This is a genomic window from Desulforamulus ruminis DSM 2154, from assembly GCF_000215085.1.
GTDB classification, from domain to species: Bacteria; Bacillota; Desulfotomaculia; order Desulfotomaculales; family Desulfotomaculaceae; genus Desulfotomaculum; species Desulfotomaculum ruminis.
This window is the reverse complement of sequence record NC_015589.1, coordinates 1,095,760-1,153,430: the sequence shown is the minus strand read 5'-3', so window position 1 is coordinate 1,153,430 and position 57,671 is coordinate 1,095,760. Positions and strand designations below refer to the sequence as shown.

Annotated in this window: 58 protein-coding genes and 2 CRISPR repeat arrays (2 of these 60 only partly in view); of the genes, 6 read left to right on the top strand and 52 right to left on the bottom strand. The window is 47.9% G+C overall.

The window, feature by feature from the left end; translation table 11 throughout:
* The 8 genes from DESRU_RS05700 to DESRU_RS05665 form a co-directional block, all read right to left on the bottom strand.
* Positions 1-301, bottom strand: the start of a protein-coding gene (locus DESRU_RS05700; protein WP_013841165.1) for a class I SAM-dependent methyltransferase. Its footprint begins 755 nt before the window's first position; 301 of the gene's 1,056 nt are visible here — the first part of the coding sequence; it begins with the start codon at positions 299-301; the stop codon falls past the left edge of the window.
* Positions 302-333: 32 nt separating this feature from the next.
* Entirely contained in the window at positions 334-852 is a 519-nt protein-coding gene (cysC, locus tag DESRU_RS05695) for an adenylyl-sulfate kinase (protein ID WP_013841164.1), read from the bottom strand.
* Positions 853-879: 27 nt separating this feature from the next.
* Positions 880-3,786 carry a glycosyltransferase gene (locus tag DESRU_RS19795; RefSeq protein ID WP_013841163.1) on the bottom strand — a complete coding sequence of 969 codons (2,907 nt, stop codon included), beginning with the start codon at positions 3,784-3,786 and terminating at the stop codon, positions 880-882.
* A 114-nt stretch (positions 3,787-3,900) separates the two neighbouring features.
* Positions 3,901-4,683: a sulfotransferase family 2 domain-containing protein gene (locus DESRU_RS05685; protein ID WP_013841162.1), complete on the bottom strand. Its 783-nt coding sequence runs from the start codon at positions 4,681-4,683 to the stop codon at positions 3,901-3,903.
* Between the two features lie 157 nt (positions 4,684-4,840).
* Positions 4,841-5,605, bottom strand: a complete 765-nt coding sequence (locus DESRU_RS05680) for a class I SAM-dependent methyltransferase (RefSeq protein ID WP_013841161.1) — start codon at positions 5,603-5,605, stop codon at positions 4,841-4,843.
* A gap of 53 nt (positions 5,606-5,658) precedes the next feature.
* Positions 5,659-6,267 carry a DUF3298 and DUF4163 domain-containing protein gene (locus DESRU_RS05675; protein ID WP_013841160.1) on the bottom strand — a complete coding sequence of 203 codons (609 nt, stop codon included), beginning with the start codon at positions 6,265-6,267 and terminating at the stop codon, positions 5,659-5,661.
* A 182-nt stretch (positions 6,268-6,449) separates the two neighbouring features.
* Positions 6,450-7,895: a cardiolipin synthase gene (cls, locus tag DESRU_RS05670; protein WP_013841159.1), complete on the bottom strand. Its 1,446-nt coding sequence runs from the start codon at positions 7,893-7,895 to the stop codon at positions 6,450-6,452.
* A 248-nt stretch (positions 7,896-8,143) separates the two neighbouring features.
* Positions 8,144-8,962, bottom strand: coding sequence for a MerR family transcriptional regulator (locus DESRU_RS05665; RefSeq protein ID WP_013841158.1), 819 nt, complete (start codon positions 8,960-8,962; stop codon positions 8,144-8,146).
* Between the two features lie 178 nt (positions 8,963-9,140).
* Between DESRU_RS05665 and DESRU_RS05660 the strand changes: the two genes are divergently transcribed.
* Together DESRU_RS05660 and DESRU_RS05655 are read left to right on the top strand one after the other, a co-directional pair.
* Complete coding sequence (locus tag DESRU_RS05660) at positions 9,141-9,494, top strand: YnfA family protein (protein ID WP_013841157.1); 354 nt, start codon at positions 9,141-9,143, stop codon at positions 9,492-9,494.
* Positions 9,491-9,814 carry a YnfA family protein gene (locus DESRU_RS05655; protein WP_013841156.1) on the top strand — a complete coding sequence of 108 codons (324 nt, stop codon included), beginning with the start codon at positions 9,491-9,493 and terminating at the stop codon, positions 9,812-9,814. The genes DESRU_RS05660 and DESRU_RS05655 overlap by 4 nt, the downstream gene beginning before the upstream one ends.
* Before the next feature lie 247 nt (positions 9,815-10,061).
* A CRISPR array of direct repeats spans positions 10,062-10,428; the repeat unit is 30 nt; unit sequence GTTTCTAGCCTACCTATAAGGATTTGAAAC.
* A 420-nt stretch (positions 10,429-10,848) separates the two neighbouring features.
* Here DESRU_RS05655 and DESRU_RS05650 read toward each other — a convergent pair.
* A complete protein-coding gene (locus DESRU_RS05650) occupies positions 10,849-11,304 on the bottom strand; it encodes a DUF6998 domain-containing protein (RefSeq protein WP_013841155.1) in 456 nt (151 codons plus the stop codon).
* 164 nt (positions 11,305-11,468) lie between these two features.
* On the opposite strand from DESRU_RS05650, the gene DESRU_RS05645 reads away from it, so the two are divergent.
* On the top strand, positions 11,469-12,428 hold the full coding sequence (locus DESRU_RS05645) for a hypothetical protein (protein ID WP_013841154.1): 960 nt from the start codon (positions 11,469-11,471) through the stop codon (positions 12,426-12,428).
* A 464-nt stretch (positions 12,429-12,892) separates the two neighbouring features.
* Here the strand turns inward: DESRU_RS05645 and DESRU_RS05635 are convergent, their stop codons facing one another.
* The 39 genes from DESRU_RS05635 to DESRU_RS05450 form a co-directional block, all read right to left on the bottom strand.
* The gene (locus DESRU_RS05635; protein ID WP_013841152.1) at positions 12,893-13,621 is read right to left on the bottom strand and encodes an N-acetylmuramoyl-L-alanine amidase; all 729 of its coding nucleotides are present in this window, start codon (positions 13,619-13,621) and stop codon (positions 12,893-12,895) included.
* The gene (locus tag DESRU_RS05630) at positions 13,614-13,901 is read right to left on the bottom strand and encodes a hypothetical protein (protein ID WP_013841151.1); all 288 of its coding nucleotides are present in this window, start codon (positions 13,899-13,901) and stop codon (positions 13,614-13,616) included. The genes DESRU_RS05635 and DESRU_RS05630 overlap by 8 nt, the downstream gene beginning before the upstream one ends.
* Positions 13,902-13,903: 2 nt before the next feature.
* On the bottom strand, positions 13,904-14,299 hold the full coding sequence (locus tag DESRU_RS05625) for a phage holin family protein (RefSeq protein WP_013841150.1): 396 nt from the start codon (positions 14,297-14,299) through the stop codon (positions 13,904-13,906).
* A gap of 1 nt (position 14,300) precedes the next feature.
* Positions 14,301-18,533 carry an LPD38 domain-containing protein gene (locus DESRU_RS05620; RefSeq protein WP_013841149.1) on the bottom strand — a complete coding sequence of 1,411 codons (4,233 nt, stop codon included), beginning with the start codon at positions 18,531-18,533 and terminating at the stop codon, positions 14,301-14,303.
* Between the two features lie 9 nt (positions 18,534-18,542).
* A complete protein-coding gene (locus DESRU_RS05615) occupies positions 18,543-19,970 on the bottom strand; it encodes a hypothetical protein (RefSeq protein WP_013841148.1) in 1,428 nt (475 codons plus the stop codon).
* A gap of 11 nt (positions 19,971-19,981) precedes the next feature.
* Positions 19,982-20,824: a hypothetical protein gene (locus DESRU_RS05610; protein WP_013841147.1), complete on the bottom strand. Its 843-nt coding sequence runs from the start codon at positions 20,822-20,824 to the stop codon at positions 19,982-19,984.
* A gap of 46 nt (positions 20,825-20,870) precedes the next feature.
* Positions 20,871-21,497 (bottom strand): hypothetical protein, encoded by a 627-nt coding sequence (locus DESRU_RS05605; protein ID WP_013841146.1) that lies wholly within the window; start codon positions 21,495-21,497, stop codon positions 20,871-20,873.
* A gap of 57 nt (positions 21,498-21,554) precedes the next feature.
* On the bottom strand, positions 21,555-21,719 hold the full coding sequence (locus DESRU_RS20740) for a hypothetical protein (RefSeq protein WP_013841145.1): 165 nt from the start codon (positions 21,717-21,719) through the stop codon (positions 21,555-21,557).
* An 18-nt stretch (positions 21,720-21,737) separates the two neighbouring features.
* The gene (locus DESRU_RS20735; protein ID WP_013841144.1) at positions 21,738-23,018 is read right to left on the bottom strand and encodes a hypothetical protein; all 1,281 of its coding nucleotides are present in this window, start codon (positions 23,016-23,018) and stop codon (positions 21,738-21,740) included.
* A gap of 9 nt (positions 23,019-23,027) precedes the next feature.
* Positions 23,028-25,001, bottom strand: coding sequence for a hypothetical protein (locus DESRU_RS05595; RefSeq protein ID WP_013841143.1), 1,974 nt, complete (start codon positions 24,999-25,001; stop codon positions 23,028-23,030).
* 23 nt (positions 25,002-25,024) lie between these two features.
* Positions 25,025-25,411: a phage tail fiber protein gene (locus DESRU_RS05590; protein WP_013841142.1), complete on the bottom strand. Its 387-nt coding sequence runs from the start codon at positions 25,409-25,411 to the stop codon at positions 25,025-25,027.
* A gap of 15 nt (positions 25,412-25,426) precedes the next feature.
* A complete protein-coding gene (locus DESRU_RS05585) occupies positions 25,427-25,729 on the bottom strand; it encodes a hypothetical protein (RefSeq protein ID WP_013841141.1) in 303 nt (100 codons plus the stop codon).
* Positions 25,729-26,343 carry a hypothetical protein gene (locus DESRU_RS05580; protein ID WP_013841140.1) on the bottom strand — a complete coding sequence of 205 codons (615 nt, stop codon included), beginning with the start codon at positions 26,341-26,343 and terminating at the stop codon, positions 25,729-25,731. The genes DESRU_RS05585 and DESRU_RS05580 overlap by 1 nt, the downstream gene beginning before the upstream one ends.
* Before the next feature lie 3 nt (positions 26,344-26,346).
* Entirely contained in the window at positions 26,347-26,682 is a 336-nt protein-coding gene (locus DESRU_RS05575; protein WP_013841139.1) for a hypothetical protein, read from the bottom strand.
* Between the two features lie 49 nt (positions 26,683-26,731).
* Positions 26,732-27,670, bottom strand: coding sequence for a N4-gp56 family major capsid protein (locus tag DESRU_RS05570; protein ID WP_013841138.1), 939 nt, complete (start codon positions 27,668-27,670; stop codon positions 26,732-26,734).
* An 11-nt stretch (positions 27,671-27,681) separates the two neighbouring features.
* Positions 27,682-28,536 carry a hypothetical protein gene (locus tag DESRU_RS05565; RefSeq protein WP_013841137.1) on the bottom strand — a complete coding sequence of 285 codons (855 nt, stop codon included), beginning with the start codon at positions 28,534-28,536 and terminating at the stop codon, positions 27,682-27,684.
* 75 nt (positions 28,537-28,611) lie between these two features.
* The gene (locus DESRU_RS05560) at positions 28,612-30,396 is read right to left on the bottom strand and encodes a portal protein (protein ID WP_013841136.1); all 1,785 of its coding nucleotides are present in this window, start codon (positions 30,394-30,396) and stop codon (positions 28,612-28,614) included.
* Complete coding sequence (locus tag DESRU_RS05555) at positions 30,393-30,617, bottom strand: hypothetical protein (protein WP_013841135.1); 225 nt, start codon at positions 30,615-30,617, stop codon at positions 30,393-30,395. Before DESRU_RS05555 ends, DESRU_RS05560 begins: the two co-directional genes overlap by 4 nt.
* Complete coding sequence (locus tag DESRU_RS19790; RefSeq protein ID WP_013841134.1) at positions 30,611-31,960, bottom strand: PBSX family phage terminase large subunit; 1,350 nt, start codon at positions 31,958-31,960, stop codon at positions 30,611-30,613. Before DESRU_RS19790 ends, DESRU_RS05555 begins: the two co-directional genes overlap by 7 nt.
* Entirely contained in the window at positions 31,950-32,378 is a 429-nt protein-coding gene (locus DESRU_RS05545) for a helix-turn-helix domain-containing protein (protein WP_013841133.1), read from the bottom strand. Before DESRU_RS05545 ends, DESRU_RS19790 begins: the two co-directional genes overlap by 11 nt.
* 47 nt (positions 32,379-32,425) lie before the next feature.
* Positions 32,426-32,905 carry an MreC domain-containing protein gene (locus DESRU_RS05540; protein ID WP_013841132.1) on the bottom strand — a complete coding sequence of 160 codons (480 nt, stop codon included), beginning with the start codon at positions 32,903-32,905 and terminating at the stop codon, positions 32,426-32,428.
* A 202-nt stretch (positions 32,906-33,107) separates the two neighbouring features.
* Positions 33,108-33,644 (bottom strand): hypothetical protein, encoded by a 537-nt coding sequence (locus DESRU_RS05535; RefSeq protein WP_013841131.1) that lies wholly within the window; start codon positions 33,642-33,644, stop codon positions 33,108-33,110.
* On the bottom strand, positions 33,611-35,065 hold the full coding sequence (locus DESRU_RS05530; RefSeq protein ID WP_013841130.1) for an SNF2-related protein: 1,455 nt from the start codon (positions 35,063-35,065) through the stop codon (positions 33,611-33,613). Before DESRU_RS05530 ends, DESRU_RS05535 begins: the two co-directional genes overlap by 34 nt.
* Position 35,066: 1 nt before the next feature.
* Positions 35,067-35,345 carry a PDDEXK family nuclease gene (locus DESRU_RS05525; RefSeq protein ID WP_041275315.1) on the bottom strand — a complete coding sequence of 93 codons (279 nt, stop codon included), beginning with the start codon at positions 35,343-35,345 and terminating at the stop codon, positions 35,067-35,069.
* 266 nt (positions 35,346-35,611) lie between these two features.
* The gene (locus DESRU_RS05520; RefSeq protein WP_041275314.1) at positions 35,612-38,062 is read right to left on the bottom strand and encodes a virulence-associated E family protein; all 2,451 of its coding nucleotides are present in this window, start codon (positions 38,060-38,062) and stop codon (positions 35,612-35,614) included.
* A 27-nt stretch (positions 38,063-38,089) separates the two neighbouring features.
* Entirely contained in the window at positions 38,090-39,712 is a 1,623-nt protein-coding gene (locus tag DESRU_RS05515) for a PcfJ domain-containing protein (protein ID WP_013841127.1), read from the bottom strand.
* A 14-nt stretch (positions 39,713-39,726) separates the two neighbouring features.
* Positions 39,727-40,104, bottom strand: a complete 378-nt coding sequence (locus tag DESRU_RS05510) for a hypothetical protein (protein WP_013841126.1) — start codon at positions 40,102-40,104, stop codon at positions 39,727-39,729.
* Positions 40,105-40,117: 13 nt separating this feature from the next.
* Positions 40,118-40,744 (bottom strand): HNH endonuclease signature motif containing protein, encoded by a 627-nt coding sequence (locus DESRU_RS05505; protein ID WP_013841125.1) that lies wholly within the window; start codon positions 40,742-40,744, stop codon positions 40,118-40,120.
* A 6-nt stretch (positions 40,745-40,750) separates the two neighbouring features.
* The gene (locus DESRU_RS05500; protein WP_013841124.1) at positions 40,751-41,014 is read right to left on the bottom strand and encodes a hypothetical protein; all 264 of its coding nucleotides are present in this window, start codon (positions 41,012-41,014) and stop codon (positions 40,751-40,753) included.
* 18 nt (positions 41,015-41,032) lie between these two features.
* Positions 41,033-42,997, bottom strand: a complete 1,965-nt coding sequence (locus tag DESRU_RS05495) for a DNA polymerase (protein ID WP_013841123.1) — start codon at positions 42,995-42,997, stop codon at positions 41,033-41,035.
* 4 nt (positions 42,998-43,001) lie between these two features.
* Positions 43,002-43,568, bottom strand: coding sequence for a DUF2815 family protein (locus DESRU_RS05490; RefSeq protein ID WP_013841122.1), 567 nt, complete (start codon positions 43,566-43,568; stop codon positions 43,002-43,004).
* A 22-nt stretch (positions 43,569-43,590) separates the two neighbouring features.
* On the bottom strand, positions 43,591-44,769 hold the full coding sequence (locus DESRU_RS05485) for a DUF2800 domain-containing protein (RefSeq protein ID WP_013841121.1): 1,179 nt from the start codon (positions 44,767-44,769) through the stop codon (positions 43,591-43,593).
* Positions 44,766-45,158 carry a hypothetical protein gene (locus DESRU_RS20730; RefSeq protein WP_013841120.1) on the bottom strand — a complete coding sequence of 131 codons (393 nt, stop codon included), beginning with the start codon at positions 45,156-45,158 and terminating at the stop codon, positions 44,766-44,768. Before DESRU_RS20730 ends, DESRU_RS05485 begins: the two co-directional genes overlap by 4 nt.
* A gap of 167 nt (positions 45,159-45,325) precedes the next feature.
* Positions 45,326-45,925, bottom strand: a complete 600-nt coding sequence (locus DESRU_RS05475; RefSeq protein ID WP_013841119.1) for a hypothetical protein — start codon at positions 45,923-45,925, stop codon at positions 45,326-45,328.
* Positions 45,926-46,102: 177 nt separating this feature from the next.
* Positions 46,103-46,564, bottom strand: a complete 462-nt coding sequence (locus DESRU_RS05470) for a sporulation initiation factor Spo0A C-terminal domain-containing protein (protein WP_013841118.1) — start codon at positions 46,562-46,564, stop codon at positions 46,103-46,105.
* Complete coding sequence (locus DESRU_RS05465) at positions 46,561-46,932, bottom strand: hypothetical protein (protein ID WP_013841117.1); 372 nt, start codon at positions 46,930-46,932, stop codon at positions 46,561-46,563. The genes DESRU_RS05470 and DESRU_RS05465 overlap by 4 nt, the downstream gene beginning before the upstream one ends.
* Positions 46,933-46,949: 17 nt before the next feature.
* Positions 46,950-47,252, bottom strand: a complete 303-nt coding sequence (locus DESRU_RS05460) for a helix-turn-helix domain-containing protein (protein ID WP_013841116.1) — start codon at positions 47,250-47,252, stop codon at positions 46,950-46,952.
* A gap of 18 nt (positions 47,253-47,270) precedes the next feature.
* Entirely contained in the window at positions 47,271-47,942 is a 672-nt protein-coding gene (locus tag DESRU_RS05455; RefSeq protein WP_013841115.1) for a Rha family transcriptional regulator, read from the bottom strand.
* Complete coding sequence (locus tag DESRU_RS05450; protein WP_013841114.1) at positions 47,943-48,146, bottom strand: helix-turn-helix domain-containing protein; 204 nt, start codon at positions 48,144-48,146, stop codon at positions 47,943-47,945.
* A 269-nt stretch (positions 48,147-48,415) separates the two neighbouring features.
* Between DESRU_RS05450 and DESRU_RS21095 the strand changes: the two genes are divergently transcribed.
* The 3 genes from DESRU_RS21095 to DESRU_RS05435 all read left to right on the top strand — a co-directional run bounded on the left by DESRU_RS21095 (position 48,416) and on the right by DESRU_RS05435 (position 50,779).
* Positions 48,416-48,973, top strand: coding sequence for a helix-turn-helix domain-containing protein (locus tag DESRU_RS21095; protein ID WP_013841113.1), 558 nt, complete (start codon positions 48,416-48,418; stop codon positions 48,971-48,973).
* 14 nt (positions 48,974-48,987) lie between these two features.
* Complete coding sequence (locus DESRU_RS05440; protein WP_013841112.1) at positions 48,988-49,452, top strand: ImmA/IrrE family metallo-endopeptidase; 465 nt, start codon at positions 48,988-48,990, stop codon at positions 49,450-49,452.
* A 91-nt stretch (positions 49,453-49,543) separates the two neighbouring features.
* Positions 49,544-50,779, top strand: a complete 1,236-nt coding sequence (locus DESRU_RS05435; protein ID WP_013841111.1) for a tyrosine-type recombinase/integrase — start codon at positions 49,544-49,546, stop codon at positions 50,777-50,779.
* Positions 50,780-50,979: 200 nt separating this feature from the next.
* A CRISPR array of direct repeats spans positions 50,980-53,086; the repeat unit is 30 nt; unit sequence GTTTCTAGCCTACCTATAAGGATTTGAAAC.
* A gap of 143 nt (positions 53,087-53,229) precedes the next feature.
* Here DESRU_RS05435 and DESRU_RS05430 read toward each other — a convergent pair.
* The 4 genes from DESRU_RS05430 to DESRU_RS05415 all read right to left on the bottom strand — a co-directional run.
* Positions 53,230-54,126: a helix-turn-helix domain-containing protein gene (locus DESRU_RS05430; protein ID WP_013841110.1), complete on the bottom strand. Its 897-nt coding sequence runs from the start codon at positions 54,124-54,126 to the stop codon at positions 53,230-53,232.
* Between the two features lie 132 nt (positions 54,127-54,258).
* Positions 54,259-56,661, bottom strand: a complete 2,403-nt coding sequence (locus DESRU_RS05425; RefSeq protein WP_013841109.1) for a DNA internalization-related competence protein ComEC/Rec2 — start codon at positions 56,659-56,661, stop codon at positions 54,259-54,261.
* A gap of 3 nt (positions 56,662-56,664) precedes the next feature.
* Positions 56,665-57,318 carry a lytic transglycosylase domain-containing protein gene (locus DESRU_RS05420; RefSeq protein WP_013841108.1) on the bottom strand — a complete coding sequence of 218 codons (654 nt, stop codon included), beginning with the start codon at positions 57,316-57,318 and terminating at the stop codon, positions 56,665-56,667.
* 43 nt (positions 57,319-57,361) lie between these two features.
* Positions 57,362-57,671: the 3' end of a ComEA family DNA-binding protein gene (locus DESRU_RS05415; protein ID WP_041275607.1), read on the bottom strand. 326 nt of this gene lie beyond the right edge of the window; the window shows 310 of its 636 coding nt (coding positions 327-636); the start codon falls outside the window, past its right edge; it ends in the stop codon at positions 57,362-57,364.

The window sequence follows — 57,671 nt, the reverse complement described above, 5'->3', positions numbered from 1 at the left end:
CCTCCTGATTTAAAGCCAACGTGTTGGGCACCGGCTCATAAAAATGATCCGGCATGATATGCATGCCCATGGATTCCGCCAGTTCAAATAACCTTACCCTCCTTTCAAAAGGAAAGAGCCCTTTCCCGGTGATCATTAACATGATCCGGAACATTCTCATGAGTTCCTCTTCACTGAGATTCCTTTCCATTTGATGCCAAAAGACTTCATAATTGCCTTCAAACTGCTGTAAATATTCCTGCCAGGCCTCCTTTGCCTCCTGAGAAAAGAGTAAAGAAAAAAACTCCTTTATGTCCTTCAAAAAATACACCTCCTGCCTGGGATTTATATAAACTAATCAATTAATTCTAGTTCAAGCAATCTTTGTAAAACTTTCTCACAGCCTTGGTGCGGGGTTTCCTGATCTGAAAAAACGGTTATTTCGGGCCGGAGAGGTTCTTCATAGGGATCGGATATGCCGGTAAAGCTTTTTATTTCTCCCGCCAGGGCCTTTTTATACAGCCCTTTGGGATCCCTGCCCAGCAAGGTCTCCAGGGGACATTTCATATAAACTTCTACAAAATGCTTTATTTTAGTCCGCAATACTTCTCTGGAATCCCGGTAAGGGGAAATTAAAGAAACAATGGTTACAACTCCGTGTTTATTGAGCAGTTCACAAAGATATCCCACCCGCTGCACTTGTTTGATGCGGTCTTCCTTACCATAGCCTAAATCCCGGCTGATACCGCCTCTTAGTTGGTCTCCGTCCAACAGTTCCAATTTATAGCCTTTCCGGCAGAGCTCCTCTGCCAGCAAAGCTGAAAGAGTGGTTTTTCCCGCCCCGGATAATCCGGTCAACCATATGGTAAACATAGCTTCTGTCATTCCTCCTGTGCCAGACTATTTCTCCCGGTAGCAATGAGGCTGCCAGGATATGCCCCATTTTTTTTCAAACTTCTTCTTGTTTTCCTGAAATATCTCCAAATATTTTTGCTGTCCCAGCAGCTTAAAGGAAGCATTGAGGAAGTGATGCACAAAAATATCTTCCGCACAGATCAATTTATAACCCCTTTCTTTCACCCGCAGGGCAAAATCATCGTCTTCAAACATGCCGATGCCAAACTGCTCATCCAGCAGGCCAACCTCATCCAACAAGGTTCTTCTGAAAGCAACACAAAACATGGCCAGCATTTTTATTTCAAAAAAACAGCCCTCATGATCTTCGGTATATTGCCGGGCAAATTCCTCAATGTCCTCGATGGAGGTATAGGTCACGTCAATTTTGGACTCATTGCCGGAGCAGTTGGTTACCGGCCCTACCATCCCCACCTCGGAATATTTCTCCAGATAACCGATCAGTTTGGTAAGCCAGTGGGAAGTTACAATGGTGTCATTATTCAGAAGAACGATGTATTCCCCTTCAGCCATTTGCATCCCTTGATTATTGGCCTTGGCAAAGCCCTCATTGCGGTTGTTAAGCTTTATTTTTACATCAGAGCGCTTCTTTTTAAGGTCCTTCAGGTATTTCACCGTGCCGTCAAAGGAATGATTATCCACGATAATCAGTTCATAGTTGGGATAATGGGTGCATTTAAAGATACTCTCCAGACACAGTTGAGTGAGATGGAGATTGTTGTAGGTAATGATAACAATGCTTACTTTTTTATAGAGACCTTGCAGGGCAAGGCTGATTTCTAAAAACCGGGCTTCCCAGGTATGCTTTTGGGCAAAATTCATCCTAGCCACCCTGCGGGTATGACTATTGGTATCCAGTGCCTGCTTTATTTTTTCAATGAACTGTTCACTGTCACCGGCGATATAAACCAGTTCCTCTTGTTCATAGGGAAGTAATTCCGGTAAGGCCACTGAAACAACCGGTTTTCCCGCACTTAAATACTCAAAGAATTTAACCGGATTGGTGGCGTTGGTTAGAGGCAGCACTTTAAAAGGAATAATGCAAACATCAAAGGCATGCAGAAATCCCGGCAGGCTGGCATAGCTTTGTTCTCCCAACAGTTTTATGTTGTTTATTCCGGCCAGAGGCGATAAATCCGCCCCGAAGGTGCTGCCAATCAGTACAAAGGTCCAGTTCGTTTGTTTCTTGGCCATTTCCGCCACCAGTTGGGTATCAAACCAGTCCGAAATGGCGCCGTAATACCCGATAATGGGTGGAGGCAGATGAGCGATTTGTCCCGCTATGCCGTTAATGGGCGAACAAAAATGATTGAAGTTAGTGGCGTTATTGTTTAAAATGCAATTTTTGTTTAACTTCCTATGCTCATTAAACAAATCAAGGGAGGTAGTTATAACCAGATCGCTCTGTTTGCTTAAATCCTCTTCCTGGTTCAACATACTGTTTTTATTGGTAGAAAAACCTGAATGTTTATCCATGCAGTCATAAACCACTTTGAAACGGTACTTTTCCCGTAAAGCCAGGGCAAGATCTTTCCAAAAGGGCAGTTGCACCAGAAGAACCGCGTTCCTGATCTCCTTTTCCGCAATCAGCTGTTCGAAGGACTGGTACAATTCTTCAACATAGTCTTTGATCTCATCGGTGTAGATGTTGACTTCCGGAGTACCGGCCAACTGCACTTGATAAATGTTCTTCCCTTTGGAAAAATATTTATAGGAAGGTCCTTGAATAAAACCGGTGCTGATGTAAAATACCCGGTGATCGTTTTTGGCAAACTGAGAAGCCATTTGTTGGGGACGTTGAAAACGAAAATCCCAGTCAATAATGGGGAATACAATGACGTCATATTTTACACGCTGCCGGGATTTTTCCCGGAATACTCTGTAGAGCGTTTGATTATTTCGGAGAACTAATTTTTTCACTTCATTTTTTAGACGGCTGCGTAATAGGTTTTTTCTTTGACTTTTTATCAGGGATTCCTGGCAAAGCTTAAGTTGTTTCTTTAACTCCTCCACTTCCAAAGTCAATATCTCTTGGGTTTCTTCAGCGTCTAGGGCTCGCTCGGACCATTCGTCAGAAATAATCTGTATAAAGATATTGATCATTTCAAGGGCCTGATTCATGTCCATTGAATCTTTGGGAGCCTCAAAAATCTCCTTGACGCTTTCCGCCAGTCGCTTAAAAGCCGGGTCTGCAGGATCTTTGGTAGCGATAATCACTTTGCGATAGCTGGGCTCACAGTTATCCAACAGATAAAAATTTGAATTATAATAGGTGTTAAACTGGTTTAAGAGTTCCTGATCCTGAAACTTCCATTGCAACAAAAAGAAAAGGGAAATGCCGATTAGCCATCTGGGGAGAAAACCGTTGGGCAGAACCAGGGTTTTTAAGCCTGCCTCCTGAAGATACCGGGTCGTCCGGTCCAGGTTGGGAAGTCCGTAGGCGATGTGTTCTTCCATAAAATAATAGCCGTCACCGTAACGGGCTTTAAAAAGGCCGGAAAAAAAATCCTCCGCCTGGGTCACTCCGGGCGAATCAAAAGGAGCGGCAATAATCAAGTACTTTTTTCCGGTGCGAATCATCTCTTTCACAAAACCATTGCGGTCGCTGGCAGGGACGTGTTCCAAGGTGTCACAGGAAATAACATAATCAAAGGCGGCATCGGCAAAGGGTAAATTTCTGCCGTCAGCCTGTACCAGGCCCTCTTCTTCCTCCTCCGTCAGATCGGCGATGGTAATCTGCTCCTGGGGCAGAAATGCTTTAATGGTGCCCGGATAGCCGCCGATATCCAGGATGCTGCACGGCTCAGCACCTTTCAAGGCTCCGATGATGTCTGCCACCATCCTGTATCTTTGATATTGGTCAAAGGGAAGGGTTAAGGGATTTAATACCAAAAGTATTCACTCCAATCTTCCTGATAGAAACCATTGCTGTCTAAAAAACGATTGATCGATATTCAGGCGGACTCTTTTTCCTTTCCCGAAAACAAGTCCTGTAAACCAAGGCTTTTATCGGGTCATGGCCTTAAACCTTTCATCAAACAACCGAAGGGCATAATCATAAAGTTCAAGATCCAGGGAATTGCCTGTTACCAGTTGCCGGAACACGTCTTGCCCCAGACGTTCTTCCAGGGATTGCAGGCGCTCCTGCAACGTCGTCTCCCGTTCGATGCTGACATTTTGCCTTTTATAAGAAAAATCCAAGCCGGGAAAAGGTTGATTCAGCATCTTTTGCAACAAAAGGAGGCTATCATTAAATCTTTCAACAATACCAAAAAAGGGGCTCCTGTGCAGGCATTGTTTGGCTTGCTCAAGGTAATTCAGGGCATCTCCCGGCATAGATGAAATATTTAAAATGCGGGCCACATGAAAGTTTTTGATAATCAGGCCCCCTTCATCGCTCAGAAAAAAAGTAACAAAGTCCCGTATCTCTTTTCTGGCCCATTGTGTTTCCTTGGATTCCAGATTCATTCTGCGTACAAAACTGTAAACCGATCCCACCCGGTCCAACGGGTGCCGGAGAAAAAAGATAGGATATATCATATAATTGAGGTCATCCGGCAAGAAATACTCGGCCTGATGCGAAGAGACGGCCTTAATCTCGGGGTGCTCCCCTAAAAACCGGATGATCCGCTCACCGGAAACCTTGTCCGTTGCCGAATCCCCTTCCAGATAGGCCAGAGATTGACCAAAATTTTTTTCTAAAATGCTGTCGATGGTGGTTCCGGCATTTTTAAAAAAATGAATATGAAGAATTACCTTTCTTTGGGTCCTGCTATTTTCAGCGTACATCTTTAAACAGACACCTCCGGAAATTTTTATAAAAACCCAGGTAAATTATTATATGCGCCGGTGCTGGTAATGGGATGGAATTTATAAAACCTTGTGCAATATATGTTCACAAGGTTTTATAAATTCGTTTACGGTTAAAATGACTAGTATCTGCCAATCAGAGGCTTAAATCCCCAACCCGGGCCGTAATGGGCAGAGACCACTGTTGTTCCCAATGGATGCCATATTTCAAATTGGATTGGCCGTGGATCTTCACGATCGGGAATCCCGCTTCCTGGAAATGAACTAATAGAGACGCTTCCGAGAAAACTCGCATTTCCAAAGTAGCACCGGATCCGCCATGAAAAATCAGATTTTCGTAAACCTGCTTATGGCCGTCTCGGGTAACATTGATTAATTTCTTTTGCTCTTTCTCAACGATTATTTCATAATCAAATAAATCGGGGAAATGTTCCGTGGTTTGGGACAGTTTGCTGTAAGGCACCGTAAAAATGAAGGTCCCCCCGGGTTTAAGCATTTTTCGGACATTCTCAAAAGCAATGTGAACCGGCGGAGGAACATGTTCAAAGACATCGCTGGAGATGATGAAATCAAATTGATTATGCCATTTAGGCTCCACCTTTACGATATCCAGCCTCGGTTCCTGATGATAAAAGGTATTGACATAGTTGAACTTTTGAGCCAAAGGAAGGGCGTAGCCCTCCCAGTCACTCATGCCCAGGCCTTTAATTTTATCGTTTACCGGAAAGTGGGGTAAGGCCAGGCTGTTGCCAAACAAGCTCATGGATAACAGGTGAATGATGGCGCGCATTCGGACGGTGGAACCACAGCGAAAACAGGAGATTTCCTCACGACTTAGTTGTGAAAAATCGCTATCACAGATTTCTCCGCAAATATTGCATTGGAAGCAAATTTTTTTCAACAGGCGTTCCCTCCCAATTGAATTGAGCCTTCCTACCATCCCCTTTCGGGCTATTATCGGGCCAAAAGCCTTTGGATCGGACTGTCTTCCTTGGCCAATCGTTCCACTCGCCTCAGGGGTATGACAAACTCGGGAATTCCCACAACATAAGGAGTATAGTCATAGATTTGAAAATAAATCACCAGGGCGTCCTTAGTTAAATAGAAATCCTGGCGATCTGTAATTCGGTTAAATTCACGTAAAAGAGGAAGGTCCCTTTCCTTGATTTGTGCTTTAATCATTTCGGAAATTTTATATATATAGTGACTGTTGCTTTTAAAAAGATCCTTTAATCCATAAACCTTGCCCGTTTTAAGATCCACGGTGAGGGAATTGGCCAGGGTCATGCCGTGGGCAGCGCCCTGCCGATAGAGATAGGCCTCCAGCCGGATGCTCAGCAGGCTCTTCTGGTTTAACTTCACGGCATAATTACCGGTAACGGTGACCCCGTCACACCCCTCCCCGGCAAATAGCTTGTTCGCCTGCTTTTCAATCAACTGGTTAATTTCCCTTTGCACCTTTTTATTGGGCAATCCCTCCACCTGGGGATAGACAATATCCACACAAGGACTTTGTTGGGTTCTGCGTTCCACAATGGTGGCTACAAGTTCATCCTCCCGCATATGATCACTCCCGCTACGGATTGGTGCTTCTTTTACAGCCGGCTTCCGTGCATATTCGGCCTTTAACATAGTTATTATTCAAAAACACCCTTAATAATAACTAAAGAGCAAAAAAGGAGAAAAAAAGAAACCGTACTAAACAGTACGATTTCCCAAGAATATTGGCCCATGAGCAACCATTCTTAAAAAAGAGGAGATAAAAGCCTTATCAGAGACTCCATCAGGCGAAGTCTCATGGGACGATTGTGATAGGTTTCCCAGGTTAATTCAAAGCAATTATCAATATCTTTCATAAAAGAATTTTTTAAAAGAGAGGAAGTACGGGAGTCATAAATAAAAGCATTAATTTCAAAGTTTAACTTAAAACTGCGTATATCAATATTGGCTGTGCCCACCGAGGCGATTTTGTTATCGACCACAATGGTTTTGGCATGTAAAAATCCTGTTTTATAGAGATAACATTTTACCCCGCTTTTCAGCAACTCACCCAAATAAGAACTGGAGGCCCAGGTAATAAAGCGATGATCCGCCTTTTGAGGAATCATAATCCGAACGTCCACACCGGACATGGCGGCAATTTTCAGGGCGGTTAGAAAACCCTCGTCCGGTACAAAATAAGGCGTTTGCAGGTAAATACTTTCCCGGGCGGTATAAATCATCTTTAAGTAGGCATCTTTAATTTGCTGCAGCTCACTGTTGGGTCCGCTGGAAACGATTTGCAGACCTACATCACCCTGAATATCCAAGGAAGGAAAATTGCTGTGACAAAAGGTTAATTGCGAGGCAGAGCTTAGATTCCAATCCAGGCAAAATTGGGCCTGCAGAGACTGTACAGCACTGCCGGTAATTTTTAGATGGGTATCCCGCCAAGAACCAATTTGTTTATTGGTGCCCAGATATTCGTTGCCAATGTTATACCCGCCTATATAACCCACTTTACCGTCAATTATAACAATCTTCCGGTGGTTTCTATAGTTTAACCGGATGTTCACATAAGGAATTTTTGACGGAAAAAAGGCGGCAATCTCTCCTCCTGCCTCCTTTAGCGGCCGCAAGAGTTTTCTGTCCAATCGAGGAGAGCCAACGTCGTCGTATAAAACTTTAACCTTTACACCCTCTTTGGCTTTAGCAATTAGAGCCTGAACAATTTTTCTCCCCAACTCGTCATTTCTCAAAATATAATAAAGTAAATGAATGTGATCCTTTGCCTGCTGAATGCTATCCAGGAGGGCGGCAAACTTACTTTGGCCGTCTGTAAATATCTTCACACAATTATCCTGAGTAAATGTGGCATTACTGCTGGTTAAGTTCAGATAAATCAGATCGGTATATCTCTCTACTGCCAGATCCTTAAAATAGATTTCTCTGGTTTTTATTTTCCGCTTCTGTTCTTCCCTGAGTTCCTGGATAAGGGAAACGTCTCTTCCCTTTAGTTTATACAACTTCAGTCTACTTAAATTCTGGCCTATAATGATATAAAGAAAAAAACCCAGTACAGGCAAGAACACGAGCACGAACAGCCACGCCCAGGTAGTGGAAATATTTCTTCTTTCAATAAAAATGACCACTGCGGCCGTCAGGATATTAACAAGGTAGATTAAAAGATAAATCACTTCAAAAAACTCCATCAGCAACCACCTTACACCTTAATTCCACTTGTTTCTAAATAATATCTTAACTCTTTTTAGTATTTTAAAAAACCATTTTTTCATGTACAAACCCTATCCTCCTACTTTCTCGCTTCTTTTAAACTGCCGTCCCTATTCAACCAACACAGCCATCTTCCAGTAAAAAAAGCCGTGCTAAAAGCAGAATTTCTTCTCCCTTAGGCACGGACTCTAAACACAGACTATAAAACAAAGATCAGCCCTTGTTCTTATCTGGTCACGGGTATCTGGATTTCAGTTACATGCTCGTTGGGGTTTGGGTTTGACCAATAACCTTCAAGATGAACTTCCCGAATGGGACCATTCATTTGGTAACCATTTTTTTCAATCCACTTTTGAAGTTCATTATAAGCTTCTGCCAAATTTTCATTATTCCCTTTATGAACCACGCAAGCCATCTCCTTTACAGGCTCTAAAGTCCTTACTTTAATTCGCTCGGTCTCGGGCAGATTTCCTGTAATATATGCTGCAACTTCAATATTGATGTTGTCCTCTTTGTAATCTTCGTCATAATAGATGGCAATACAAGGGGCGGTAGGTTTTATATGATGATCATAAAGATAGGTGATAAGCTCCTCCCACAAATCCCCCTGTTTGCTGAACTCTTCAATGGACTCCTTAATGGAAGCGACCTTTAAAGCGGTCACTTCTTTTATAACCACATCATAATTAAACATCTTGTTCTGAACTCCTTCAGTAATTTTATTGATCAGTATTTGCAAACGTAAATATTTCTCCTGTTGCCTCTCGATCTTTTCTTTCATCTCTAAAGCCTTTTGATTAAGCATAGTCACTACTTTATGGGTGGTTAATTCTTGATCGATCATGCCTGTAATATCCATCAAGGAAAAACCCACATCTTTTAGCAGCAAAATCCGATTCAGCCTTGGCAGTTGTTCTGCGGAATAGTAGCGATAGCCTGTCTGCTCATCAATTTTTGCCGGCTTTAGAATACCCAATTCGTCATAGTACCTCAGGGTATGAATGGATATTTTATTCAGTCTGGAAAAATCCCCGATCCTGAACATTTGTAATCTCCTTTATGTGCACATATTTTGATTACAGGGTAATCATAAACCCTCGTGTTGGACGAGAGTCAACCAATTTATTTATAAACTCTCCCATCCGGTTTTTATATGCTAAATAATGAAAATGATAATCGTTATTTGATATAATAATGCCATCACTGATTAAGGAGATGGATGGATGTTTATCCGTTCTACCGTACTTTTCCTCCTGGCAGGATTGTCGGAAATAGCAGGAGGATATTTTATCTGGATTTGGCTTCGTTATGACGCCACTCTTCTTTGGGGTGTATTGGGCGCAGTAGTTTTGGTGCTTTATGGCATTATTCCCTGTTTTCAGCGTTTCCCCAATTTTGGGCGTATCTATGCTGCCTATGGCGGCGTTTTTGTGGTCCTGTCCATTTTCTGGGGCTGGTGGATCGACGGCAGCCAACCGGATTTTTTTGATTGGCTGGGTACATTGATTGTGCTTGGCGGCACCACCCTTATGCTATGGGCGCCCAGAAAACAACCGGGGAAGGAAGCGGTGAAATGATAAAATCTTTCCTTTTATTTATACTGGCAGGTCTGGCCGAGATCGGCGGCGGTTATTTCATCTGGCTCTGGCTGCGTGAAAAAAAATCCTTCCTGTTCGGTTTCGCCGGGGGCCTAATCCTTTTCCTATATGGCATAATTCCCACCCTGCAGGATTATCCCCACTTTGGCAGGGTGTATGCCGCCTATGGCGGGATATTTATCTTGTTGTCGCTGCTCTGGGGCTGGGGCGTGGACAAGAAAAAACCGGATTTTTACGACTGGGCGGGATCGGCCATTGCTTTAATCGGAGCAGCAATCATTATTTGGACGCCTCGCTAAAAACTGGAAAACCAGTTGCCAAAAAAAGAAAAAGGGAATATTCTTTAAGAAAGATCAATTCACTCTCTTTCATTGGTGTTATCTAAAATTATTTGTCGTCGATCATAGGTAAGGTAAAAAACCCCGGGGATCGACGACAATTTGAAACGCTGTAAAGAGCGCAAACTAAGGTTTTGGTAAATTTTAGGATACCAAAAGTGGCAGGCAGCCTTTTTCACCAGGCCTTTATTTTAGCCCATCGGGACGGGTTTCTAGCCTACCTATAAGGATTTGAAACTTGAATTTTAAACGTGACCGTCATGCCTGGATATTGCTCGTTTCTAGCCTACCTATAAGGATTTGAAACCTTATTTCAGGAGAAACATCCATGGTTTTAGTGGTTCCAGTTTCTAGCCTACCTATAAGGATTTGAAACGTGGGCACAAGGCGAAGCGAAGGTGATCTGGGAGGGGAGTTTCTAGCCTACCTATAAGGATTTGAAACTAATGCTGCTAATCTTTGATCTAAACGAGCAATTACGTTTCTAGCCTACCTATAAGGATTTGAAACATTGGTAACGCTTTGGCTTCCTATGATTTACGGGAGTTTCTAGCCTACCTATAAGGAGTAAGAACATACCATAATGGAAACTGCTGTATCCCAGTAAAATCAAAAGCCTAGCTCTGTAAAAACTTTGCTCTAATTTGTTTTTGGGGACAAATTGGGGACCGCCGCAAAGTAATAATCCCCGGCAACTCTAATGAGTGCCGGGGCTATTTTTTTCTCTTGGGCATACTACCCCATGGGGTGATCTCATGGACTGCCATGGCTGTCGGCATCTATACCAAGTACAATGGGGCCGCAGATACCGCACTGCCTGTCTAGAGGGAATTCATATCCCCCGCGATTGGGAAAGGCCCATAGACGGGGAACGGCTGGCGCTGCTGCTTGGGTTCGGTATGGGAAGGATATTCGATAGGCCAGTGCAGAGGTGTAGGAAATATGTCCGGAAAGAATAATAGCCCGGGTTATGGCCCGGAGCTATTATTCTTAAACTATTGTAGATGGCAGGGTTGTAGGGATGGTATGTTATATTTCTTATCAATATTGTCTTCTTTAAATTGAGCCTTTCCACAGGAGTATCCTGATTTATTTTTAAATTTTTCCACTTCGCTACTAGTAAATTTATATACGATAAAGGAGTCTACACAATTTAATCCTTTGCGCAGGAGGCTCTCCGGTCCTAATACTACCAGCACTATATCATACTCCTTTGGTTTACCCAGATAAATATTGGTTCTTGTTTGGGAATTATGAAATTTAACCTGATATTTTTTACCCTCCGCTATCCCATCGTAGCCTTTTTCCCTTTTAGAATCACTTAATTTAATTTTGTATAACTGTTCGCAGATATATTCCCCTATATCTCCTAGGTACTTATCTGATCTTATTATCCCGGCCTTTTTTAAGTCTTGTACAGCATTAAAAAATCCCAAAATCTTTTCTTCCATAGTCGTCTCCTCTCAGTTTTTTACTTTATTATAACGCTGTATTTTCATTAATGTTTTAGAAAATAGGTAATTAAATTTGCGATAACCCGGACTAATTAATTGATTAAAAATTCACAAAAAAGTATAATCGTATCAATAATATAATTAATAAAAGGGGTGACTCTATGTTTACAGAAGGAATTCCTGTATTATCTGAAGATACCCATTATTGGTTTTTTAGGACTGAGGGTGGAAGCTTCTTTGATCAATTTTATTTTGAAGACTTTATAGCATATGGCTGGGACGAATTTATAGACTTAAAATATATTAAGGAAACCGAAAAAGAAAAATTTAAAAGTGACTTTAAGGAATTATGTAAGGAAGAAAAGCGACCAGGGTTAGCAGTAAATCAAATGAAGCTGTTTGTTGAACAGATGAAGATTGATGATATTGTTTTTATTCCATCTGAAGGTTCTGAATATATAGCTTTTGGTGTTATAGCTAGCGATGCAGAAATTGTAGATGCTATTTCTGAACAGGATATAGAAAATGGGAAATGTCCATATAGGAAAAGAAGAAAAGTAAACTGGTATAAATACAGTAAAAAATCAGAAATAGATCCCTATTTATTTAAGCCTATGTGTGCTATAAATACAATTACAGATGCAACTGAATATGCACCTTTTATTGACAGAATGATTTACCCAATTTATATAAAAGATGGTATTGGTCACCTATCAATATACGTCAAGAAACAAAATAATATCTCTGCTAGAGAAATGTCACGGTTAATTGATAGAGTTTTATCTTTGCTAGAACTACCTCCTACAGAAAGCCCTTTAGTAAACACTGATGAAATCGATGTACGGATAAATGTACAGTCTCCGGGTCTATTTGAATTTATCGGAGGAGCCGCAGCAATTTTTGCTCTATCCGCCATCCTGCGGCAATATATTTTAGGCGGAACAACAGAAATGAAAATAGGGCCAACAGGTATTAATTTTAAAATAGAAGGTCAGGGGATTTTAGACGCTATACTTAAGCATAAAGAATTTAAAGCGAGGCAAGCTCAAGAGCTTAAAGAGACTATGGAAAGGCTGGACGCAGAGCTACCGAGACAGTTAAATGATAATAATGAACAGTAAAAATTATCCCTCCGTACTGGAGGGATTTCTTGTGTTTATTATTAAAATTTTATTTTTTATACGGTGAACGAAAAGTACAATAATTTAAAGTAATCCAACAAGCAACTACGCTAATTAGCCAAGGAGCCAAGGATAACCCATAGACCTTGACTTCCCACACTCCCGGAATAAGGCTAGTTACCACAGCAAACAATATAGCTATAGGGCTCCATACCATCAAGAAGCCAAAAATAATCGAAAGATAATGTAGTATTTCACGAAAAAGGCTACTATTTTCATATTTACTTATCATAGTAAAACCTCCTCACTACATTATATGAACAAATTTAATAATTACCACAATTTCATGTATTTGTCAATATTTTAATTCAGGTTTATTAAAAAGGCAATAGCAATATTTGAAATTTTAAATTAAGTTAGACCGGCTATATAATGAAAAGCCCCAGCCAAAGCCGGGGCCATAATTACTTGATCGTTACCGTCTTACTCCTCTCATCCCACTCCACCGTCCACCCCAGGGCTTCTGCCATATCCCTGACTGGGGCGTAGGAGCGGTCGTCAATCAGCAGACCCGTTAACACCTGGTCACCGTCACCTACAATAATCCGCACGGTTCCGGGTTCAACCGGTTCCGGCAGATCCAGCCCCAGATATTCTGCGATTCCCTGGGCAATGGCCGTGGCGGCTGTTTCCTGAAAGGCCGCAGATCCCAGCAAAGCCTCTTCCGTAGGATTACTGATAAACGCCATTTCCACCAGGCAGGCGGGCATATTGGTTTCCCGGAGCACCGCAAAATTGGCGGTTTTGATGCCTCGGTCCACCCGGCCTAAAGCAGGTATTACACAGGTATGAACTGCCTTGGCCAGTGTATTGCCCAGGATACTTCCCGGGTAGTGATAGGTTTCCGTTCCCCCGGCAGTGTTGTTGGTGGCACTGTTGCAGTGGATGGACACAAAGCAGTCTGCCCCGGCCTGGTTGGCCAACCTGGCCCTGATAGATAGGTCGGTACTAGTGACGTGGCTGTAGCTTGTATCGGTGTCCCGGGTTAGCCGGACATCGACCACAGGAGACAGGATGCTGGCCACCCGCTGTGCCACGGCCAGAGTGATATCTTTTTCCCGTACTCCGGTAGGGCCAATAGCACCAGGATCTACGCCACCGTGTCCGGGGTCCAGCATGACGATTTTAGGCATGATTATCCACCTCTTCGTATGTCATATGGAATATATCTGGTTTGCATGGGTAAAGTTCGCCTTTGACACCTTTAATAATATAGTCGCCAACTTCTGCCCGGTGAACGCCCTCAAGGGTTTCAATTTCGGCCCACCTCACGGTTCCGCCATATTGTGAAAAGGCTTTAATAGACCCACTTTGGAGGGCCTCTTTTGCCCATATCGGTAAGTCAGATCTTTCTTGCATCCCAAATTGAAAAGCCTCAATTACTACTGGCTTCTTGCGGAATTTTTTAGGCATGTCTATTCTCCTTTCTTCTTCAGTACGGTGCCGGCGTCTTGTAAGATTTTAGGTACAGGCAGGCCCAACCTGCCGCAATTCTCTAAGATACTAATCAATTCGTTGGCCATATAGAAGAAAATCGCCGCATCTCGGATTATATTCCCCTGACCAATAGCCGTGTCCACCAAGTGGCCAACAGCTACAACGGCAAATAGGCAAATTTTCTTTGCTATGCCTTTAAATCCTACTGCACTTGACAGACCCTCCCCGACTGCCCCAGCCATTAGGCCGGTAATATAATCAATTACAACAAAGGCAACTAATACGCCTAAAATAGACGTCCACCCACCATATAAATAGGTTGTAATTGCTCCACCTATGGCTACTACCGTCTTGCAGATATTACCCCAATCCATCCTAAATCCCCTCTCTTTTTAACGCCTTTCGGGCGACATTCACACTCTGTTTATCCAGCGCATCCAGGGCCGCCCGTTTTCTCTCGGGCGTCATGGTGCGGTTATTCTGAATCTCCCTTTCCTTCTTCCTGAGTTCCGACAATTGCTCACTAAACCGCCGCAGCCGGCTCAGTTCCGCCGGCGGAGTCTTGGCTTTCCCGGCCTGCCTGGCTGTGCTGTAACTGCGCTCCAGTTCCCCTAACCGGTCGTAAAAATCATCAATACTCTGACTGCCGGCATAAGGGGTTACGGTAAAGGCCTTAATCCCCGGATATTCGGTGATATCCTTCTTAGGCCTGGGGATACCATCCCCTTCCATACCTGTGCTAACTAGCTGCGTAGCATATCGCCCTAAGCCCCCACCATAACCTTGTATTAGATGTTCCACTTTCCGGGGTGAGGTGTTGGTGGCTTTCCCTACGGCCTTGGCCAGCTCGGTGGTATAAGGTCCATACTGCTGCCAGGGCTCCAGGTTCTGTTCCCGCTGGGGCACAATAGGCCGATCCGTAAACATGGAATAGTTGGATGCCACTTCATAGGCCGGAGTCAAAGCCGTAGGCCGCACATCCGGAAGAAGATCCTTCAGGGTTTCCCCAAACCCCTTGAAGGCATCTTCCTTCCCGTCCATCTGGGCTAAAATTCGCTCCGGAAGCGTTCCGAAGAGAACCCCTAGTTCAAACGGTTTAGGAATGCGTAATACATGATCATCCGTCAATACGATCCAAAAGAGATCCTTCTGCCACTGGGGCAACTCCTGATACCGAGGATCATCTTTATTTCTCTCATAAAGGATAACGGACGGTAAAGTTATGGATACCAAGGACTTAATAGTACTTCCCACCGGATTGGCCTTAAACTGACGAATGGCCTTATCCATGCCCTGAACCTGGGCGTTGAGGAAAGCCGTAATGCGGTTCCAGTTCTTCATCTGATACCCCATCCGGCCAAAGTCCAGGGTCACTTCCCGGGAAGCCAAAGCCGCTTCCATGGGGGTGGCCCCTTTCTTAATCCCCTTCCCGAACTCGCCTAAGCGCGTCCCCAGCTCTCCATATTCTGTTAAGGTTCGAAGCATATCTAAATAGGTTTTGGGGTTAAAGGGCATGGCCGCTATATCCTTGGCGCTCTTTCGCATGAGCTGCCGGAGGTTCCTTTGCAAATATTCTCGGTCCAGACTAACCAAGGTGGACATAGCTCCTCCTGAATTCATCCACTGCCAGTACACTTCATCCTTTTTCACTGCATGAAAAAGTCCCCGGAGGGTATCCACCACGGGGACAAAGCCGTATTTGGAATTCACAAAGGCGGAAAACTGGTCCCGGACCACGTTCCGGGGGATGAAGTCCGGCGACAACACCGCCCCAGCCCGAAGGGTACTGGCTGGAAAGGACAGCAGCTTTACCACCGTGCTCATGCTCTCCGTATCCAGGGCCAACATGGCCCGGTAGAGGTCCGGCTGCAGTTGATATTGTTCCGGCTGGCCGTTGCGGTAGATGGTCAACACGTTTTCCTTGGCGGAGCGGTTGCCGCCCACTTTCTCCGCCAGCCAGCCCATTCCTTCGTGCTTCTCGGCCAGTTCGGCCAACTGCCGGCCTACTTTGTTTTTCTCCGCCAACTGGGTGAACAGATAGGTATTCTTCACAATAGACTCTAGGGGGTCAATGATATCCCTTTGGCTGCCCTTCATCCGTTTGATGGGATTCTTTAGGTTGGCATACCCCTTCCCAGTCAGAAAGCCCAGGGCCGCTTCCGGATTTTCCGGAAACTCCCGGTAAAAGGGTACATAGTTGGGATACTTCTCCCGCATGGCCTTCACAGACTGAGGTGTCATTACTCCGGCCTCTACCAATTGATTTAAGACTGCATCCTGGTATTTAACTAAATCCTCCAATGCCTGCCGGTACTGGAGCGGAGCACCGGCCACCACCGCATCGGCGTCTTCTTTTCGAATCCCGGTGGACATTTTTTGGGCGTTGATCTCCTGGGCATGCTTGGCTACAATGTACCGGCGGAAGCCAGCTAAATCCTTCTCCACCGGTCTTAGGATTTCTTTGAGCCCCTTGCCTACTTTATTCCCCGCCCCATCCAACACGCCATAATTGAGGAGGGTTTCCGCTTTTCCCACCCAGCCCCGGGCCGTTCTGGCCAACTCAAAGGGACTTTCCGCTGCTGAAAGATTCGGGTTCAGTTCTTTTGTCGCCCGGCGCAACGGGTCCAAGTCATCCACCAAGCCGGCATAAAGTTTCTTTGCCTGCTCGGGGACGTTCTTTAATCCGCTGATCTGCTGCCGGAGGGTTTTCTCTCCGGTAGAGATCACGCCGTCCACCCGGGCCTCGGGTGATTGGTTATACCAAGTTTCAATACCCTTTCGGGCCTGCAGCAGCACCCTTTGAATGTCCTTGTTCTTCCCCACCACTTCTTCAAAGGCCCGGTAATATCCAGGGGCCAATCTTGCCGCCTGAACGGTGTCGGTCAGGTACAGCCGCATAAACTCCGCCACACCCTCAGCCCGGACCTGCTCAGGTGTATACGAGGACCGGGAAGAAGCCCGGCCCAGCTTCATGAGTTCCCCATCGTGAGCTGGATTCTGCAGCCCCAGCCGTTTATCCAGAACGTGCCCCACCTCGTGGGCAATGGTAGGCAAGTCGTTGGCCGTCCGGCTGCGGATGACCTCGGGACGGGTCTTGAATACGCCCAGGACCTGGCCGCCGGCAGTGGGATAACGCCCAGTACGAATGGGCACCTCCAGCTTTTCTTTGAGGAGCTTCACAATATCGCTGCGCTTCACGGCTCCCTGGGAGGATGAACCGTAAGCAGGGCCGCCCCGGGAAATTCTAAAAAGATCCCCCTCCGGGTTGTTGACATCTTTTAACCCAGGCTTTATATTGGAGTTGGAAGAAGTCAGGCTGCTGCCAGTTTCGGACGTATGGAGCGGAGTGGTAGAAATATCACTATAATCCGTAGCAGAAGGCTTCTTCCACATTGTTTTACCTTGTAAAATTTTGTTCTTCGAGAAAACTACCTCCACATAATAAACCGTGCCATTCACTCGTTTTCTATAAATAATAGAAGGTTTCCCGTTTCCCCGTAAAAGATCATCCGGACTATTAATGATATCTGGAATCGCTTTTAGATCCTTATCCGTAACAGGGATTTGCCCCCGCTTAGCCTCTACTGCTGCATTTCCGTGCCTTTTAATAGCGTGCCATAAATCCTGATTACTTAACTGATGGGTATACCCGGAAACGTCAAAACCGGTTAACTCTTTTATTCTCGCTGCTTCTTCATCTGTTACTTTCCTTAGCGGTAGGGTTTTAGCTTCCTTCCGTGTTACCATTGCCTCGTCGATAAACCGATTGACATCCTCCCTGCCCGTAGGCTTAACCATGGCCTGAATTTCTGGAAGCTTGGGCGTCGGCATCGGTTCCAGTCTCGGGGGCTCGATTAAGGCCCCGCTGCGCTGCCCGGGCAACGGAGGAGAAAGATCCAAATTTCGCAGGGTTTCCATAGCGTTGGCCTTGCTGAGGGTATTATAGGCCAGGCCGGCTCCTTTTAAGGCCACATCCCCACCAGCAAAGAGCGCCGCATTCAGAGCGGTATTCCGGGCAATCTCATTGGGAGACATTCCGCTGCCCAACCCCTCCAGGGCTCCATAGGCACCCCCGGCCAAGCCGCCGGTTAAACCGGTCTGGGCTAATCTCCCCACCGTACTAGTGGCCTCCGGCAGCCGCCCGGTGACCTTTCCCATGGCTCCATACAGCTTAGATACCGGCAGGACACTACCGCTTAACTCCCCGGCTCCTCGGATAATTCCCTGAGCTCGGGTTTGCGGCTCCGGTGCAGCCTGCCCCATCCACCGGTCAAACCTTGGCAGCAGACCAAAGGAAATGGCGTCGTCAAATCCGGAATAAAACTGCTCCAAGCCGCGGTAGAGAGCATTGTCCGGCTTCTGGGTATCGCTCTGGACTCGGAAATTAAACAGGGCTTTATTCACTACCGGATGAGCCTTGGCGAACTCCGGGGAGAGCCCCGGAGCCACCGGATTGGGAATTTCCTTTTGGGTCTCCTGGTCCAGTTTGCGAAAATCCGCCACCGAAGTGGGGGCGGCCTTCTGCTGTTCCTTCTTTTTCTTCGCCTTGTTTGCTACACCGGCCTCACTATTAATTAACGTCAACCAATCATTCTTTGAAAGGGACATCTTTGCCACCTACTTCCAAGTGGATAAATTTTGCATTAGCGCCTCTTCGGTGGGGTACATCTTATACAGCTTATCCAGCACCGCACTCCCCACACTGGCACTGATCTGGCCGCTCTCGACCTCTCGCTGAATCTGCGCCGCAAAATCAACCGGGCGCATGAAAGAACTCATGCGGGACTGGATAATGGCGTCCGCCTGCGTAGAGGCTGAAGGGGTTTTAGTGGTGGTACTGCTGCTTCGACTGCTGCTCGGACGGTTGGCGGCCGCAATGCGCTGCAGTTCTAAAGCCTGTTGGGCCTCAATCTGAGCCCGCTTATATTCCAGATCCATATCCTGCAGAGCTTTGTTATAAGGTGAATTGTACATTTCCTTCTCCCAGTCCAAAGCCGCCTGCTGCTGGGCTAGGGCCTGCTGCTGATACCAGTTGCTTAGATAATCGCTCCGCAGTTGATCCTGCCGGCTGTACCACTGATTCACCGCGTTCAGGGTTGGGGTCCAGGTCTCGTTTCCGTCGCTGGTAATGGTGAAATTAGGCTGCATCTGCTGGAAGGGCTGGTATTGGAAGAGGTTTTGCGGATCAATGTAGGGTACAGGCACTTCAGGATATTTGGTTTCAATCTCTGGGAGTGAAACAGTTGGCATTGAAAAAGTTTTATCTAACTGCGGGGTGGAACCGCTAGTCAATTCCATAAGCCTTTTGGTTATGCTCGGGTCAAAGTAGGCTTTGTCCCCTTGCAGAGAATAGGCATCCTTGTTAAACGTCCCTAATACATTGTTATTTGTCTTGTCATATACGTGGATATTGCCATTGTCGTATTGCACCCCATATCCTCGAGACTCAAACGTATCCCGCAAAGGCAGCAGATTACTCACTGAAGGTAGCGTTGGCAAAGTTGGTGTTGTCTTACTAATCGTTGGGACTGTAGGGGCAGCTTTTTGAGGTAAGGTTGGCGCCGTTGGATATTGACTAGCTAAGCTATTGGTAGCCGATGGACTGGCATTGTAAACGTAATTGCTATAGGCCGTCTTTGGTGTTGCCGGTGTTGGAGCGGTTATCAAGCCGCCCAGATAACTACCGCCACCGGAAACCCCGCTGCCATTGCCAAAGGGCGTTGCCCCGGAGATAGGTAAATTATAACGGTTCCCCTTTGCATCTTTAGCGTACCCGCCGCCATAACTGCCGCTGTAACTGTAGACATTCCCGTCCCCACTATATTGCTTCGCGGTATTGTAGTCACTAACTACATGAGTAAAACCGTATTTGTCCTTGTAGGCATACCCTGAACTACCTCCCCCGCCGGAGGAACCGCCGCTGCTTTTGGATTTGCTGCTGGAGCCTGAACCGCTGGAGCCGGAGGAGGAACCGGAACTGCTTTTCTTCGGGGAAAGTCCATTAGCCTCCCGAAAGGCTTTTTCACTACCGTATGGATCTGCCATTGGCTCACCTCCTACTTATACCATTGGTTATAAAACTGGTTCAAAAAGTCCCCGGGTTTATAGTCTTTGGGCATGCCAAAGTTCCCAGTCTGGGCGGCATAATCGGACAGGTTGCCCCAGGCAAAACCGGCCAAGGCTAAGGAATTTTGCAACTGCTGATTATAATAATCCTCATACTGTAGGGGGGCCTGTAACCCGGCAGCGGCAATTTGATTGGCCAGAGCCTCCTGCAAAGCCCTCTGGCTGTCACTGTACTGCTGTCCATAGAGCTGCTCCTGTTTGGTCAGGTTATTTAAATCGCCCATGTACGTCTGCTCCAGCTCGGCGCTCCGGTTGCCAATGGCCCCCAGGGAATTGGCCCGGGCCTGCTCCAGTTCCGCCAGCCGGTTGGCCATCTGAGCGTTAAAAAGCCCCTCCTGCCGATTTACGTCCCCGATTTCCGCCGCTCGTTGGTTTTGGATTCCCGCCTGACCGGACAGAAAAGAACCGCCCCGGGAAAGCCCCTTGGCGGCCATCAATTCACTGAGTTTTCGGGCAGACTGAGCAGCGTTCACACTGGCAGCGTTCCGGCTCTGCTGATAGAGCGGTGTTTGGGCTGCTTTCTGCTCGTTAATGCTGTTGGCCCCTGCCGAATAGTCTGCCTGGGCTTGATCCCGAAGCTCATTTAGGCGGTTGCCACCCTGGGTATAGGCATTCTGGATACTGGTGCGGCTCGAATCAAACCCTAACCGGTTCCGGTCATAGGCCTGCTGCAGTGCGGTTTTTTGGGCATCGTATTGATTTTGGTAGGTCTTTTGTGCGTATTCATTTTGCTGTTGAATATATTGGTCCCGGGTTAACGGGGTGTAGGCCATCCTTCATTCCTCCTTTCAGGCATAAGAAAAGAACCCTGGAGGGTTCTTAGTTTGGTTTATATTTATTTTGACTCGTAACAATTCCATCAATCATCCATTGCGGTGCATTTAATTGCGTAAGTATGTTTATATCGTGACCATAGGCTTCATACTCTAAAGCATTCTCTGTCATTACGCGGTTAAACCCCCACCCAAACTGCATAGCATGCACCGTTTCATGCACTATAGTAGCGGCAACATAGACAGGAATAAACCTATCTGAGTCATAAAGCTCTCTTGTAAGGTACACTTGCCTACCACCGTTATTGTGACCATCCCTGCCTTGCTGTTCAGATAATTCTATAGTATCTACATACTGGCAAAGATTCACATAACTCACAGGTTCATTTTCCCTTAATAACCCTATCGCCTGCCCTACTACCTCCTGAAAATGGCTATCCCCGATAATCTGCGGCTCTTTTAGTTGTTGCCAGATTTTCACGGCACCATCTTCAAAACCAACCTCGTAGCCTATTGCTTCAGCGGTAGGTTGAACTGGAACATAAACCATTCCATCCTGCTCAATGGTTTGAGCATTCGGATACAACGCTCCATTAATAATCAGCGCCGGTCCCGCCCAGGAAGGCAACGCAAAGGACAGCACCAATACCATGGCCAATAAAAACTTCCGCATAAAACATACCTCCTCCGTTACTTAGGAGGTATATTCAGCATTGTGCAGGATTTTCCTTTATGCAGAATCTAAAAATTTTTCACCGTCCCACTGCTTGCCCAGTAAATCAGGATTAAATTCCTCTATAAGGACCATATAGGGGAGATCGGTAACACCGGATAGCCTAGATAATCCAACACAAATATTTTGTTCATCTAATTGAGCGTATATATACACAATCATACAACTCCTTTAAGAGTATTAGGTAAAGCTAACAACAAACCACGCGCGTTTCCATGGCTCGCTGTAACGACCAAAACGCAGTTCAGTAGGACTATAAAAATAGGCATTACATTCAATGTCCGCCGTATTGACTTGGCTACTACCTGCTTTTACGCACGTTGACGTAATTATAAAAGATTTGGATGTGTCTACAGCAGTTATTGTGGGGTTTGTCGTGGAGTATCCGCTTTGCACCGTTACGCCCTCGGAAAATTCAACCACATAAATGTTACCTGTTCCATAAAAAATGCTATTTTCTATACTCCCTCTTTCCAGCTCTATTACAGTGGAATCCCTAAAATAGGCTGTACAACCATGCAGAGGGGCGCTACGCTCGGAGGAAATAACGTTATTCAGGATAAATGCTTTTGTCGTATCAACGGCAGTAGGAATTGTAACAGCAGCCGTTTGGTATCTCCCAAACAAATTACTAACCGGTATTACCTGAATACTTTTTAGTTTTACTCCGGCTAAATTACCAATGACACCAAAAATGTCAACTCCATTCCGGATATTTGCCGGTAACAAATTCGGGCTACCTTGTACAACACCGCTACCAGAATGGTATCCGGCCTGGATCGTCTGGTTCGTCGTTCCTGGCGTAATGCTTACTGCCCCCCGGTTGGGCATGGTGCCTGGCGTCCCGGCAATAGTGCTCCCGGTCAGCACCTTTGAAGCGTCAAAGGTGACCGCCGCTACCTGGCCGCTGCCATTGTGGTATCCTGCCTGGATGGTCTGTGCCGACGCACTGGGCGTAATCGAAACCGCCCCTCGATTGGGCATAGTACCGGTCAAAGTGGAGCCGGTGCTATTGATGAACGTTTTCCCACTGAGCACATCCCCAACCACCGCCGTTCCTGCAGGGGTTACCCCGGTGTTGATCTCTCCAATTTTCCCTGCTAGCTGACCAAAAGTGTCGCTGCCACTCGCGGGCACCCCTTTGTCAGTGATGGCGGCAGCGACCTGGTTTTTCCCATCACTGACAGAGGTAAAAAGCTCCTCCAGGGCTCCTTCCACATTGGTTGCGGTGAAATGGTTTCCTGTATCTGTAATAGGGATAGACTCCGCACCTTTATTATCTATTTGCTGTATTTGCTGCTTCGCCTGAAGAATCTCCGGAACCAAACTGCTGTTAATATAATTCCGGATTTCGTTCCCTCGACTATCAAACTTCTCCTTATTAGCCGCCGGCGAATCCACCAACTTATCCGGCTGTTCCATATGCTTGAAGGTAAAGTCTGGCATACTGCTTAACGCCATAAAAACCACCTACTTCACTTTTTTTCGTAAACTGTACTGCAACGATTGGGCTAACAGGGAAATGCCCTGATCCGGATGGGCATTTCCAACCTGCCACTGCAGGTATTCCCCTTTGTAGCCGATTTTTTCACTTTGGGCGGAAGGGTACGGTAAGGTTCCAAAGCTAAATGTATCGTAGGAAATGCTGCCATAATCAAAGACCCCCTGAGCCTCCAGAATCAAACCAATCTCTTCCCATCCCTGGTCGGTCATCACCGTCAGAACATGATTCCCTTCCGGTTGTCCGCCAAAGGTCAGATTTAGCCGCTCAAATTCCTTAATCCAATCCCTTCCCCCCACAAAGAGTAAAGGAGATGTCCAGTAAGCCGGAATGGGCTGGTCATCGTCCAAATGGCGTTTGGTAGATCGGTAAATTACTCCGGTAAATCGGTCTCCCAAAAGCAGTTCATCCCCCCGCTCCATAAACTGGGCGGCTCTTCCCGGTATCCCGTCATAGGGATACCAGCAGGCGATATTTGGCAGGCTGGAATAGCGTAAATCCAGCACATACACCCGATCCCCAATGTGCAAGAGGTATTTATCCTCATACACAATGGCATGGGCCTGTTTCAATTCCTCCAGTGAATGATCCAGAATTCCCATACCAATGCCGTTCTTGCCGTTAATGTTCTTCGAGACCATCCAAGTATTCCACTGCCCCCGGACCGTGTTGGGCTGGCTCCAGGTCACCCCTTCCCGGGCCAAGGCCAGCAACCCGTCCTGAGCCGGCCAAACCGACCGGGGCGCAATGCAGCCATACTCATCATTGACCGGCAGCGTAGGGAAGGTAATCTTCCCCTGATCGTCCGGCCCCTCGATCCAGGTATAAAAGCGGCTGCGCTCCTTGAAGGTGAACAACGCGTCTGCCACCTTGCCAAAACCCGTAATGGCTTCGTTGTCCGCTCCAATGGGTTCCCAGGCGTCCTCCGGCCAATAGGTAGGATCCTCCAGGCCGCTGCTGTAGCGAATATTGGGCTCTTCCGGATGGCCGGCCAAATGGACTCGGGTGTCCGCCATCCCTCCGTAAAGCACCGGCAGGGTGCAGTTCAAAATATGACCCGGATCCATCATGCCGGTTTTGGTGCAGCGGATCCTCAGGGTATCCGTTCCCTTGGCCGGAGCCACGGGGAAAGTCACCGTGGCAAAGGGTTTTGCATGGGTGACAGTCCGGTCCACAGTGAGCCCCACCCCTTCCGTATAGGTGATCACGCCTTCAGGAGTATCCTCCTCCGCCGTCACCAATACGTCGTCAGAAGGGGCAAAACTCACCGGGAAGGTGACCGCCTCCCCGTCGGGGCTGTAACTATCTATCCAGGAGTCGGAGAGATAATTCAAAGTTTCATAAATAGCGCCGGGTGCATCAGCGCTGCCCGCCAATGTCAGCGTAGGGACATAGGCAATATCCCGAACATGGCCCGAATTCGCCCCATCGGTCCAAATAAAATCCTGGCCATTAATCATATAGCATCGGTTGCCCATGGTGAAAAACGCCGTTTGCCGGTCAGCCAGGCCGGTTAACAGGGCCTTGGCGGAGCGGCAAGAAAGCTTCGCGGTAGAAGGCATAACCGAATGCCCCATAAATGCCAATACGGTTGCACAATCCACCTTGGCCCTGCTTTTCATAACGGACCTGCCTATATAGGCTTTCACAGTTTCTATCAGTATAGAAGACGATGTTTCCAAACTCGCCATTCCTATAAAAGCTGTAACCCCATTGACCACCACCTCCGCTTGACTGGCCATTTCCACTCGGGCAAACATTTTCAGTAGAGTATCCACAGTAATCCCGGCGTGCCCGGACAGAACTGCTGAGCGGACCCGGATCTCTTCGTCCACCTGTAGCTCTGCCATACCCGTCAAGCTGGTCTCTGTAAAGGAAGCCTGATTAATATTTCGATAAGTGAAATCACCGTAGTCAATAAAGTCATAACCGAAGAAATACAAAAGTTTCCCTCCTTCCCAGAGGGTTAATCCAGCGTGACCATTAGTCCCCCTTCGAGGATAATTAGCTGGTTGTCAATGTTAATTGCTCGAGGTGTATTCAGATCCCCGTAAAATAATAGATTGCCGTCTGTTTCAGCATCATAAAGGCCAATGTGCGTCACCGTCCCCCAATTTCCGGTAGCTACCGGAAAAGCCAGGTCCGCATTGTTGACCGCAGCCCCGTTGTCCGGCGTGTCAAAGGTCACCGGTTTTCGGGTGTAGCCTCCTCCGGAAACCTCCGTCCCGGTATCTGCGTCCGTGGGGTCGGAAATAAATAGGGCAGCATAGATAACGCTGGGTGGGGTGTAAGGGATTCCCCGAAGCGTGCAATTAATCAGTGCGTTTTCAAGATAGTTGGACATCTTCGCCATGGTTTCAATCCCTCCTTAACCGTCAATCTCCCAAAGTTTGCCGTCTTGAACCACCAGTAAGATGGGCTTTTCCTGGCCCACCTTCCGAAATTCATACAGTCCCCGGATGGGTTGGCTTCCTAGCCCTGTTTCCCGGGTAAACCCGTACCGCTTCCCCGGGACCCCGCCGTTATCATAGTTCATATTGAGCATATCGGGGCTTTGGTTTGTGGCTATTTGGTCGGCGGTGACTGATATGTTCATACCACCAGCGAAGCCATCCGGAAAAGCAAAAGGAGCCGGTTTCGGCGGCTCCGCCGGAACATTGTAACGTACCATTAAGCCCACCACCCCAGAGCGTCCGTGATCTCAACGGGCAGCTTGCCGTCATGGATCACCAGATTTTCTTTCTTGGCTTCATACTGGTTAATTAGCATGGTTCCTTTGGTCAGTTCCCCCTCACTGAGCAGCACCTGCCCGGCCACATTGTAAGCCGCAATTCGCGCTGCATCCTCCGGTAAATCGATGGTCTGCGCTTCGTCCGCGGCATCATCCCCGGTGAATATCAGATCTACCGGTCGGCGCACGTAATAGAAACGAATCTCCGAGGGGTGCCGGTTGGGCGCCAGAATTAACCTGCGGTCCGGCGTAATGCGGAATAGTCCCGTCGGAAAAACCTGCTCCAACCGTTGCCCTTGGGTGTACCCGGCATAATTCAGTTCCAGCCAATCCTCCGGCAGGTTGTACTGCAATGGAGAATTCTCATCCGATAGGGAAACCGTGAAAACGCCGGGATTCTTCACAACCTTGGCCAACTCCAGGATGGTGTCCCTAGCAAAGTCCTGGGCTTTAAAAGTGACGTCCTGGGTCTTGGCTTTGGACTGAACCACTCCCCGGCTGGAGTATTCGTCCATCAGCTTAAACACCTGGGCTTTCAGTTGTCCCCAGTTCATGATCTACCTTCTACCTCCCAGGTATCCAGCATCCTCCAGGATCTGGGCTACTGCCTCAGGGACTTCTACCCGGACACCTCGTTTTACCTGATACACATAGCCATTGATACAGACCGGGACACTGTTGTCCTTGGGATTCAGCGGGTCTCCAGGGACCATAATCCGAACCTTCTCCTGGGCCGCCAGTTGCTTGCCGGTTTCATTGGCCATTTGGTCCAGAGCGGAGTCGGTAATGGTGCTGTTTGCCTGTTTCTGCTTTTCTTCCGGGGTTTCGGTCGGAGCTGTGCCACCATAAATTTCCGCATGGGTAGTTACCTTGGATTGTTTCTGATTAGTCATTAGTATCCTCCTCCAAATGGATTGGGAGGGCTGTTATCGCCCTCCCTAATTACTGAGTTGCACCGCACTCGATACGCACGCCGCACAGTTCATTGAGAATCTTGCAGGTGTAAGCCATGACTTTCCAGCCCACCGTAGCCCGCTGGTTCAAGGGGTCTGCCGTACCGGAAGATCCGTGAGACTTCACAATGGTTTCCGGCTTTTTGCTGCCGTTCACGTCCACATCTCCATACCAGTGTTTCCCGAAGATGGTAACGCAGTGGACGTCCGCTCCTTCTGCACCGGCAGCGGGAAATACCCTGGGGTTGTCCGTACGAACAAATTTCACGCCGTACAGGCTGCCGATCTCCCCGGAGAAAATCTGCTCTTTGGCGGAATAGGTGGACACGTCCTTCCACATGGGATCGTCCATCAAATCAAATTCCGTATCAGCGGTAATCAAACCAATATACTTGCCGTTGGCAATGGTGGGAACTTTATTCCGCCGCAGGGTGCGCACTGCTTTCCGAATTTCCAGACCTGTCACCTTATCGGCGGGGGTTAGCTGGTTTCTGGCAGTTTTCCCGTTTGCGTACTGCACACTGGTCCCCGCGGTCAGTACATTTCGGGCTAAGGTATCCATGGTTAACCCGCCCTGTTCGCCTAATAGCTCGGTGGTTTCGGTGATCACCGGGTCAATGCCCTGGAAATCCAGCTTATCACTGACCGTCACATAATCCCCATACTGCTGGGTGGTAGCCGTCACGGCGGTAATGTCTAAGCTGCTACCGTCCGGGGTAACCCCTTCGGTCAAGGGAGTAGTTGCTGCCGGCAGGCTGTTGAACCGTCGGAAGTTCACCGTATCCCCTTCCCGTTTGGGCATGGATTTCTTTTGAGCCCATTTGCCCCAAACCAGCTTCGGAAGCAGGCGTTCTAAAAGGGTCCGGTCGTAAAAGGTTTTCTGCTGGGCGGTTAGGCCGCCATAGGTTTGAATGTTTTCGTTGGCCATTTATATCACTCCTAAAAAGTTACTTGTTCTCCGCTCTTCGCCTTGGCCAAGAGCTTTTCAAATTGATCCTTGGGCAAATCCCAAGCGGAAGTCACCGTAGCCCCGCCCCCTTTGGCCGGTCCGGTACCGGCCTGCTGCCGCTGGCGCATAGCTGCGATAGCCGCCTGCTCTCCCTGGGCTTTGGCCTGTTCCTTGGCGGTCCGGTGGGTCACAATGGCGTAGGCGGCGGCCAGGGGAATGCCCCGCTGTTCCCGCATCTGCCAAACCTCTGGCGGAACTTGATCCGCCTTGGCATCCGGGAAGAGTTCCATAAACTCCGCCGCCTCCTGGTTAAATCGCTGCTGGGATTCAATTTGTTTTTGCTGCTGGGAAAGGTAATGCTGCTGTTGTCTGGCCTGGATAATGGCGGGATGATTCTCCACAAACTGTTCCACTTCCCGGGGGTTCAATCCCTGGGCTTCGGCATACTGTTCCAACTGATTCCGGAACTGCTGCTCCCGGCTGGCTTCTACCGCCTGGGCCCATTGCACCGGAGTCATGCCGTGTCGGGCTGCCTCGGTTTGGGCCATCTTCAGCAAGGGTCCCAACTCCTGGGCCAGCTGCTGCTGAGCCCGTTGATAGGCTTCCTGTTGGATTTTTTCACGCTCTGCAGCCAACCGTTTGGCAAAGGCGGTTTCCACCTTGGGGTCGGGTGACTGCGTTTCCCCCTCCTCTTGCCCGGCGGCGGCATCCTCTTCGCCCGTTTCAAGGGGGTTTTGGGGGTTTTGGGTCTCTTCTTGCTCGACATATCCCTGGTCGGCGGCCCCAGGGGTTTCTACGCCCGTTTCCATGCTTTCGCTGGTTTCTACTTGGCTAAATTCATCCATGGTTTATTCCTCCTTACCAGCCGGCGGCGCTGGCTGATTAACGCCCGTAAGTTTTAGGTAAAAAGAAAGCACCTGCTACGGTGCTCCCTGTACTTGATTCAGCATTTCCTGCTGCTCCTCCGGCGACAACTGCATGAACATCTCCTGCTGATCCGGCGGTAGTTGGGAGATGATCTGCTGTTGCTGCTGAGCCTGGGCCTGCTTCACCTGTTCGATGATCTTCTCTTTCTGGGGCAGGTAGTTCGGCGGCAGGTTTTCCAGGTAGGTGGTGAAGTCAATGCGTCCCCCATTCAAATGTTCCTTCAGCTCTGCCACCATGGCCGCTTCGCTGTAGGGGGTACTGGGCACGCTGTTCACCATCACGTCGAAGTCAAAATCCACCCAATCCGTACCGCGGAACCAGAGGTATTCCCGGCCCCCCTGGCCGTCGGTGATGCGGATCAACCGCTGCTCGGAATAAAACTCCTTCCAGAAGGCTTCCCAGACCTGGGCCACTTCCTTCAGATAGCGGCGAAAGTTCCGGCTAATCTTCGATATCCGGATTCCCGCGGCCTTCTGCAGCATCATAATGGCCTGGGCGTTTAGCTCCCCGCTGGGCGCCTGGCCCACCATGGCCTCATGCACGCCCGCCTCAGTCTTCACCATTTCCGGCAGTTCGGAAAAAAGCTGCTGCACGTACCCCGGGATGGTAGGAGCCTGGAGGTATTCCAGGGCCTTCCCCTGCCAGTTTCCCGGGCGTTTGCGGACCAGTTGCCCCGGCTGATTGGTGATGCTAGTGGGGTCCACCTGCTGCTCATCGGCCAACAGTTTGGGCCAGGCCGTCAAATACCCGGACCAAATGGACAGGCCCAACAGCCGGTTCACCGACTTCTGGGCCTCAATGATATTCCTGGCCTCCCCTTCCCCGAAAAAGCAGTTCCGGACATCCTTCCAGCGGAACACCGCCAGGGGATAGCGGTCACTGTACTGGAAGAGGGGCCTTTCCACCCGGACCAGTTTGCTGTCCGCCACCACTTCATACCAAACCTCGGTATGCCCGGTTTCCGGATTCATCACTTTGCGGAAGCGGCGGATTTCGTCCACGTAGTCCGTGGAGTCGATTTCATTTCGCTCACTGTCGTAAAGCTGGTCCCGCTGCTGCTCCTTGCTGCCGCGGATACTGGCCACGTCCACACCCAGCCGGTCAGCGTGTTTCCTGTAGAACTCTCTGAATTCCTGGAGCGGGGTCCGGGCAGTGATGATTATCCAAGGCTGTTTCTGAATATCCGGCTCCCTCGGGTTGCCCACATGGATGTCTGCCGGGTCAATCTCATCCCCGGCAATATCCCCTTCAAAAGCGGTCATGCGCTCCGGGTTCCCGCCTCGCTTGCCGGGATCCCAATACCAATAAGATATGCCCGTACCCAGCAGGGCCGCAGTTTCGGCTATCTGCTCGTTCAGGTCGTCGTTATTAGTTTCCTCGCTGGTGTACTTGGCTACTTTGCTGAACATCTGAGCCGCTTCCGCATCCGCCCGGGTGGGGTCCGTGGCCGTCAGAGGGTCGTTGGCCGGCGCTCCTTCCCGGGGCAGAAAGGTAATCTCCGGCTCCTCCTGAAGCACCGCGGATACCTTCTGGTCGATGATAGACTCAAAGATGTTGATCACCGGTCTGGGATAAACGGCAGTGTCCTGGGTTGGCTTCGGCCACTGGTCCCCACGCTTGAATCGTTCATATTCCGGCCAGTCATCGTAATATCCCCTAGCCCGCTTCCAGGAGACGGAGGACTGCAACTGCTCCAAAATCTTCTCGGCCACCGGCTCCGGCGAGTCTGCCGCCTCCTTGCCCGGCAGGAAGGATAAAACCTTTTCCATCATGCTCATGGTTTCTCTTCACCCCCCACGAACCAGTGTTGCAGGGTTTTATCCGGTTTCGGTTCCTGTTCTTCTACTTTGGGGGGTGGTTTCGTCTCCGGTAGAATAGGCAGGTGTTTTGGTTCTTCCCCTCGCTGGATTCGCGCCCAGGTCAGGCCCAAACGGACACAAAAAACGGCGCTCAGGGCGCCAAAGAGGAAGGCTATTAAAATGACAATCAGGTCTACCATGCGTGATAATCTCCTTTCGGTTCGGGGGTCTGTAGAGCAAAGGGTAGGCTGTTCTTCTTCTTCGCCTTAATGATGGCCGGCGCCGGCCTGCCTGCTACAAAATAGCGGATTGCATCCGGGGCATGGGTCAACTCATGCGGTTCTGTCGCTACGTCATTGGGGTCCTTTTCATCGCATTGGAGTTGCGGTAGAGTCCGGATTAGGTTGACACAGTTTTTAAATATAACCAGGCTTGCCGTCTTAATGCCCTGTTCATCTTCATAAGGGGCTAACCACTCTTTTAGATTATACCACCCTTGAATTCTGTCGTTATTGGCTTGTGTTAACCATTCGTCGTATTCCATAAAGATTTCAGCAGCACTTTTGCCGGTTTCCTGTCTTCTGTTCCACAGATCCGGCGGGGCAAACTTTTGATAAATTGCATCAGAACCGTTTACCTCGGCAATGCGTTTGGCGGCAGCGGAGATAATTAAATTGCTCTCGTAAAGCTCTTTGTAAACGTATGCTTTGCCTTGCGGGTCTACGGCTATCCAGTAGTTTGCCAGCATATCCAATCCATAGTCCTTTGTTGTGTACCTACGCCAATGTTCAGGAATAACAAAAGGTTGAATCACATGGATGTCCGTCCTAAACTCATCGAAGTACGTTCCACCGGGTATCCCATATTCACCCAGGCCAACAACCTTGTAACGGTCCGGGTTGGTATATTCCAATTCCTCAATGTATCGCCGGTCGGCGTCATCAAGAAATTCATTGCACCGAAAAGTAGTGGTTAAGGTAAAGGCATGAGGGTCTACCTTGTCAAAGAAACGGCTTTTAGTCCAATGGGTATTAACCCATGGATTATAAGTTAGTGTTAGCTGCTTCCACAGACCTTGAGGCATTTCCCCGCGAATGCTTTCGTCCAAGGTTTCAAAATCTGCTTCATTCTCAATCTCGTAAGCCTCTTCTAACCAGACCCAACATAAAAAGCCAACATCAACGGTAATTGACGTTAGCTTTAAGGGATCATCAAAACCACGGAAAAGTATCTTTTGACCGGTTGGGATGTAGGTGCATTCTAACGGATTGACGGTAAAGCGCCATTTATCAAAGACCCCTAACCGTTTGGCCGCCCATTTCAACTGGGCAAAGGTGCTGTCTTTGTGGGTGTTAAAGGTCTTTCTTACCACAAGCGCATTGGCCTGCGGGTATTTCATGATGTGGTAAATAAACCATAAGGCGGTGGTTGCGGATTTCTTTGATCCGCGGCCACCCTTTAAAACCCGGTATCGTTTTTTGGTTTTCCAGAAAGACGCATAGCCTTTGCCAATGACTTCAGGGAGATTTACCTCAATCTTCAAGGGCATCCTCTCCCTTGAAAATAACCATGCTGCCGCTGTGTTCTACGTCTTGCTTATCTCTCCACTTGGACGGCTGCCGATTTTTCAACCAGAAGATAGCGGCGGCTGTATCAGGCGGATAGTGTTCAGTGTATTCCACCTGATCGGTTATTTGGCCTTCATAGGTTGCAAATTTTGTAGACGGATGCGAATACCCTTTAGCGCGATGGTATAGTTTCTGGGCAATTACGGCATCCGCTTCGATCTTGCCTTTTTTTAGGGACTCAAGAAATTCGGGATGTTTTTTCTTCCAGGTGTTTAACGTCTGCTCCGAAGTATTAAAAAAATCCGCAAGCTCTTTGTCTGTAGCGCCAAGCAAACAGAGTTTATAGGCTTGCTCGGCGTATTCTTCTTTGTATTTGCTTGGCCTTCCTGCCACTTTGCACCCCTCCTTTCAGGCATAAGAAAAGAGCCCGGTTAGGGCTCTTAGTTTTTATCTGGAATCTGTATAGAGCATGGTATTTGTGATGCTGATTTTCTGCCAAGTACCAAATTCCCGTTTTGGTCTTCAACAAGTGCAACTCCTACTCCACTCTCATCCAATTCATCAAGGAACTTTAATGTCAATCTATTATAGTATTTTAATTCTTTATTTTCTTTTAATAGCTCTTCACTGTAGGCTATCATTGTTTTGCTTAGTTCTTTTAACTTTTTGTTCTCTTCCGATAACTCCTTACCATATTCTAGCATCATTTTATTTAAATCTTTTAACTGTCCCGTTTCTATTAGCAAACTTTTACTAGATTCGTTGAAATAATGGTCAGAGATACGCCATGAAATTATCGAGCCTGCTAATAAACCTAATGCCCCCATGTAGTCCTTTGCGGCATCCCAAAATTGGCATACCATAAGTATTAAAATAACAAACATTATTATTGACTTATTCTTCAACGACTTATTCTTCAACCTTTTCCCCCCTATAATTACTTTCCCATGTTATGATTTTATCATATTGGTACATGCTAACAAGTTATTTTCTGAATAAAGAAAACCGCCCACGAAATGGACGGTTTTCCTAAACGCAATATTTCACAGTACCATTTTACCACGGTTCTTTTAGCGTGTAAATCGCATCTTTTTCGCACACCATTCGCAAACCCCTGAAGCTTTAAATATCCAGCCTCAGACCGTCTACGCCAAAAATTAATATGCTCAATTCGGTAATCATTTCCCTTTTCCACCGATATACAGAATCCTTGCCACAATGCAATTCCTCAGCTATTACCCTAACCAATTCACCTAATTCTATATGCCTCCTCGCCTCATCCAGATACAGCCGATGGATAACCTCGTATTTCTCCGGCTGACCTTTGGCCGACATCCTAAGCCGTAGTATCTCCAGACAAACATCAATCTGGTTAATCATAATTGCCGTCCGGATCCGGCTTCTCTTAATGGCCTTCACGATTACCTCGTCCATGTCCAGGTCATCCAGATCCATAATGTCGGAGGCTTTATCCTTGGCATTCTCGTAATGCTCCAGCAGGCTCAGGTAATTCTTTAAAAGTAGTTCTGTATTCTGGAATCGGCTTCGCTTGATTCGCTGCCGTTCCTCGTTTCTCTGAAGCCTCACAGCCTCAACGGCTGCAGCTCTGGCCAGATCCTGTATGTTCACCGTGCTTTGTTTTTTGCCGATTGTCTCCACCCCCTTTTTCCTCTGTCCACATCGCGCCCAGCAGGTTCCATGCTGCCGCACAAAGGTGGTCCTCCTTTTTGTACCCTCTCAATTCGGGCTTTCACTGCCGTAAGAAGGGCGTCCTGGCCTTTTGCTTTCCCGCCCAGGATAGGCAGTACATCCTCATCGTGCGTCCCTTCTACCACCAAGTGAACGACAATGACACAATCGTGTTCCTGCCCCGGTCGCCGCAATCGTCCATTCCCCTGCTGGTACAGCTCCAAGTCCTGCGTCAAGCCAAACCAGATGATTACATGACCACCTTCCTGGAGATTCAGCCCGTGACCCGTAGAAGCGGGATGGGCCAGCAGAATAGAGATTTTCCCGGTGTTCCAGTCGTCAATATCCTTTGAGTCGTCTAAAGTCCGGATGCGCTTCCCCTGAAAGTGCCGTAAGATACGGTCCCGGTCATGCTGGTAGGCGTAAAACACCATCACAGGCCACTCCCCGAATTCCTCCAAAACCTCTTCCAAGGCTTTTAATTTAGCGTCGTGGATCTCCCGAACCTGTTTATGCTCGTCATACACAGCACCGTTCGCCATCTGAAGAAGCTTCGTCCCCAGCGATGCAGCTGTAAAGGCCACCACATCTCCGTCCACGTAGGGAAGCAGCATGTCTCTTTCTAACTGGTTGTATCGCTGCCGTGCCTCTGGCGGCAAGGGGATCTTTACAATCCGGGGTTCTATGGGCGGTAAACCGGTAGCCGGCATACTGATGCAAATACCCGATATCATCTTGTATATGGCTTCTTCGGCCCCAGTCTTCGGTTTCCAACTGAAAATAGTGGTCCGGTTCCGTTGATCCGGTTCGAAATACCGTTCTCGATACCCGGTATAGGTTTTCCCCAAACGCTCTCCACCGTCCAGCAGATAGACCTGGGCCCAGAGATCCAACAAACTCTTCGGCCTTGGCGTACCGGTAAGACCGACCCAACGTTTCACCAATGGTCGAATCTTCCGAAGGGCTTTAAATCGTCGGGCTGAAGGATTCCGAAAACTGGAAAGTTCGTCAATCACCACCATGTCGAAGGGCCAGGCCTTGCCGTAGTAGTTCACCAGCCATTCCACGTTCTCGCGATTAATTACCCAGATGTCGGCGGGAGCTTTTAAAGCGGCGATACGTTCTTTCCGTGAACCTAAAACTCTGGAAACCCGAAGCTGCTGCAGGTGATCCCATTTTCGCACTTCGCGGATCCAAACATCTTGCGCCACCCGGAGAGGGCCGATCACCAGTACCCGGGAAACCTCAAACCGGTCATACAAAAGTTCCTCAACGGCTGTAAGAGTGCAAACGGTTTTCCGCATACCCATATCGAAAAACAGCCCTACGCCAGGCTTTTCGAGAATGTACTGGGTGGCAAATTCCTGATAGGGATACGGTACGTACTGCATCCTAACCAAACACCTCCTTGAGAAACCGGTTTATCGCTTCTTCACTGTCCAAACAATATACGGAAAAGCCTATGGCTTGAAAATCTCTAGCGCACTTCTGCTGCAGCGGCTCTCTCTGCCCCCCTGGGGCTTTCATCTCCACGAATAGAGTCCGGCCTCCCGGGAGAAGTACAATCCGGTCCGGCACCCCTCGCCTGCCTGGGGAGGTAAATTTCAGTGCTAAACCGCCTCGCTTTTCTACTTCTCGTTTGAAACGTCGTTCCAGTCGTCCCTCGCTCATATCTTTAACATCCCTCGTTTTATTGGCGGTTGCCAAGTTGACGAAAATTCCTTACACGCGCCTACACATAACATACATGTGTATATATTTCTATATTTAATATATCTCTATAAGCTATCGGCAACTTCGGCAATTTAACCTTTAGTTCTTGACGTTGCTGTATTTTCAGGGTTGCCGATGTCGGCAATCTCGGTAACTATCTCTATTTTTAAGCCTACTGTTGGCAACCTTGGAAATTTGGCAACTTCGGCAACCTTGGCAACTTTTTAGAGGTCGGCAACCGGTATTGGCAACCCCGGTAATTGATTAGATTCTTTTCTGGTGTAGGCTCTTTGCACTCCGTATAGTCTGAATTTCATTTTTCCATCCTTGTTTCCGCTGTACTTTTCCCAGGCTTCGATTTGCCGCATCAGCCCGTGAATTTCATCTATTTCAAACCTTTTGATGGTTGTTAAATCTTTCCGGAACAGCTCACACCATATCTCAGCTATGCAAACCCGGTCACGCTGCATTGTACCGACTGCTTCCTGACCAAAATCATCCCCGTGGATAAATGCCCTCCGCTCACTGAGGCTCTTTTTTTCCCAGTCTTCCGGCAGCAGTCTGTCCAGATATTCTTTGATCATACCTATGCGCTCGTCGCTCTCCATGGCCAGCTTCTGCTGTTCCTGGGCCTCTGCTGCAACTTCTCCCTCCAGGAAAAGTTTCTCTCCGGCTTTCCAGGCGTCCACAGCTTCGGCCCATATCTGACTGACTGTATAGTCGTTGAGGGTCCAGGAGGCCTTATCCTCTGATACACCGGTTACCGTGACTGGCCAAAAACGCCGGTTCCCGGTACTGTCCCGCAAGAAACCTGTGTCGTTATTTGTGCTCCCTACAATAATACATTGCCGTGGGTGCTCCACGGTACGGCGGCCAAATGAAGGCCTATAAACATCCCGCTGCCTGCTTAAAAATGATTTAACCGCCTCCACTTCCGCTTTCTTAAATCCGGCCAATTCTCCAATCTCCAAAATCCAATACCCTTGCAATTTCTCCGCAGCCGTTTTATCTTTCATGTCATTCATGCTAAGCGAGTCATTGAACCAATCCCCGGCAAGACGGGTAAAAAGTGTACTTTTCCCAAGACCCTGCCGTCCTACCAGCACCAGCATATAGTCGAATTTACAACCCGGCTGCATCACTCGAGCTACGGCTGCTATTAGTGTCTTTTTAGTCACGGCCCGAACATAGGTGGAATCCTCCGCGCCCAAGTAGTCGATAAGTAATTCCTCTAATCTCGGAATGCCGTCCCATTCCGGAAGGCCCTCTAAATATTCACGGATTGGATGAAAAGTTCTTTCATGGCTCACAGCGGCCAAGGCATCATTGAGTTTTGAAGGGGTCCATATCCTATAAACCTTCTCCAGGTACACCCGCAAGGCTGCATCGTCATCATCGCTCCAGTCCGGACCTTTCCATTCCCCCGGTTTGCGCCAGGGAACCGGCTCCAGCAGAACGATAGCGCCCCGGTGGGAGTTGTATGCTATCCCACACAGGTTCGGATCATTCCGGAGAATTAACACAAGGTTTCTCAAAGAGGGTATTATCTCGCCTTTTTTACTAAACTCCAGGTGTTTTGTCCACTCACCGTCATTTTTAAAATCCTCTTGCGCTTTGGATAAAAGCTCTTCGGTGATAGTACTTTTTACAAAATTGTCATTCTGGCAAAATTCCAACATGGCTAAGTATGAAGGCAGCTTAACAGTGGGCGTTCCCGGCTCCGCCTCTTCATCCCGGGTCCCAAACAAATGCAGCCGGACCAGATCAAAGGCATTCACCAACTTTCCACTCACCGGATCCGTTCCGTGGTGAGAATAGGCAAAAGTATCCCCGTCATACACCACCAGTCCGCCGGCAGTAGAACCTGATAAATAGGTATACCGCCCATCCCCGCAGGGTCCGTATACCTCCCCAAGAAAGTTTTCTATGGCGTCCTGGATGGTGTAGGTTCGGCAGAAAGCCCCCACGATCCCCGGCTTTGCCAGAGGATCCCCCTGCTTATCGGCCAGTTTTTTGCGGTCCTGTTGAGCCCGGGAAGATTCCGGCCAATAGGACGGATCTTTCCAATCCGGGTACCGCGCTAACACCTCGTCAGGATTCAACCAAGGCTCGTCAGCCAATCGAAAGACGTATTCCCCATCGGAGGAGGTGGAGGGCCAATACATCAGCCGATGGGGTTCATACGTGGTATCATCGAAAAAATCAATCCCTAAATCCGCCGCAATGCGCCGGGCCACCGCCGGATATTCGTCCGGCGTAATAGGACGGGATAAAGGAATAACTAACCTCAGACGGGGATTTTGGGGGCTGTGGGCGTGCGTAGAATACACCACACAGGCACAACCCAGCATCATCTCCACCGAGGCCCAGAGATCCCCCTTCACGAAGTCCGCATCCAGGGTAACCACCTGACGCCAGACCACCGCGTCGCTCTTCCTCCGTCCTCCCTTGAGCGTGCCGCCAACAAAACCCCCCACATCTTTTATTTGACCCTGCTGGGCTTTGGTCAGTTTTCGATATTCGGCCAGGGTTTCCCCGGTCCGGGTGGTCCGGCTGAGTCTTTCCACCAGCTCGGACCAAACCATTTCCCGGTTCCTCCAGTTCTTTTCCTTCCGGCTGCGCCCTGTGGCGATGGTCAGGGAACCGTCGTGTTTTATCTTGCTGATAGATTGCATTGGATTGTTCAACAGCGGTCACCCTCCTCAGCCTGTCTTCAAAATCATTTCTTCCTGTGCTTCTACATCTTCCGTTTTAATTTCCAGACCGGCATTCTTTGCCCAGGCAAGCACTTCATTATTAAGCTTGGCGTCCCGGGCTACCGGTATGTTTTTATCCAGCTTTGCCTGTACCAGGGCTTTCCCCCGAATCTCCAGGCAGGCAGCCAGTTTGCCTTTATCGTCCGCCACCAATACGATCCATTGGGTATTATCCTTCATGGCTTTTCCGTAGGAGGCAACACAGTTGTGCAGTTCGGCGCCGGCCTCCAGGAGTTCGAGGGATTCTTTGGGCATAAAGAATTTTATCTTATCCTTTTGCATGGAAAGCCGTTTTATGATGTGGTCAGGAACCTCAAATTTTAAGTTTACGTGGTTTTGCCTCCGGTGGGTCCGGGCCATCCAGTCGTGTAATTCCTTCAGTCTAACTTTTTCTGTTTTCAATCTTTCCCGGTTCTCTTCGTTAAGCTGCTGGTGGAGTCGAATGCAATCCCGGAGGTTTATTTCCCTCGCTTCTTCCACCATGCGGACCACACCGGCCTCACCGTATAGCGGCAGCATTTCCCGCAGGAATTCAATTAAATCCTCGTTAACGTACTGAACCGCATATTCCAACGTGTTTCCATTTGCCTTCAACAGCTTAAAGCCGGCATAGAGACGGACGGCTAAATCATAGTTCCGGCACAGCGCAAAGGACTGGGCCAACAGACCGATTTCAAAGGGATTTACCGCCAATATGCGTCTCATCAGAGGCCGGTCAGGTACCGCGTTTGCGGCCGCCAGAGCGGAGACAAAATCCACTCGCTCACGGGTCGAAGCGATAACCGCTTCCATAAAGTGACCGTTGACCATTTTCATCTTCCAATAACTCCGAATGGTCCCGGGGCTCTCCCGGTAGATGTTCGGAAGGTTGGGCGCATCGGGAAACAACACCCGATACGCCATATTGAAGATGGGCAGCAGGAAAGCGCCATAATACTGACCCGGGCTGACGTACATGGAACTGATTTTATGCCCCAGATGCCTTTCCAGCTTTGCCTGTACCGTCTCCCGAAGAACCCGGAGAATTCCATATAATTCGGCCTTTTCCCTTGTGTTGGCTAAACTGTTGGGCAAAAAGAAACCTAGAATGCTTTTTTCCAATACTTCTAACTCATACGGGTTGCCAATTTCAAAGGATTCAATCTTGCAGTTATTTTTATACCGGGTAAACACCACTTTCTGCTTGGCAAGGTCAAAACGGAAGATTTCTTTGTGCTTCCCACTGAAAACCCGCAGGGTATCCTGAAAATACACGGTGCTGCTGTAGACCTCAAAGGTAACCGCGCTTTTGTACACTTTCACACTGAGGCGAACTTCGTTCGGGGCCTGCACTCCGCGTTTAACGGTGACAACATGTTTTTCATGCCGCATACCGCAGTGGGGGCAATGGAAATAATCACCCCGTTCATACCAGCCCATGGCCCCGGTCTTTTTGCCCCAGGTAACAGTGAAAGCCTGGTCACATTGCTCACAGAAGTATTGAAAGTGGTGTAGTCCGTTACTGTGGTATCCTAAATCCTCCGCATAGGCGGTAAACATCTGAGGGATGACGACGGTAGCTGCAAGCAATTGCTTTCCCCTCCCTACATAAGAAAATCAAACTCATCCTCTTCGGCGGCAGCAGTCTCTTCCGGCTGTTCCGGCTGTTCCGGCTGTTCCTCAACCGGTTTCTGAGCCGGCTCCTCCTGCTTTTTGGCGGATGCTCTTTTTTTCTTCGGTTTTTCATCCGTACCTGAATCCGGTGTATCCTTTTGAGCACCTTTCTTATAATGCTTGGCCAGCTCCGATGCTGTGGCGGCTGCCCGTTTCATGGTCTCAACGTAGGTTTTAAGGGCTTCCAGGTCTTCCGTCTCAATGGAATGGGTGGAAGCCTGGTTTTCATCGTGGGAGACTAAATCTTCTATTTCTTTTAAAGCTTTAAGCTGTTGATTCATAAAATTAATCACGTTATTGCAGTCCATTCTTAAATTCCTCCTAACCTTTTCGTCTGGGTTTCCGGTCACTTATTTTTTTGAAAATATCTGCTATGATAATCCCTGTTTTTGTTAATTTGGCGTCATTTTGAATCAGATTCTTTTTATTCAAAATCGCCAGTTGGCCACGGGAAACAAGAATGAGATTATCCGGTTCAAAATTGCGCCGGTTGCCGTCTCCAAAGATGACTACGTGCCCTTTGGGTACGGGCCCGTGGCGCTCTTCCCAAATTAAAATGTGTTTCCCTTTCCACTTGTTAGGGTCTGCGATTTTTATGTCCACATAGTCATTACCGTTTACTCTTTCTGTGCCAACCGGCTTATAATTGTGTGGCCTATTGCCCTTCTTAAACTGAGTAGGCTCCCATCCGCCAACGCCTTTTTTACCTTTGTTAAAAGGAGTGTGCCCTGATCTAAATCTTCCGTCTAGGCCGCTGGTCAAGCCGTGGTTTTTCTTGTAAGCCTTTATCTGTGCCAAGGTTAGATTTATTCCGAAGTAATTATTAAACATGTCTGTGAGCTCTTGGGTACTGCGGCCATTGACATTTTCGACGAGAAAGGTAGCCTGATCTGAAGTGTATCTATGCTGCGTCTGCTGCGGTCGGGGATTGTACACTTCAAAACTCATATCCCACTACTCCTTTAAAAATTGTGCCTTCAGTATCTTAGGCATTTTCTTTTCGTCGCCACCACTGTCATCTTCGACACCATACTCAAGCTGAAGGGTCCTCGCCTTCAGCACCAGCGTACCATTGGCTATAATTTGCGACGCCAAGCCCGTAACTGCTTTCGCTCTTGCCATTTCTTCCTTTAGCTCTTCGCCCTTCAAATCCTCGTCGCTCAGGCGTTCCAGTTGAGCAAACAGGTGGTTATTCAAATCACCTAAAGTGTTTTGCATTTTAGGACCTCCTTTAACTCAATCGTCCTTTTTGTAATAACCTGTCTCAAACACGTCTGCCCGAAGGGGCAGCCCCGGAGCCCAGGGGATGGGTTCGCCCATCACATAGCAGATATACTCTTGTGCTTCTTCCATGTCTTTGTCGTCCGGTACATCCAATACGGCTTCATCGTGGACATGCATTACCGTTTGATACCCAACTTGATGAAGCCTTAACAGGCTTTCGGCCAGGCAGTCCCGGGCCGTAGCCTGGACAATGTTCTCCACCAGCTTCCCGCCGTAGGTGTAGAGCCGTCCCCATTGTTTCGTTCCTTGCTCCACTCCTTCGTAGGTAAGTGCGGGCTTGTTAAAGCGTTCGTTCACCCCTATTTTGGGTCGTACATAAGCCAGGCGGCGCCCGGAAGGGAGACGGATAAACAGGGCTCCGGATTCATAGGAGAAAACAATTCCGTGACGCAGTGTAACTGCCCGTTTCTCCTGTACGGCTGTAATTGCTGTCTTCTCGACATCCCGCCAAAATTGCACAATGTTTGGGTTTGCCTGCCGCCAGGAGGACACCAATTCCGGCAATTCTTCTTCCTTTAGGCCCATTTTCAAGGCGCCCATTTGGACTAAAGCTCCTACGCTGCCCTGGTAACCCAGAGCCAACTCAGCAATCTTTCCTTTTTGCCTCAGGGGGTTTCCTTTGGTGATGGATTCCACCGGTATTTTAAACATTTGGCTTGCGGAGGCTTCATAGATTTTTCCGTGGGAGCTGAACACATCCATGCGCCACTTTTCCCCTGCCAGCCACGCAATGACCCGGGCCTCGATGGCTGAGAAGTCGGCCACGATGAACCTGCAGCCGGCAGAGGGAATAAACGCCGTTCTAATAAGTTGAGATAATACTCCGGGAACACTTTCAAAAAGCAGTTCCAGTGTGTCGTACTCTCCGGAAAGCAGCAGTTGCCGGGCCAGGTCCAGGTCTTTTAATTTATTTTGCGGGAGATTTTGGACCTGCACCAACCGCCCGGCCCAGCGCCCGGTTCGATTTGCCGCATAAAACTGCAGGAGTCCCCGGATCCGGTTGTCTTGGCATCGAGCCCGGTCCATGGCCTGGTATTTCTTAATGGAGGTTTTAGCAAGCTCCTGCCTCAGTTCCAGCACTCGTTTAACGGTCTCGCTTTCTGTCTGTTTCAACAACGTTGGAACCGTTTCTTTGGATAGACTCTCTATCTCCAGTCCCTCTGCTTCCATCAGCCAGGATTTCAGTTGGGCAACACTTTTGGGATTCTCAAGACCGGTCAGTCGAACAGCCTCCGCTTCTAGTTTCTTCTGGTAGGCCGTATCACAAGTAATGGCGTGGGCCACCAGTTCAGGGTCCACCCGGACCCCCCGGTCATTAATTTTCTGATCCAAAATCCAGAGTTTCTGTTCGATCTCCGGTATTGGGTACCGTTCTAAAGCCTTCCGGATGGTGCGTTCCACTTCCACGTCCTGCCGACAATAGGCTTTGAACTGAGCCCATTTCTCCGGAGCGTGCTCCGGCCGGTTGCGGGTTCGCTGCCCGTTAGTCTTGGTCGGCTTGCAGGGAATGGAGAAATAGCGGATTAACGCCTTTCCCGCACTGTCTTTCTGTTGTTCCAGTTTCATGGCTTTGGCCACACCGTCCAGGCGGATAGGAAGACCCAGAGTCAACGCATGGACCTGCGTACACCGCCACTGTTCCGGCGGCATTGGTTGCCCAAAATGTTTGGCGATGCAGGTTCTTTCAAAATTAGCATTGAAAGCGGTTTTGACGATTTCAGGATCCGTTAAGGCGGCCAGTACCGATTCCGGCAAGGTCTCCCCACTGGCCAGGTCAATTACCCGGACCAGTTCTTCATTAAAGGCGTATCCAAACAGCAGAATTTCAAAGTCCGGGGCTTCCGTATATCGGTAGACCCCGCTTTTCGCGAGGTCTACACTGCTGTACGTTTCAATATCAATACTAAGGATTGTCATCTAATTACCCTAAAAAGTCATCGTCACCGCCATCACTGACAACGTCAAAGTCATCTTCCGCCCGGGAACGACCGCCCAGGGGCTCCCCATCTTCCAGCTTCTGAACATTCTGCAGACCACATCCCACGCCCTTATTCCCGGCCTGGTTAAAGGGGTAGAAGTTCAAACTGACGCGTCCGTAGCAACCGCTGTATACCTCTGATTGATCCAGAATCGGCTGTACGTTTCGATCCACAATACCCGGTTTTTGTTTGGAGCTGGCATTCAGGAAATAATGGCCCTGGTATTCCTCTTGGTCCGCCCGGTCCACATCCCCATCCCGTAGCGGTGTTTTAAGATTGGAGGGAATCTTTCCACCCCATAGACTGGCGCCCGCCTGTTTGGCGGCATCCACGGCGGCTTTGATTTTCCGAAGGGTCTCCACATCGGATTTTGGAATCAGAACGCAAAGGGAGTATTTTTTATCCTGGCCTTCTGCGATGGCCCGGGGTTCAAAAAGGTTGGCATAACTCATCCGGATTTTACCGGTTACAACTTTGGTATTAGGGGACTTGGTTTGTGCTTGGGTCATTTCACATTTCTCCTTTTCACTTTTATACTGCTTCGTTAAAATCCGCCTTGGCGGAGTCGATTGAATTAATTTCCGTACGCTTATCCGTTTCAGGGGCCAGCGTAGGTTTTCCAGCAGGTTTAATAACATGGTCATGAAGTAACTGATTAAATCGCTTTTTGCCAAGAGTCTTTTCCATATCTGTGATTCCAAGAATCTCTTTGGGTTTATATATATCACCCTCTTTATACCCTTCAGCCAACAGGATGGTGGCGACAGCATCCTTATCCGTATATTTGCGGTTGCTGCGCCCTTCGACCAGCTTCCAGCCGGGGAATTTTACACCGTGTTTTTCCGCTTGTTCCAGGGCATAGTTCTGCACATCGGAGGTCCATTTTTGGAGTTCTTCAGCCTTGGATAGAACGGCGGCAATTTCATCGTGGGACAGCAACGGCGGCTCCCGGAAGTCATACTGGGCCATTTTCAAGTTGGCATTGGCTCTTTCCCGGCAGGTGTACCGAGCTTTACAAAAACGGCAGTGGTCTCCGGCTGAAAAGGTTCCTTCGCCGGCAATAGCCATCTTGGCCAGAGGTTTAACTACCTTTTCCGCCCAGGCTAAGAGTTCTTCCGCGGTCATCTCTGCCGTGGAGACGCTGTCTAACCGGGGTTGGGTGATGGTCATCCGGACCGTTTCAATATCGTAGAGGTGTTCAAACTGGTGAAGGGCTCCCAGGCCGTACAGTCTCATTTGGCTGTTGTTTTCCGCTGACACGGGAACCCCTTTGCCATACTTCAGGTCAATGATATCCAGGGTTTTATCCGCGATAATTACAACGTCACCGGTGCCAAACCCGTCCGGTACCCAGGGGCTATAGTCCAAACGCTGCTCCAACAGTACAATTAAATCTTTTGTTCGGGTCCGGGCTTCGTTGATTCGCTCTATAACCAAGTCCCGGTAATCCTGGATGTAGTCCTCCATATCCTGCGAATAGTGAGGATTCCCCTTCAGCTTTTTTAGGTTCTGGTTAAAAACGATCATTCCCGTATACCCCAGATAATGAGCTAGATGCAATTCCGCCAGGCTGTGGGCAAAGGTTCCTTCTGCAGCGTATTCGCTTGTCTCGTCTGGAAACTGCCTTTCCAGTTGGGCGCTAGGTGGGCAAGCCATCCAACGCCCTGAACCGGAAGCCGATAGAACGGCGTGAGCCTGCGGCGCACTCATGCCAGCTTCTCCGCTGCGGCCAGTAGTTTGGGATATTTCTCTTCGGGAATTTCGGTGAGCTTCGCGGCGCCGAAGTCCGTAATAAGCTTTTTAACCTGTACCTGCTTTCCAGCCTGGGAAAGAGCGGCCAGCTTTGCCCGTACCTGCTCCAGGGTGATTTCAGGGGTATCGGTAGTCTCCTCTGTTTCCTCTGTCCCGGGCTCCTCTACGGGTTCGGCCTCTGTTTCAGGCGCGGGTTTAGTTTCCGCGGCCTTCTCCTGCTTTTTCTTCTTCGGTTTTTCCGGCTCCGGCTGTGGCGCGGATGCTCCACCCGTGATACCGGCCAGACCGGCAATGGCTACCTGCAGTTCTGCCGGATCAGCCGCCTCTATGTGAAGTGTGATGTTCATATTTTTCCTCCTTAAAGTTTGTATTTGGTGTAAAAGATATAATGCTTAATCCGTAGGCCCAAAAGCCCGATTCGTCCCGGACCAGTTTCGCCCCGCACCGGCAACGTTTTTCTTTCTGGTCGAAGTTAAAAACGATCCTTCGACCGCAGTAACACAGCGGGGTTAGCTTAGCTGGCATTTTCAACAATCACGCCTTTGAACCGGAGCCGAATGAACTGGATTAGCAGCATGTACTCCTGTCCGTGCCGACTTTCGCCATGTGTTTGCTGCACTGCAGCTTCAAAGGTATCAATCGATCCGTGGAAGCATCCTCGGGTGACTTCAACCACTCCCTGTTTGGTCATGTACGCGGTCAGTGTGCCGTACTCGGAGCCCACGGAAGAAAACCAGGCGATGTGCGCCCGTGAGGTGATATGGGCATCGCCGAACACCCGAGCATTGCCAGACACCCGAGCATCGCCGAACACCTCAGCATCGCCGAACACCTCAGCATCGCCGAACACCCAAGCATCGCCGAACACCCGAGCATTGCCAGACACCCGAGCATTGCCAGACACCCGAGCATTGCCAGACACCCGAGCATTGCCAGACACCCGAGCATTGCCGAACACCCAAGCATCGTCCTCCTGACTCAGGTTTTCAGCCTTCTCTACCCAGCCGCCCAGTTCGCCGGCTTTCACGTTCCCGAATGAACGGGTTGCCTTGATTTGGTATAAAGTAACACCGAGATATTCCCTGGTAACCTCGGTTAATATAAACTTTTCCACTTGGTCGACCTCCCTAAAGATTTTTGGAGCCATTTCCGGAACTCAGTAACCGTTCCGCTGAAGGCGGCTATCCTAAAAGGACTGCGCATTTGATTCACGCTCCTTCTTGACACTTTCCGGTTTGGATGGTAATTTTAAAAGTGAGGTAATTTTTCGGCCCTTTTACAGGGCTCTTTTTTATGCCTGGAATTTCAGCGCCTCAACGCACCAGGCTAAAAACTCGGAGTTCGTTGGTTGGTCATCGAATGATTTTGCATAGAAGTCATTGCACTTATCAGCCATCAGACCAATTGCGTGCCGTATGGCCCTCTCTACCCGGCTCGGGGTTGTGTCGTGGGCTTTTGCAACCGCTGGGTACAGCTCTTTGGTAATCGCGAAGAGAAGCAGATGATCTTTGGAAACCATTTGGATTGCAGTACTCAGATACCGGTATCCTTTGATATGCAGGGGCGCGCCAAGAGTTTGCAGGAGCCGACTGATACGGTGTTCCTCGCTTTCGATTGTCGGTTCGGGTTCTACCGGTTGAGTGGTGGCTGGCTGTGCAGCTACCAGGGCGCAAATTTCGGGATATATGGCTAAGAATTTTTCTGCGGTGACCTTTAGGTCTTCAAGAATTTGCGGGGTATTCGTTGGGTTCATCCTTTCTTCACCTCCTTTTCTCTAAACCTATAAATGCATCCACAGTCACGGCATGCAACCGTTATAACTTTATCTCCGGCTAAATATCCGGCTTCGGCAGAATAACAAACAGGACAACCTAATCTTGATGAGATACTGTGGGATTCAATAATTGCTACATTAAACTGCCCCATAGAGGTTACAACCGGTTCCGTGATTCTGACTGTGAAATTCTCAAAATGAAGTGTTGTGCAGCCATATTGCTTCATAGTCTGGTGGATTCGGTCCATCATTTGCTGTCGTGTCCATTTACCGGCTGCGTAGAGTTGAATTACTGAATGGATTAGTGCACGGGCTGCCTGATTGGGAAAAGGATAGATTTTTGCCATTGGAGATGCCCTCCTTCCTATCTCTGTTGATAATTCTTTTCCTCCTCCTCCCTCATCCACCGGTCCAACCGCAATGAGCTAAATAAATACCTCGGATTCTTAGAGCCGTCTGAGCCGTTAATCCTATGAGGGATTCGCTTCTCTTTGCACAGTTGCCGCAGAGCCGACTCTGAAATGTGAACATACTCCGCTGCCTCTTTTAGGCTCAGGGTGCGGTCAGGAACTATGGATTGAAGCTGTATCCGTTCCAAAACTCTTCTTTCAGCTTCGGCGGCTGCAGTCTGGATGAGGGTTTCATAAAGATGGTCCAGGGGAGTCATGCTGGCACACCTCCTCTCTTAAGCAATCCACTTGCGTTTTATTCGTTCAAAATACCCTGCCAGCGTTTCCTTCCTCTGTTGAAAGTCCGATATAGCTACAATCAAACCAATATCTACCCGCTGGAGTGTTTCTATTGCTTTGATCTGTTCCAAACTCAAGTAGGGTTTAATTACAGCCCCCTTCTCAATTCCGTTTTCCTCCCGGAACTTCTTAGCATCCACACCCAGCACAATGCGGTAAATCATGTTAATCTCGTTCGAGAAGTGGTAATGCTTCGGTTCTTCGTGGGCTGCCATAATTGCATCAGTGAAGGCCGGGAATTCCATTTTGGTAGCGAGAAGGGACTTAATGAACGCTTCCATATCGTTAAAGCGTTTAATGTAGGTAATTTTGAATCGTGCTGCCTTCTTACCATTAAAGCCCATTGCGATATAGCTAAAGCCATCCCTGGTCATAAGCACTTCTGGTTGCCTTTTATTTTGACTGTCCTTGTAGGTTGTAAACATGAAGTTGGTCTCCCCAAATTTGGGGTCACCTATTTCCTTAAACACACTCAATGAATTACTAATATCTCTTAAAACGTGGTCATGTCTTTTGTTAAAACTTTCGGCCACCTGGCGGCTGCTACAAAATGCCTGACCGTTGCGCTCGTAAAGGTTGAATTCGGGGTTAAGGATGAGCTTACTCAACTAGTTAGCCTCCTTTTTCAACTCTTCTTCCAAACCTAAGATTTCTGCAATCTGCTCCTTTCGACCGTTTCCAGACCGCGTACCCTTGAGAATTTCAGAGACATAAGAAGTGGAAACACCAAGTTGTCTGGCTATGGCGGCACCAGAGATTTTTTTCTGGAGCATAACCCTTCTGGCTTTTAGTCCGAACTCTGAATATTGCATCTGATACCCTCCTTTCTATGGAATAATTAGTAAATATATTAGCCTAGATGTTGACACGGGTTAGAAAATATTCTAAAATGTATAAAAGCCAAACCAATATAAATCGCCTGGGAAACGATTTTTTATAACGGGTATGTTGACCCTTGGTTTTTTGTTGTCTATTAGCGTTAATCTAGGCTGTTAAGGCTATTTTATTAGCATATTTCCTAAAAGTCAATATCATTTTTAGCATAAAAGCTAAATTATTTTATTCTAGGGGGAAATGAAACGTGGGAATTTGCGAAAATGTACAGTTCCTATGTAAAAAGAGAGGTTTAGCAACCTCCCGTTTAGAAAAGGAACTGTCATTTGCAAACGGCTCGATTCGAAGATGGAATGAAAATTCCCCTTCTATTGATAAAATCCAAAAAGTAGCCGATTATTTTGGTGTTACTACAGATTTTCTTATTTCAGGATTTGACAAAGAGATAATAGATATAATTAAATCCCTAGCAAAAACGGATAAACGAATGCCCTACTTTCCTCCAAATGTTCTCAGTACATTAACCACTGAGCTAGAAACTATCAAAAAGGAATATGGGGATGTTCCTCTTGATGTAGATCCATTTGAAATAGTCGATTTGATAAAAAGAACTCCTTTAACCGTTGAATTTAAGGAAGATTTATTAAACGTACTTAAAAAAGTTAAGCATAAATTAGATGAAGAAAACCGTGAAATTGACACAATCGCTGCTCACCATGACGGAGAAGACTGGACAGAAGACGAGCTAAGAGATATTGAAAAATTTAAGGAATTTTTGCGTTCTAAACGTAATAGCAAGGATTAAGTCGGGGTGATGCGATGTTATTTGAAAGGCTTCTGAAAGAGGCAGACGAGCATAATATTAGGGTATATGAAAACCCCTTGAGCTCAAAAATCAAGGGGCTGTATGGGGACGGTATAGTATGGCTTAACCGTAGATTACCTACAAGTATAGAAAAGAGTTGTGTTCTAGCCGAAGAGCTGGGACACTATCACACTTCTAGTGGTGATATCCTGAACCAAAAGGATATCCGGAATCGAAAACAAGAAAAGCGCGCCCGGAATTGGGCCTATGAAAAACTAGTGCCTTTGGAAAAGTTCATTGAAGCGTATGAAGCAGGAGTTTGTAACCGCTATGAGTTAGCTGAATTCTTGGATGTAACCGAGGAATTTTTGGAACAAGCCATCGTACATTACAAGGAAAAGCATGGTCTTTTCATTCAGGTTGGAAAGCATCTTGTCTATTTTGAGCCCTTTGGTGTTTTCCATTTATTTAATGAGTGAATTTGTACAAACCTTTCTACACCATATATTTTTTACCCCATTAACCAAACATATGTTCTTTTAGGCTTATTGAAAGGAGGTGAAAAATCAAATGCCGAGCATTGAAAAGCGCGGAAAGAATACCTGGAGGCTCACTGTTGAGACTGGCACTAAGACTGTGGTCACCAAGGATGGTCAAACTAAGGTGATCCGAGACAGAGAGCGTAAGCCTATCAAAGTCGAGGATGAAGCCCTCCTCCGTACAACAAAAAAACTCCGGGAATATCTGGAGTCTGAGTGGCACAAGTTTAAAGCTGAAGTAGACTCCGGCACCTACATCACCCCGGAGAAAGCTACCTTTAAAGAGTTTGTAGACCAGCATTGGCGTCCCAAATACGCCTCAGACCCCGAAAACCTAGCTCCTTCCTCTCTAGTTATTTACGAACAACACTTGAAAACACATATCATGCCTCATTTTGGACATCTGCGTATGGACGAAATCAAAAATTCCCATATTTCGGACTTCAAAGTATATTTGCGATCTCCCGAGGCCCGAAAAGACGGGAAAGAAGGCCCTCTTTGGAATGGGACACAACGCTACATCCTGCGCGTACTACGGAATGTATTTGTATACGCTCACGAGGAGCGAAAAATCATTCCCGCAAATCCATGCACTGGTGTACGCTGGCCTAAAAAGCCGGAGACTAAAATAAAAGTTTACGAAGAAGAGGAAGTCATTCAGATTATTGACGCCCTCTATCGTCAGCCGACCATTTGGCGGCTCCTCATTCTGGGGACATTCTTAGGTGGGTTTCGTCGCGGAGAGGTTGTAGCACTCGAAATCTCGGACTGCAACTTTGGGGACAACACCATTCGAATTGATGAAAATATACCGATGAAAATTAACCGCCAACATCTAATCAAGCGTCCCAAGACTAACTCTTCTATGCGCACGGTAAAAATGCCATCATGGTATATGAGAGAATTGGAGGCGTACACAAAAGATTGGAAAAAGCAAATGTGGTCCGTCGGTACGAAGTGGAAAGGTGGGGACCGGCAGTTTCTGTTTCACAGAGGATATGGCATTCCGTACCACCCCAACACACCTACGCGTTGGTGGAGAGAGTTTTTAGCGAAAAATGGATTCCGCCATCTGAACCTTCACGGCTTACGGCATACCAGTGCAACGTATCTCCTAGAAAAAGGAGCGACGACCAAGTCGGTACAAGAAAGACTTGGACACTCCAGTGAGCGCACCACCGCCGGATACCTCCACGTTACCAAAAAGATGGAGGAGAGAGTTGCCCAAGAATTTGACCGCTTTGACCGCCACAACACTAAACCGTAAATAATTGTATTGGGGACAGATTGGGGACGAAACCTATCTCAAGATAGTAAAATTCATGCAAATTCCCAACAGAGGAAAGATTAAGACCTTTGATTTTTAAAGGGTTAAAATGATTATAACATATACACACAAAGCATGTTACAATTTATAAGGATTTGAAACTTCGACATTATTTTTAATACGCTCAGGAATGTGCGTATGTTTCTAGCCTACCTATAAGGATTTGAAACTTTAATATATGGTTTGGCATCTATTGTAATATTGTTCGGTTTCTAGCCTACCTATAAGGATTTGAAACCTCTATGCTAGCAGCAGCAAAAAACACAGAACATGAACTAGTTTCTAGCCTACCTATAAGGATTTGAAACCCTCCTCTCTGCAGTAGTATTTACAGGAGTTGGAGTAAGTTTCTAGCCTACCTATAAGGATTTGAAACAAGTTTGTTTCCGTGGATAATCCAATCTGTAGATACCTTGGTTTCTAGCCTACCTATAAGGATTTGAAACCCTCATAATCCTTTTCGTCTTTACAGATGTCATATCCGAGTTTCTAGCCTACCTATAAGGATTTGAAACTAATTATTATATTTGCGTATCGCATAATTATGTGTTAGTTTCTAGCCTACCTATAAGGATTTGAAACTCTTGATATTAGTATACCAAAATCAAAGCCTTGTGTGTTTCTAGCCTACCTATAAGGATTTGAAACTACAATATACGCAGAAAACAGTTAGGTGAGCGCTTAGGTTTCTAGCCTACCTATAAGGATTTGAAACCTACACCGGGGGATCGGTACTTGATGTGACCCATCTTTCGTTTCTAGCCTACCTATAAGGATTTGAAACTCAATTGCTTCAGTTACAGCTTTTTGGGAAGCCAGTTCGTTTCTAGCCTACCTATAAGGATTTGAAACTATGGTCAATCTCTTCTTTATTTTTTGCTTTCATGAGAAGTTTCTAGCCTACCTATAAGGATTTGAAACATTTGTTGCTGGGTCTTGGCGGTATCTGCTAGAGTTGTTTCTAGCCTACCTATAAGGATTTGAAACCGTAGCGTAACCGTCTCTGTTTCGCTGTTCCATAAAATAGTTTCTAGCCTACCTATAAGGATTTGAAACCTTGGAATGATATCGATTTCAAAAATTCAACTTTATCGTTTCTAGCCTACCTATAAGGATTTGAAACTTTTGTCGAATTCGTCGTCCGTTACGTATACAAACTGTTTCTAGCCTACCTATAAGGATTTGAAACTGCTCAAATTCATGAGGATAACGGCAACACATACGTTTCTAGCCTACCTATAAGGATTTGAAACAGATATATCCGTTTTCCGGGCCAAATCCCTCGGCCGTTTCTAGCCTACCTATAAGGATTTGAAACCATGAATTGTTTTTGGAAAAAGAGGGAAAATAGCCCTTGGTTTCTAGCCTACCTATAAGGATTTGAAACGCAATCTCTAAAATGGTTCTTGCCTGGCGAATTGTTGTTTCTAGCCTACCTATAAGGATTTGAAACTATCCTATGGGAAACTTAGGTTATTCAAGGCCTCAGATAGTTTCTAGCCTACCTATAAGGATTTGAAACTGAAATAGACGATGAAGGCAAAATAAAGGTTTGGGTTTCTAGCCTACCTATAAGGATTTGAAACTTGGGTATCTTCTGGCTTTGGTTGGAGAGAACACCCGTTTCTAGCCTACCTATAAGGATTTGAAACCAAGGACAGCCGCGAGGAGATGGCCGAATTCGTTGGTTTCTAGCCTACCTATAAGGATTTGAAACAACTGTGCACCAATTGTCCTAACTCTACTTGGCACCAGTTTCTAGCCTACCTATAAGGATTTGAAACCGGGATATTAAGGAGGAATGCCGCCAATGGCTAAGTTTCTAGCCTACCTATAAGGATTTGAAACAAAGATAAATAAACAGGAGTTTGGTTTACTATAGACGTTTCTAGCCTACCTATAAGGATTTGAAACTCTATAAACACCCAGTCTGTGAAGCCTGTATTGCCCGTGTTTCTAGCCTACCTATAAGGATTTGAAACTTGTTTGTAAATAGTCCAAAGTGTTATAAATTCACTGTTTCTAGCCTACCTATAAGGATTTGAAACCCAGTATGTTCTGCGCCAGAGACGATGAATATCAGCAGGTTTCTAGCCTACCTATAAGGATTTGAAACTGGTCACAGGCAGAGATAAAGACGAACTGGAGAGAAGTTTCTAGCCTACCTATAAGGATTTGAAACACGTCTTTTTTAGTCTCAAGCAGTTGCTTCAGACCGTTTCTAGCCTACCTATAAGGAGAAGAATATACCATAATGAAAACTGCTTTACCTTGTAGCAACTTCGCTCAAATTTGAATTGGCAACGGTTTAAAATAGATAAGCCCCGGTACTCATCAGAGTTGCCGAGGTTTATCTACTTTAAGATATATGCAGGATTGTCCTTGTGTATTCATATCTTTTTAGCAATAATGGAGCTTATCGCATGCTGATGCGGGCTATTTCCAGACTTACAATCAACAATTTGCTCCTCACAATAGATAATTTGCCAATCATAATAATATCCCGCCAAGTCGCCTGACCTATAAAAGAACTCATTTTTTTGCCAATCAGGAGCAGTTGGGATAAAGGGTTTTTCTACAAAAACAAGATGAGCATTTAGGCCGCCAATAGAGGTATGCTTTTTATAGCTCTCAAAATGCTGCTGTCGTTTTCCAATCGGTAAAAACTGTAATGCTCCCATAGAGTAAATAACATCATAATAATGATCCATTTCATAATCAATCATATTCGTATGAAGCGCATGAATGGGTAAACTTTCCGAATTACTGTATTGTTTAATTTTCTCTATACCGGGTAAAGAAATTTCTAATGCATCAACGACAAAGCCGCACTTCGCAAAATAAATTGAATCCCTTCCTTCTCCACTGCCAATGTCCAGTAGACGACTGCCGTATTTTAATTTATCACACAAGTTCACGGTCATTTCTGCGAGCATTGAATGCTTTAACCCCCAATAATATTCTTCTTTAATGTACTCTTGGTCATAAGGACTTGTTTTCCCCGCTATCTCTTCCCCGGTAAGCAATCGGTCAATGGATGTCTTCAATACTCCAGCTAAAAGAGGCAAGAAGCTTGTATCAGGCAATGCATTGCCTTTTTCCCATTTCGAGACCGCCTGGCCGGTGACATGAAGGATTTCTGCCAACTGTTCCTGGGTATACCCGTTTTCCTTGCGCAGTAATGCAATCCGCTTTCCAAAAATTTTTTTATTAAACAGGGCAATCACCTCTGAAAAGTTATTGGTACTATAGGTTAAATTATATCTCTGATCACTCCTTGAAACCATCGAGCATTCGTTGTATATATACCTGAAAATCAACCAATGGTTGATTTTAAATAGCCGTTTGTCCTAGCCTACCTATAGTGATTTCAAAATAAACGAAGGATGGCCCAAAAATAATTGGGTCTGCTCCTTCGTTTATTTTCCCGTTATAACCTGCCATTTCTCCCCATCCGTTGAAAAGATCACGGCTCCGTCCAGGTCGGTCCGGTAAACCGGACAGTGGATCTCCTCCAGCGCCTTTAAAGTGTTTGGAGCCGGATGGCCGAAGGAGTTGTTGGCTCCGGCAGAGATAACGGCGGCCCGGGGCCTGATACTGGAAAAAAACTCCGGATAAAAGTAGCCGCTTCCGTGATGGGGTACTTTGAGAATTTCCGCCTGTAAATTCTTATTCTCCCGGAGGATATGCTCTTCAGCCTCTACCTCTGTATCTCCCGTTAACAGTACTGTGCGTCCCCGAAAGTTGAGCAGCAGCACCAGGCTGTTGTTGTTGGCGTCTGAACGGGTATTTTTAAAAAGTTCTCCCGGGGAGATGACTCTCACCGTGACTGCCGGATCAATGTTCAGGGCGTTTCCCTCTCGGACCGGATAGATTTTAATCCCTCGATCCTTCATATCCTGAAGGAGCAGATCGTAGCCCTGATCCGCTTTATCTTCTTGCTCCAAGCCATAGGGGGAAACCAGCGCCGCACCCACTTCCATGGAGCGGATCAAGGCCTTCGCCCCGCCTGCGTGGTCCTCATGGGGATGGGTGATAACCAGCGTATCCAATTTATTGATGCCTAAACGGTGCAGGTAAGGCAATACCACGTAATGACCGGCCCCTCTTCCGGTAGTCAGTTCTTCCCGCCAGCCGCCCGCATCAACCAGCATGGTTCGCCGGTCCGGAGTAATAATCAGGGCGCTGTCCCCCTGTCCTACATCGATAAAATGCACCTCCAGCCGTTGGGAATGGGGCCAAAGGAGCCATAGAAACAGGACAAAAATTAGGACTGCGCCGGCCATAATCGCCCTTTTCCGCAGAACTTTCGTTCCGTTGTAAAACAGCATTTCCTTCAATCCGGCCTGCCATTGGGGCCGCCGCAGCAACTCCACCCCAGCGATAAGGAGAGCATAGTACAGCAAAATTCCTCCTAAGGACGGTGCCGGAATATAAAAAGCCGCTCCGGGAATGGAAGTACACCAAGCCACCAATTTCAGAAAGAAATCCGTTAATAACCCCGTTCCCCCGGCAGTAACAGCGGCCAGGGGCAGATAAAGGGAGCCCAGCAGCAGGGAAACCCCGCCAAAGAACATGATCAGGGCGATCAGATGGGTGGTCAGTACATTGGCCAGGATGGAAACCGGAGACACCAGGTTAAAGTAAAATACCACCAGGGGAAGGGTTGCTAATTGGGCCGCCAGAGGCACCATAACCAGCAGGGAAAGGGGCTGCGGCAGACGGGGTATTCCGGCTGTCAATACCGGAGTAAGGTACAGCAGTCCCCAGGTGGCCAGAAAAGAAAGCTGAAAGCCGATGTCAAAAAGAGTAAGGGGGTTTAGGATTAAAAGAATTCCCGCTGCCGCGGCCAGGGTAGTGGGCCAGTCCTGTTCTCGTCCAAAGTGATGGGCCAGCAGCAGCAGGATGGCCATGAAGGTGGACCGGGCCACGGCCGGTCCCATGCCGGTCATGACGGCATAAAAAAGCAGCAGCGGAATGGCAACCGGCGCATGAAACCCTTTGTTTATCCTGAATATCCGGAGCAGAATTAAGACTAGACCGGCCACCAAACCGATATGAAAGCCGCTCACACTGAGGATGTGAACCAATCCCGATTCCACGAAGGCTGCGTCCACCTCAGGCGGTATTTCTCCCCGGGTGCCAAAAATCATGCCTTTCAGTACCGCCGCCTGGGTTTGGGTCATGGTTCGGTCAAAGATCTGCTCCAGTCTGTCACGAATCCCAAAGGCGCCTTGCCGAAGGGAACGGCCTTGGTTTCCCAGCACCGTAACTTCTCGGGGGCTTTTTACATTCACGATGCCGGTGATTCCCTGCCGGGTGAGCCAGGAACGGTAATCAAAGGCTCCCGGGTTTCCGGGCGGGTCCGGTATACGAAGTACCCCGGAAAAGGTAAGCCAATCCCCATACTGAAATACCCTTTCCTGTCCGCGAATTTTGACCCGGAGGACTCCGCCCGCCGGTTGGGTACGGTTATTATGGGTCACTTCACTGACTTGAACCTTATAAAAGACGCCGTCAAACCGCACATCCGGGCGATCAATGACCTGCCCGGTTATTTTTACAGCCTTGTCTTTAAAAGAGAGCAGGGAGGTCTGGACTATGGAAAATTGGATCTGGGTTAAGGCGAAACCCAACAAAAGAAAGGCACAAAAAAAGACCCGCGCGTTGTAACGCCAGGCCTTCCAAAGTCCTACCCCTGCTGCCGTCAAGGCCACGGCCGCAATTGCCAGCGCAACGGCGGAATGGACGGGATAAACATTTGCCGCCAGGATTCCTGCCGCCAGGGCCAGAATCAGCGTCATTAAGGGACGATGGGTCATATTTTAACCACCCAGATACAATTGATGATAACCGGAAACCTTTGCAACATAATTCAGGGTTTCGCGGTAAGGCGGCACGCCGCCGTGCTTGTCCACCGCTCCAGGCCCGGCATTGTACGCCGCCAGAGCCAGCTTTACATCCCCCTGATATTTTTGCAGCATGGTTTTCAGGTAACGGACGCCCCCATCGGCATTCTGCTCCGGATCGTAGGGATTGTCGATACCCAGGCTTTTGGCCGTACCGGGCATTAGCTGCATTAAACCCATGGCTCCGGCTTTGGAGGTAGCCAGAGGATTAAAGCCGGACTCGGCTTTGGCCACCGCCTTGCAGAGATCCGGATCAACGCCATATTTAAGGGCTGTCCGTTCCATCAGGGCTTCATATTCGCCGGTGCCGCTGGCTGCCTGAAAGGCGGCTGCAGCCGTTTTGGCAGAAGCCCGGACCTTCGATTGATACCGGTAGGGCACCTCGGCCATTTGCAGGGTTGAATTTAGATTCCACCCCAGATTGGCCGTGGTTCCCTTTTCTGCTGCCATAACCCGGGCCAGCATCAGGGTAAATCTGCTGCTGCTTTCCTGCCGGTCTACCGCGCTGCTGTTAAGGCTTTGTTCAAGGGCCTGCAACCGTATCAGTTGGGCCAGTAAAGATGCTTCCATTGGTTCACTTCCCAGTCAACGATTTAAAATCCAATCTCTTTTATCACTGCACCGTAATCAGGGATTGGAGGTCCGCGTATTTTTTATCTCCGATGCCTGAGACATTTTTTATATCCTCAATGGACTGAAAGGAGCCGTTGATCTCCCGGTATTGAATAATCCTGGACGCCAGGGCCGGACCGATTCCAGGCAAACGGTCCAACTCCGTTTCATCGGCTGTGTTAATATTAATCAGTCCTGAGTTGGCGGATACAGCAGTGGTTTTCTTCAGCATCACCGCTTGTCCCGCAGGTTGACTCAGGCCCTCCGGGGCGGCCTGGGGCACGGTCTCCGGCTCTGAGGCTTCAGCCTGG

Coding starts and splice junctions, on each gene's coding strand:
- cysC (WP_013841164.1), bottom strand. CDS start 852: ATGTTTACCATATGGTTGACCGGATTATCCGGGGCGGGAAAAACCACT.
- DESRU_RS05685 (WP_013841162.1), bottom strand. CDS start 4,683: ATGTACGCTGAAAATAGCAGGACCCAAAGAAAGGTAATTCTTCATATT.
- DESRU_RS05675 (WP_013841160.1), bottom strand. CDS start 6,267: ATGCGGGAGGATGAACTTGTAGCCACCATTGTGGAACGCAGAACCCAA.
- cls (WP_013841159.1), bottom strand. CDS start 7,895: ATGGAGTTTTTTGAAGTGATTTATCTTTTAATCTACCTTGTTAATATC.
- DESRU_RS05665 (WP_013841158.1), bottom strand. CDS start 8,962: ATGTTCAGGATCGGGGATTTTTCCAGACTGAATAAAATATCCATTCAT.
- DESRU_RS05660 (WP_013841157.1), top strand. CDS start 9,141: ATGTTTATCCGTTCTACCGTACTTTTCCTCCTGGCAGGATTGTCGGAA.
- DESRU_RS05655 (WP_013841156.1), top strand. CDS start 9,491: ATGATAAAATCTTTCCTTTTATTTATACTGGCAGGTCTGGCCGAGATC.
- DESRU_RS05650 (WP_013841155.1), bottom strand. CDS start 11,304: ATGGAAGAAAAGATTTTGGGATTTTTTAATGCTGTACAAGACTTAAAA.
- DESRU_RS05645 (WP_013841154.1), top strand. CDS start 11,469: ATGTTTACAGAAGGAATTCCTGTATTATCTGAAGATACCCATTATTGG.
- DESRU_RS05635 (WP_013841152.1), bottom strand. CDS start 13,621: ATGCCTAAAATCGTCATGCTGGACCCCGGACACGGTGGCGTAGATCCT.
- DESRU_RS05630 (WP_013841151.1), bottom strand. CDS start 13,901: ATGCCTAAAAAATTCCGCAAGAAGCCAGTAGTAATTGAGGCTTTTCAA.
- DESRU_RS05625 (WP_013841150.1), bottom strand. CDS start 14,299: ATGGATTGGGGTAATATCTGCAAGACGGTAGTAGCCATAGGTGGAGCA.
- DESRU_RS05620 (WP_013841149.1), bottom strand. CDS start 18,533: ATGTCCCTTTCAAAGAATGATTGGTTGACGTTAATTAATAGTGAGGCC.
- DESRU_RS05615 (WP_013841148.1), bottom strand. CDS start 19,970: ATGGCAGATCCATACGGTAGTGAAAAAGCCTTTCGGGAGGCTAATGGA.
- DESRU_RS05610 (WP_013841147.1), bottom strand. CDS start 20,824: ATGGCCTACACCCCGTTAACCCGGGACCAATATATTCAACAGCAAAAT.
- DESRU_RS05605 (WP_013841146.1), bottom strand. CDS start 21,497: ATGCGGAAGTTTTTATTGGCCATGGTATTGGTGCTGTCCTTTGCGTTG.
- DESRU_RS20740 (WP_013841145.1), bottom strand. CDS start 21,719: ATGATTGTGTATATATACGCTCAATTAGATGAACAAAATATTTGTGTT.
- DESRU_RS20735 (WP_013841144.1), bottom strand. CDS start 23,018: ATGGCGTTAAGCAGTATGCCAGACTTTACCTTCAAGCATATGGAACAG.
- DESRU_RS05590 (WP_013841142.1), bottom strand. CDS start 25,411: ATGGCGAAGATGTCCAACTATCTTGAAAACGCACTGATTAATTGCACG.
- DESRU_RS05585 (WP_013841141.1), bottom strand. CDS start 25,729: ATGGTACGTTACAATGTTCCGGCGGAGCCGCCGAAACCGGCTCCTTTT.
- DESRU_RS05580 (WP_013841140.1), bottom strand. CDS start 26,343: ATGAACTGGGGACAACTGAAAGCCCAGGTGTTTAAGCTGATGGACGAA.
- DESRU_RS05575 (WP_013841139.1), bottom strand. CDS start 26,682: ATGACTAATCAGAAACAATCCAAGGTAACTACCCATGCGGAAATTTAT.
- DESRU_RS05570 (WP_013841138.1), bottom strand. CDS start 27,670: ATGGCCAACGAAAACATTCAAACCTATGGCGGCCTAACCGCCCAGCAG.
- DESRU_RS05565 (WP_013841137.1), bottom strand. CDS start 28,536: ATGGATGAATTTAGCCAAGTAGAAACCAGCGAAAGCATGGAAACGGGC.
- DESRU_RS05560 (WP_013841136.1), bottom strand. CDS start 30,396: ATGAGCATGATGGAAAAGGTTTTATCCTTCCTGCCGGGCAAGGAGGCG.
- DESRU_RS05555 (WP_013841135.1), bottom strand. CDS start 30,617: ATGGTAGACCTGATTGTCATTTTAATAGCCTTCCTCTTTGGCGCCCTG.
- DESRU_RS05530 (WP_013841130.1), bottom strand. CDS start 35,065: ATGCAGTACGTACCGTATCCCTATCAGGAATTTGCCACCCAGTACATT.
- DESRU_RS05525 (WP_041275315.1), bottom strand. CDS start 35,345: ATGAGCGAGGGACGACTGGAACGACGTTTCAAACGAGAAGTAGAAAAG.
- DESRU_RS05520 (WP_041275314.1), bottom strand. CDS start 38,062: ATGCAATCTATCAGCAAGATAAAACACGACGGTTCCCTGACCATCGCC.
- DESRU_RS05510 (WP_013841126.1), bottom strand. CDS start 40,104: ATGGACTGCAATAACGTGATTAATTTTATGAATCAACAGCTTAAAGCT.
- DESRU_RS05505 (WP_013841125.1), bottom strand. CDS start 40,744: ATGAGTTTTGAAGTGTACAATCCCCGACCGCAGCAGACGCAGCATAGA.
- DESRU_RS05500 (WP_013841124.1), bottom strand. CDS start 41,014: ATGCAAAACACTTTAGGTGATTTGAATAACCACCTGTTTGCTCAACTG.
- DESRU_RS05495 (WP_013841123.1), bottom strand. CDS start 42,997: ATGACAATCCTTAGTATTGATATTGAAACGTACAGCAGTGTAGACCTC.
- DESRU_RS05490 (WP_013841122.1), bottom strand. CDS start 43,568: ATGACCCAAGCACAAACCAAGTCCCCTAATACCAAAGTTGTAACCGGT.
- DESRU_RS05485 (WP_013841121.1), bottom strand. CDS start 44,769: ATGAGTGCGCCGCAGGCTCACGCCGTTCTATCGGCTTCCGGTTCAGGG.
- DESRU_RS20730 (WP_013841120.1), bottom strand. CDS start 45,158: ATGAACATCACACTTCACATAGAGGCGGCTGATCCGGCAGAACTGCAG.
- DESRU_RS05470 (WP_013841118.1), bottom strand. CDS start 46,564: ATGAACCCAACGAATACCCCGCAAATTCTTGAAGACCTAAAGGTCACC.
- DESRU_RS05465 (WP_013841117.1), bottom strand. CDS start 46,932: ATGGCAAAAATCTATCCTTTTCCCAATCAGGCAGCCCGTGCACTAATC.
- DESRU_RS05460 (WP_013841116.1), bottom strand. CDS start 47,252: ATGACTCCCCTGGACCATCTTTATGAAACCCTCATCCAGACTGCAGCC.
- DESRU_RS05450 (WP_013841114.1), bottom strand. CDS start 48,146: ATGCAATATTCAGAGTTCGGACTAAAAGCCAGAAGGGTTATGCTCCAG.
- DESRU_RS05440 (WP_013841112.1), top strand. CDS start 48,988: ATGTTATTTGAAAGGCTTCTGAAAGAGGCAGACGAGCATAATATTAGG.
- DESRU_RS05435 (WP_013841111.1), top strand. CDS start 49,544: ATGCCGAGCATTGAAAAGCGCGGAAAGAATACCTGGAGGCTCACTGTT.
- DESRU_RS05430 (WP_013841110.1), bottom strand. CDS start 54,126: ATGGTTTCAAGGAGTGATCAGAGATATAATTTAACCTATAGTACCAAT.
- DESRU_RS05425 (WP_013841109.1), bottom strand. CDS start 56,661: ATGACCCATCGTCCCTTAATGACGCTGATTCTGGCCCTGGCGGCAGGA.
- DESRU_RS05420 (WP_013841108.1), bottom strand. CDS start 57,318: ATGGAAGCATCTTTACTGGCCCAACTGATACGGTTGCAGGCCCTTGAA.